The following is a 55,041-nucleotide window of genomic DNA, read 5'->3' as shown; positions in this document are numbered from 1 at the left end:
GCGATCAGCAGAGGGTCGAGGCCGAGTGTCGCGGCGACCGGCGCGACGACTCCGGCCGCCGTGATCGCCGAGAGCGTGACCGAGCCGACCGCGATGTGCAGCACGGCCGCCATCACCCAGACGAGCAGCAGCGGCGCGGTCGCCGAGGTCGAGAAGTAGCCCTTCAGGATCTCGCCGAGGTCGCCCTGCGCGATCACCGCGGCGAGCGCCCCGCCGACGCCGGTGAGCAGGAAGATCTGCCCGCCGTCCTGGAAGCCCTTGGCGACCGCCTTCTCCATCCGCGCGGTTCCCACGGTGGACCGGCCGACCACTCCGGTGCCGATCACGGCGAGGAGGAGCGCGATGACGGGGTTCCCGAGGAACTGCAGCACCGGCAGCTCGATCCCGGAGACGGTGAGCACCGCCTGCGCGGCGATGAGCAGGAGGGCGAGGAGCATGGGCGCGAAGAGGAGCAGGAGCGGGCGCTCGCGGGCGGCGTGGGCGTCCTGCGCCTCAGCGGGACCCGCCGCGTCCTCGACGGACGAGCCGGACGAGCCGCCCGACACCGCTCCGGCTCCGCCCGAGGACGCCCCGCCGCGCCCCCGCGCGCCGAACGACGGCAGCCGTCCGCCGTCCGCATCGGGCGACGCTCCCACCGTCGCGAGCCCGGTCGTGTCGTCGCGCACGACCAGCTGCTCGTCGCGCGCCGGGTCCCAGAAGCCGAGGCGGAACGCGAGCGACATCAGCAGGATCGTGACCACGACCGTCGGCGCCACCACCGCGAATCCGCCGAGCATCATCACGCCCAGCGGCACTCCGAGCAGCCCCGCGAGCGCGACCGCGGCGAAGCCCGGCACCATCATCACGATGCCCGTCTCGAGCCCGACGGCGAAGGTCACGGCGACGATGCCGGTGCCCGCGCGCCCCAGCCGCGGCGCGATCCGGCGCGCGAGCGGGGCCGCGATCACGATCAGCGCGTCGACGAAGATCGTCTGCAGGTAGGTGGCGAAGGAGAGGCCCAGCGCGTAGGGGATCCCGCGGCGGCCGAAGACGCGCAGCAGGCCCTCGACGAGCCGGACGACGGCGCCCATCTCGTTGAGCATCGCGCCGATGAGCACGCCCCAGCCGATCAGGAGGCCCGCCTCCATCATCACCTCGCCGAAGCCGGTGGTCATCGTGGAGACGGTGTCGACGGGGCCGAGCCCGGTGAGCAGGCCGATCGCGGCGGCTCCCACGGCCAGCGCCAGCACCGGGTTGAACCGGAAGCGCACGATCGCGACGACCACCACGACGATCACGAGGGCGACAACGCCCAGGGTGTACCACTCGGGCATGACGTCCTCCTCCGCCCGCGACTGCGCGTGCCGTCACACCCTAGGGGACCGCCGCGCACCCCCTCGCCCCCGCCGGGCACGGGGCCCTAGCGTGGACGCATGGCACTGACGCTCCCCGAGCCCCGACTCCCCTCCCTCCTCGACTCCCCCGTCCTGCGCTGGGGGGTGATCGCGCCCGGCTCGATCGCCGGCTCGTTCGTCGAGGCGCTGCAGAAGCACACCCGGCAGCGCGTGGTCTCGGTGGGCTCCCGCTCGCTGGAGCGCGCGGAGCGGTTCGCGAGCCGGTTCGGGATCGAGCGGGCCTCGGCCGGCTACGAGGCCGTGGTCGAGGATCCGGAGGTCGACGTGGTCTACATCGCCTCCCCGCACTCGGAACACGCCCGCCAGGCACTGCTCGCCATCGCCGCGGGCAAGCACATCCTGGTCGAGAAGCCGTTCGCGCCGACCCCGGGCGAGGCCGAGATGATCGTGCACGCCGCGCGCGACGCCGGAGTGTTCGCGATGGAGGCGATGTGGATGCGCTACCTGCCGCACATGGACGTCGTGCGGCAGCTGCTCGCCGACGGGGCGGTCGGCGCGCCCGCCGTCGTCTCGGCCGACTTCGGCGCCGCCTTCGACTTCGACCCCTCCAGCCGGATCTTCGACCCGGCGCTCGCGGGCGGCGGCCTGCTGGACGTCGGCGTCTACGCCTCCTCCTTCGTCTCGATGGTGGCGGGCACCCCGCAGAGCACCGTCGTCGCCGGCAGCATGACCTCGACCGGCGTCGACGCGACCGCGACGATCGTCGGCAGCCACGCGCACGGGGTGCAGTCGGTGGCCACCTCGACCGTGCTGGCCGACACCCGCCACGCGGCGAGCGTCGCGGGGCGGGCGGGGCGGATCGACGTGCACCCGTCGTTCTGGACGCCGGGCGGCGTGACGCTCACCCGCGGCTCCGAGAGCGGGTCGTGGATCGACGAGACGCCGCTCCAGGGCGGCGAGGGCCTCGCCTGGGAGGCGCTGCACGTCGCGCAGTACGTGACGGAGGGGCGCACCGAGTCGCCGCTGCACCCGCTCGACGAGGTGGTCGCCGTGGTGCGGACCCTCGACGACGCGCGCCGCCGGCTGGGCGTCTCGGTGTAGGGCGGGCGGCGGGAGACCGCCCTCCCGGCCCTCAGCCCGCCGGCAGCTCGACGCGGAAGCTCGTGCGCCCCGGCTCGGACGCGACGAGGACGCGCCCGCCGTGGGCGTCGACGACCGCCGCCACGATCGCCAGGCCCAGCCCCGTCGATCCGGTCGTGCGCGCTCGGGAGGAGTCGCCGCGGGCGAAGCGCTCGAACAGCACCGGCACCAGCTCCGGCGCGATGCCCGGGCCGGAATCGGTGACCGTGACGACCGCGATCGGCCGCCCCTCCGACACCTCCTCGGCGAGCGCCGCCACGACCCGGGTGCCGGGGGGCGTGTGCACGGTCGCGTTCCGCAGCAGATTGGCGACCACCTGGTGCAGCCGGAAGCCGTCGCCGCGGATCTCGATCGGCTCCTCGGGGAGCTCGAGGTCCCACTCGTGGTCGGGGCCCGCGGCGTGCGCGTCCGAGAGCGCCTCGATCACGAGCAGCGTCAGGTCGACGGGCTCCTTCTCGAGGTCGCGGCCCTCGTCGAGGCGGGCGAGCAGGAGGAGGTCCTCGACCAGCGAGGTCATCCGGGTGGCGGCGGACTCGATCCGATCGAGGGAGTAGGCGGCCGACTCCGGCAGCTCGGTCCCGCCGCGCCGGGGCAGCTCCGCGTAGCCGCGGATCGCCGCGAGGGGGGTCCGCAGCTCGTGCGAGGCGTCGGCGACGAACTGCCGCACCTTGTCCTCGCTCGCCTGCCGCGACTCCAGCGCACCGGTGACGTGGTCGAGCATGCGGTTGAAGGCGGCGCCGACGCGGCCGACCTCGGTGCGGGTGTCGGCGTCCTCCTCCGGGACCCGCTCGACCAGCTCGACCGCGCCGCGGTCCAGCGGCAGCTCGGCCACGCGGGTCGCCGTCGCCTCCACCCGCTCCAGGGGCCGCAGGGCCACGCGGATGATCGCGGTGGCGACGAGGGCGACCAGCAGCATCGCCAGCAGCACCACCACGACGACCACCCAGGTGAGGGAGGCGAGCGTCTCGGCGACCTCGCCCAGGGGGACGCCGACGACGACGACGGAGCCCTCGACCGCCGCCGCGCGCACGCGGTAGGTCCCGAGGCTCCCGGGCAGCTCGATGGTCGCCTCCTCGCCCCCTGCGGCGACGGCCGCCGCGAGCACCGAGTCGGCCGGGTCCGAGAACTGCCGGCAGACCCCGTCGGCGTCGACGTAGGCGCCGATGAAGGAGCCGTCCGAGCCCTGGACGGCGGTGATGGTGCTGAGGTTCTGGCTCGGGCCGCCGCCGAAGGATCCGCTGGGGCAGGTCGTGGCCTGCTCGATCGCGCTCGACCCGCCGAAGCGGCTCGGCCCGTCGAAGTCCTGGAGGCGCGTGACCGACTGGCTGAGCGACGCGTCCGTGCTGCCGTAGAGGATCGAGCGCGCGGAGAGCACGCTGACCGCTCCCACGACGCCCGCCGTCACCGCGACGAGCGCGACCACGGCGACGACCATCCGCCGCCGCAGAGTCCACGGCGCGCGCCGGCCGCGGCGGGAGCTGCGGAGGGCGGAGCGGGTCGCGAAGTCGCCGAGCGACGGGCGGCCGGTGCGGCTCACTGGTCGGCGGGCTTCAGGAGGTAGCCGGCGCCGCGCACGGTGTGGATCATCGGCGAGCGGCCGGCGTCGATCTTCTTGCGCAGGTACGAGATGTAGATCTCGACCACGCTCGACTTGCCGCCGAAGTCGTACGACCAGACCCGGTCGAGGATCTGGGCCTTGCTGAGCACGCGGCGCGGATTGCGCATCAGGAAGCGCAGCAGCTCGAACTCGGTGGCGGTCAGCTCGATCTCGTCGCCGCCCCGGCGGACCTCGTGGCTGTCCTCGTTCAGCACCAGGTCCCCCACGACGACCTCGGGGTCGTCCGCGTCGTTGGCGAGCAGGGTGCTGCGGCGGATGAGGCCGCGCATCCGGGCGACCAGCTCCTCGAGGGAGAAGGGCTTGGTGACGTAGTCGTCGCCGCCGGCGGTGAGCCCGGCGATCCGGTCGTCGAGCGCGTCCTTCGCGGTGAGGAAGAGGACCGGGGTCTCGCTGCCGTCCGCGCGGACCCGCTGCAGGACCTGGAGGCCGTCGATGTCGGGGAGCATCACGTCGAGCACGATCACGTCGGGCCGGAACTCGCGGGTGATCGTGATCGCGGCGCGGCCCTCAGCGGCGGTGCGCACCTCCCAGCCCTCGTAGCGCAGAGCCATCTGGAGCAGGTCGGTGAGGGTGCTCTCGTCGTCGACGACGAGGACGCGGATCGGCGTCCCGTCGGCCCGCTTCAGGCGGGTGCGCTGCGCGGGGGCGAGGTGCTTCGAGGGGGCCGGGGTGCTCATGACTCCAGTATCGGGAGTTCCCTATGGATCGGCTATGACCGGCCGATGCCGTCACTGTGCGCTCCCGATGCGTCCTCCGCGGGATCGGCGTCGAGCTCCTCCGGAGCGATCGCCGCGGTGCGCGCGTAGCCGCGGACCCGCCGGTCGATGAAGGTCGCCGCCCAGAGCAGGACGCCGATCACGAGCAGCACCCCCGCGATCCCGTACTGGGCCGTGTCGCGTCCCGAGGTGATCGGCAGCACCAGGTAGACGCAGGCGATCGTGCCCAGCACCGGCAGCACGGTGGGGGTCCGGAAGTGACGGTGCTCGACCGGCTGCCGCCGCAGCACCAGCACGGAGACGTTGACGACGGCGAAGACCGTCAGCAGGAGGAGCGACGTGGTCCCGCCCAGCAGCACCGCGATGGGGTCGGAGGGGTCGCGCGACACGTAGGCGGTGAGGAGCAGGGCGATCACCGTCGTGAAGAGGATCGCGGCCCACGGCGTGCGCCGTCCGCGCAGCACGTTCTGCAGGAACGGCGGCAGCACGCCCTGGCGGCTCATCCCGTAGAGCAGGCGGCTGGCCATCATCATGTTGATCAGCGCGCTGTTGGCCACGGCGAAGAGCGAGATGAAGGGCAGGAGCGTCGAGATCGGGAAGTCGGGCGCCGCGGCCTCGACGACCGTGACGAGCGGAGTGTCGTTGCCGGCCAGCTCCCCCACGGGGACGATCGCGACGGCAAGCGTGGATACGAGCACGTAGACCACGGCGGTGATGCCGAGACCCGTGAGCATCACGCGCGGGAAGATGCGGCTGGGCTCCTTCGTCTCCTCCGCCATGTTCACGGAGTCCTCGAATCCGACCATCGCGAAGAACGCCAGCGAGGTCGCGGTGCTCACCGCGAGCAGCAGCGACTTGTCCTCCGGCGCCTCGAACGCGACCACCCGCGAGAAGTCGGCCTGCCCGCCGAACACCGCGAAGAAGCACACGAAGATCACCAGCAGCAGGCCCGAGAGCTCGATCAGGGTGAGCACCACGTTCAGCCCGACGCTCTCGGCGACACCGCGCAGGTTCACCAGGGCGATGCAGACCATGAACACCAGCGCGATGCTCAGCCGCGTCCCCGCGCCGTCCCCGAGCCCGAAGCCGATCGCGAAGTTGCTCGCGAAGGCGCCCGAGGCGGCGGAGGCCGAGGTGATCCCGCTCGCCATCACGGTGAAGCAGACGAGGAACGTGACGAAGTGGATCCCGAACGCCTTGTGCGCGTAGAGCGCGGCGCCCGCCGCCTGCGGGTACTTCGTCACCAGCTCCAGGTAGGAGCAGGCGGTGAGCGTGGCGACGACGAACGCGATCACGAAGGGGAGCCACGCGGCCCCGCCCACCTCGGCCGCGACCTGCCCGGTGAGGGCGTAGATCCCGGTCCCGAGGATGTCGCCGACCACGAACAGCAGCAGCAGCTTGGGGCCGAGCACCCGCTTGAGCTCGGGCGGGGCGGACGTCTCTCTCGTGGCGGTCATCGTCGGCCCCTCCCGTTGCGGATGAGCGCGAGCCTACGACCGTGGGCACCGCCCCGGGAAGAGCGGGCGCCCGGAGAGCAGGAGCCGACGACACCCACCACTCTGCCGTCGCGCCGTGCGCAGCGCAGCCTCCACCTCGCCGGCGGGAGGCTGCGCGAGGCCGGCTGACCGGATGCTGCCACGGCCGGAGCCTGCCCGGACGTCCCGTGGGCCCCCGACCCTCCGCCCCGCGCGGAGCCGGGGGTCCGCCGCATGTCCGGATGCTGCCGTGCCCGCATGCTGATCTGGTGCCGCCGACGGGCCTTCGCGAGGCTCGGAGGACCACGACGAGAGGACGCACCATGACCGCCACTGCACCCGCCGCCACCCCGCACCTCGGCCCCGTCGCCGCCGGAGGCGCCCTCGCCTGGGCCGCGCTGGCCGCGCTCCTCCTGCTCGGGGAGCCGCACCCCGCGGCGGTCCTCCTGCTCGTGCTCGCCGCCGCCGCCGCGACCTCGCTGAGCGTCGTCGCCGTCGCCCGCCGGCAGCCCCCCGCCCGCCGTACCGGAGTGGTGATCGGTCTCCTCGCCCCCCTCCTCGCGAACGCCGGTCTCACTCCGCTCGCCGCGCTGGTCGGCCCGGCCGTGTTCGGAGCGGTAGCGCTGGTCCTCGCCGGTGAGCTCGCCGTCGTCGCGGTTCTCGCGCGGCGGCGCTGAGTGCGCGCCTCCTACACTCGGGAGGGTCGGGAGAACGGGGGGCCGCCGGTGCTGAGCGAGAACGCGATCGCGCTGTACCTGCACGCGTCCGTGCGCGGAGACTGGTCGCTCGAGAGCGCGTCGGACGAGCTCGGCGTCACCGTCGACGGCCTCCGCGAGGCGCGTGACGAGCTGATCGGGCTCCGGCTGCTCGCTCCGCTGCACGCGGGGGCGGAGTCGCTCGCCACGGCCGCACCGGACATCGCCCTGGCCGAGCTGATCGCCGACGACGAGCGGCGCCTCCTCGAGCTGCAGACCGGGATCACCCGCCGCCGCAGCGAGCTGATGGCCCTCGTCCCCGCCTACCGGAGCGCCCGCAGCGTCCTCGCCGCCGCGGAGCAGGTGGAGGTGATCGAGGACCCGGCGACCGTCCTCCGGCTGCTCCTCGACCTGCAGCGCGGAGCCTCGGAGGAGGTGCTGATCGCCGCTCCCGGCACCAGCAGCGTGGAGCGGCACGAGGCGAGCGACGCCGTCGACCGCGAGCTGCTCGGGCGCGGCATCGCGAGGCGGACGCTGTACCTCGACCGCCGCCGCGACAACGCGGCCCTCCGGCGCTCGGTCGCGGAGCTCGAGCCGCTGGGCGCGCGGTTCCGGACCCTCCCGGTGCTGCCCTTCCGGCTGGTGGTCTTCGACCGCTCCTTCGCGATCGTCGCCCGCTCCCGCGACGAGGACGACCGCGCCGCCCTGGTCGTCCGCTCCCCCGAGCTCGCGGCGACCCTGGCGCGCGTGTTCGACGCGGCGTGGGAGTTCGCAGCGCCCCTGCACGCGGCAGGTGCCGAGGAGGAGCCCTCCCTCTCCGCGGTGCAGCGGTCGATCCTGCAGGGCCTCGCCGCCGGGCTCACCGACGAGGCGCTCGCGGCACGGCTGGACCTCAGCGTGCGCACCTGCCGTCGGCACATCGCCGGTCTCTTCGATCTGCTCGGCGCCGAGAGCCGCTTCCAGGCGGGCGTGCTCGCGACGCGGCGGGGCTGGCTGCCGGTCCGGCCGCGCTGACTCCGGCCGTCGGCGAGCTCAGCGCCGCGGAGCCGCGGTGTCGGAACGGGGTGTCCGCTAGCGGACACGTCCTCTTCCGGCTCTTGTCCCGGCACTCTCCCAGGTCGAACATGGGGACCGCCGCCGACATCCCCGATGACGGGCGGCCTCCGCACCGCGACTCCGTACCCGACGGGACCGCGGCCCCGACGCCCGCGCCGTACCCGACGGACCGCGGCGCATCAGCGACCTGAGCCGAACGCGCGCACAGGCGCTCCTCCGGCGCGCCGTCCGGCACCCCCGACCGACGACGCTCCGGGCCCCCGCTTCCACCTACCCGAAGAGCTCACCCGTGAACCCCAGCACCCCCGCCCGCCCTGGTCCTCCCGCTCCACCCGAGATCCGCCCGCTCCTGACGCGCCAGCAACGCGTCGCCAGCCCCCGTGCCGTCACCAGCCGCGCCAAGCAGCAGTCGCCCTCGCTCATCATGATCGTGCTCCTCTCCGGCGCCGGCGCTCTGCTCTACGGCGCCTTCCTGCTCAACCCGCGCAACATCGGCGACCCCCTCCCGTTCGCCATCGTCATCATCTGCGAGCTGTACCTGATCGGCCAGGCCGCGCTCACGATGTGGACCGCCCTGTCGAGCACCTACGACCCGCGCGACTCCGCCTTCCACTCCGCTCGAGCGACGCTCTACGGGAGCCCGGTCGACGGCATCCCGATCGGCGAGGACCTCTACCTCGGCCGCCGCCGCATCACCGTCGACGTCTTCATCACGACCTACAGGGAGGACCCCGCGATCATCGAGGAGACGGCCCGTGCGGCCCGCGACATGCGCGGCACCCACGTGACGTGGCTCCTCGACGACGGGGACGACCCGCAGGTCGCCGCGATCGCCGAGCGCCTGGGCGTCCGCTACGTGGTGCGCGAGGACCGCGCGGGTGCCAAGGCCGGCAACGTGAACCACGCGCTCCGTCTGACCGACTCGGACTTCGCCGTGATGATCGACGCCGACTTCGTGACCGTGCCGGAGTTCCTGGAGGAGACTCTCCCCTTCTTCGCCCACGACGACGTCGCCTTCGTGCAGGCCCCGCAGGTCTACGGGAACGCGCACAACTTCATCTCGCGCGGCTCCGCCTACATGCAGATCGTCTTCTACGCCCTCACCCAGCCGGGCAAGAACAAGTACAACTCCGCCTTCTGCGTGGGCACCAACGCCGTCTTCCGCCGCAAGGCCCTCGACGACATCGGCGGGATGTACGAGGGCTCGCAGTCCGAGGACATCTGGACGTCGATCTTCGTGCACGAGCGCGGCTGGCGCTCGATCTTCGTGCCGATGACCCTCGCGGTCGGGCGCACGCCCGAGACGATCGAGGCCTTCGTCCGCCAGCAGGTCCGCTGGGCCGTCGGCGGGTTCGAGATCCTGCTCAAGCACAACCCGTTCTCGCCGAAGCGCCGGCTCACGACCGACCAGCGCGTGCAGTACTTCATGACCGTCACGTTCTACTTCACCGGGATCGTGCCGCTGGGCCTGATCGTGCTGCCCCCGCTGCAGATCTACCTGAACATCACGCCGGTCAGCCTCGAGGTGCCGCTCGTCGAGTGGATCCTCTTCTACTGCGGGTTCTACGTGCTGCAGATCGGGCTCGCGCTGTTCATCATCGGCTCGTTCCGGTGGGAGACGCTGCTGCTGTCGACCGTCACCTTCCCGATGTACACGAAGGCGTTCTTCCTCGCTCTCGCGGGCCGGAAGCCGGCCTGGACCTCGACGGGCGCGACCGGGCAGGCCGCCTCGCCCTTCAACTTCATCAAGGTGCAGATGGTCTTCCTGGTGTTCCTGGCCGCGACCTCCGTCGTCGGCTTCCTCAAGGCGGAGTGGACCGCGGAGTACTCGGTGGCGCTCGCCTGGAACGTCCTGAACACCCTCACGCTCGGAGCGTTCGCGGTGATCGCGGCGCGCGAGCACGTCCTCCTGAAGCGCGCCGCCCGGGCCGAGGTGGTCGCTCCGAGCGGCCCCGCCGCCGCGGGACGCCACGGACTCGCCGTGGGTGCGGCATGACCGCGCTGCGCTGGCTCGGCTTCCTCGCCTCGTGCGCCCTCGCGCTCGGCGCCGCCGCCGCCGGCCTGGTCTACGCGAACAACTCCTCGCTCACCGTGCGGGCGGCGAGCGCTCAGCTCGTCACCGACGAGTACTCGCTGGGGACGCCCTACGCGGGCACGATCCAGGACCTCACGATCTCCCGCGGCGACGCGGTGGAGAAGGGCGACGTGCTCTTCAGCCTGCAGAGCACCGTCCTCGAGTCCGACATGCAGACGAAGACGTTCACCAGCGCCGATGTCGGCTACCGGATCGAGGAAGGCGGCCTGATGGTCTTCACGGCGGCGCTGGACGGCGTGGTCACGTCGGTCGACGCCGAGATCGGCTCCTTCGTCGAGGAGGACCAGATGATCGCGGTCGTCGCGATCTCGGACTCGATCCACCTCGAGAGCGAGTTCGTGCTCGGCGCCCGGGACTACTCGCGGGTCCCGATCGGCGGCACCGTCGCCGTGGCGATGCCGGATGGGACGACCGTCGACGCCGAGATCTACGACGTCGAGGTGGAGCGGTTCCACGAGGGGCGGGCGACGACCGTCATCCGCGCGCGCACCGACGAGATCACGACGCAGGACTACACCGTGGTCGGAGCTCCCGTCGCGGCGGAGGTGCGGCTCCGCGACGACGGCGACGGCTTCGGCGGCTGGCTGGTCGCCCAGCTCGGCAGGCTCTTCACGCCGGGCGGGTTCGCGCGGTGAGGCGCGGGGCGGGGGCGGCCCTCGCTCTCGCCCTCGCGATCGCAGGCCTCACCGGATGCACGTCCGACGGCTCCGCGTCCGACTGGGCCGTGGCAGCGTCCGTGCACGCGCGGGAGCTGCCGCAGGTCCCCGGCCCCTACGCGGGGACGGCGCGGCTTGCCGAAGGGGTGCGGCCGCCGACGAACTCGTGGGTGTCCGGACCGGTGTTCGGGGAGGATCTCCCGCTCTACTCAGGGATCCTCACCGTCACGCCGCGCGCCGACGGCTTCACCGTGGGCCTCCCGATCGTGGAGGCGGCTCCGCGGACCGTCTACGCCCTCGCCCGGGACGATCTCACCGTGACGGTCCCCTCGAGCGCGGTGGCGCTCTCCGCGTTCGACGACCTCGTCGCGCACTGGAGCCTCGCGGGTGCCGGTGAGCTCGTCGCAGCCGAGGGCTGGCCCTACGCCTCCTACCGGACCGAGAGCGCCCAGACGGTGCTGATCGGAGGCGCCACCGCTCCCGAGCGCGCGGCCGGCGGCCTGCTCCTGGTCACCGCGGGCGGACAGCGGTACGGGCTGGTGGCGCCCGCCGCCGCCCTCGATACGTTCCCCCGGATGACGCTGGACGGCACGCTGCTCCTCTTCGCGGTGCCTCCGGGAGCGAGCAGGGCGCGGATCGACGAGCTTCGGCGTCGTGCAGTGCCCCTCGAGGGCGCGAGCGTCTCCCACGACGTCACGGCGAGCACCACCACCACGACCTACGCGCTGCGGACCGAGGGCGGCGCCGAGACGTTCTTCGGCCTCGGGGCCGAGGGGGCGATCGGCTACGACACGCTCTACGGCCGGGTGGGGCTCCGTGCGGGAACGTCGTTCTCCCGCGCCGCCCCCACTATCGTCGAGTCGGGGGCGCTCGATCTCGGCTCCCTCACGGCCGAGGAGAAGACGACGCTCCGGACGCAGGTGCCACTCGACGCCGCGGCCACCCGCTTCGCCGCGCCCGACACCTACGGAGCCGGCAAGGAGCTCTACCGCGCCGCTGCTCTGCACCGTCTCGCCGTCGACCTCGGCCTGGAGGAGGTGGCGGCCGACCTGCACGACCGGATCGCCGCCGAGCTCGACCAGTGGCTCGACCCGCGCGGCTGCGCACCGGGTGCCGTGAAGTGCGTCGTCTACGACCCCGTGCTCGGAGGCGTCGTCGGCTCCGCGCCGTCGTTCGGGTCCGACGCGTTCAACGACCACCACTTCCACTACGGCTACCTGCTCTCCGCCGTCGGGATGCTGGCCGCCGAGGACCCGTCCCTCCTCGAGCGGTACCGGACCGTCGCGGACCTGCTCGCCCTGGATCTCGCCTCTCCCGTCGACACCGCCGAGTTCCCGCGGCTGCGCGTGTTCGACGCGTACCGCGGCCACTCCTGGGCCTCGGGGCTCGCGCCGGCCCGGGACGGCAACGACCAGGAGTCGGTGTCCGAGGCGGTCAACGCCTGGAACGGCCTCGCCCTCTGGGCCGCCGCCTCCGGGAACGCGCCGCTGCTCGAGGAGGCGCGCTGGCTGCTCTCCCTCGAGACGCAGGCGGCCGCAGACCTCTGGCTGAGCCCGGAGACGCCGGTCGGCTTCGAAGCGCCGTTCGTCGCGATCAACTGGGGCGGCAAGCGCGACTACGCCACCTTCTTCGACGCGACACCCTCGGCGCTGCTGGGGATCGAGCTGATCCCGATGCCGCCGTCGACCGCGTTCCTCCCCGACCCCTCGCGGGTCGACGAGCTCGTGGCCGGAGCCCCAGGCGCGCCGCTCGCCGACTACGTGCTGATGCTGCAGGCGACCAGCGACCCGGCCGCGGCTCTCGCGCGGGCGGAGCGCCTGCCGGACTCCTCGATCGACAGCGCCGACTCGCGCAGCTACCTGGTGGCGTGGATCCTCACCCGCTGATCCCGCACAGCCCGCTCAGCCCGCGTGCGCTCCGAGGAACGCGAGCGCCCGCGGCCAGGCGTCGGTCGCCGCCTCGGCCTGGTAGGTCTGCTCGTTCGCGTCGTTGAAGAAGGCGTGGCCCGCTCCCGGGTAGACGACGACCTCGACGTCCTTGCCCTCGGTCGCCTCGCGGATGCGCGGCACCTGCTCGACGAGGGGAGCGTCCTGATCGCCCAGGAACGCCAGCACCGGCACCTGCAGCGCGCCGAGCTCCTCGGCGGACGCGGTGACGTGCCCGTAGAACGGCACGGCCGCCGCCAGCCGCGGCTCGGCCAGCGCGAGCGCCCACGAGAAGGTGCCGCCGTAGCAGAACCCGGTGACGGAGACGCTGGTCGCGCCCTCCTGGCGCAGGAGCCGCTCGACGAGGGCGCGGAGGATCGCGACGGTGCGCGTCGCGTGCTCCGGAGTGAAGACGGGGGCGAAGAAGGTGCGCAGCTCGACCTGGCGCGGCAGGCGCCGCACCGGGTGGTCGTAGTCGGCGCGCTGCTCCTCGTCGAGCTGCTCGAGCAGGCCGCTGTCGGCCAGGAGCTCGGGGGCGACGACGCTGTAGCCCTCGGCCGCGTAGCGGTCGGCGACCGAGCGGATGTGCCCGTCGACCCCCCAGACCTCGTGGATCAGGATCAGCGCGCGGCCGCCCTCACCGCTGCGGTACACCGGTACGTCGTGCTCGGCCAGGGTCCAGGTCTCATCGCTCGTGGGCATGCTCGCACCCTAGCCCCGGACCACGGGAGCACGCGTCGTCAGAAGTCGTACTCGCAGTTGCGGAGGTTCGCCACGTCCTCGGTGAGCGTCGGCTCCCCGCCGAGCAGGAACGCGTAGTTCTTCGAGTTGGAGGCCAGGAAGCGCAGCGTCGAGTCGTGCACGCAGTCGCGCTCGGTCAGCAGCACGGACGAGCCCAGGGCCGCCGCCGTCGTCGCTCCCGAGAGGGCGTCGGCGAAGGAGGACCCCGCGGCGAGGAAGACGCTGTCCTGCAGCAGCGACTGGGGGTAGGCGCTGTTCAGCTCGACGCTGGTCTCGTAGCGGTCGCGGCCGGCGATCCTCGAGACCGAGGGGGCGAGGCCGCGACGCTCGAAGTCCGCCACGTACGCGTCCCGGATCGAGGGGTCGCCGCCGAGGAACTCCACGTGCTCCGGCGCCAGATCGCGCACCGCGGTCGCGGTCGCGGAGTCGGCGCCCGAGGTCGCACCGTCGACCAGCAGCACGGGCTGCGCACGCCAGCCGGCGATCGGCGCGGCCGACAGGGCGTCGGGGAAGTTCGTGCCGGTCGCGACGAACATGTTCGAGTAGGGGCCGCTGCCGAAGGCGTCTGCGACGATCCGGCGGGAGGTGTCGTAGCGGTCCGTCCCGCCGATGCGCTCGGTGCCGCCGACGATCGAGCGGATCGCGGAGAGGACCCCGGGGCTCACGCTCAGCTCGCTGCCGACGACCACGACCCGCTCCGGGCGGAGGCGGCGGATCTCGTCGGAGACGACCCGAGGCAGGCGGTCGGGATCGGTGAGCAGGAGCGCGCCTCCGAGGGCGGCGGCGGCCGGGCCGGCGCTCAGCGCATCCGGCCAGTTCGCCCCGCTGGCCACGTAGAGCACCGGGATGCCCGGGGAGAAGTAGCCCGTCGCCTCCACCGAGGTCGCGTAGCGGTCCGATCCGGCGAGGCGCCCGGTGTACTGCTGGTAGTCGCTGCTCAGCGAGAGGTCGATCCCGGCGGCCGATCCGCCCACCGGGACGCGCACGTCGCCCGCGTCGCCCGAGCGGAGGACGTGGTCCCAGTAGCTGTCGTCGATCACGTCGTCGCGGCTCGACGCCCGGACGAGGTAGTCGCCGGGGACGACCTGCTGGAACGAGTACGGGTTGTCGCCGCCCGTGATCAGGTCGAGCTCGCCGGTGCGGAAGTAGCCGTCGGTTCCCGGGTCGCGGTACCAGATGTCGACGCGCTGGTCGCCCGCGACGCCGCTCAGGCGTCCCTCGAGCGACCCCAGCCGTGCGGTGCGCAGCTGCACGCCGGCCGCCGGGGCCTGAAGCGGCTCGGCGCTGCGGGCGACGGCGCTGCCGCCGGACCAGAGGTCGGCGTAGAGGTCGGCGTTGTCCTTGATCAGCAGGTAGTAGGTCTGCCCGGCGGTGAGCCCGTCGATGCTGAAGGTGAGGTCGCCGGCGACGGAGTGGTTCCCGAGGAGCCCCGCCTCGCTCGACCAGACCTCGACGTTCAGGAGGGCGCCGCGGGGAGTGGTGGTCGCGATCGAGCCGTCGGCCTCCTCGACCACGACACGGCCGCTGATCGACGCCGCAGCGCTCGCACGGGCGGCGCTCGGCGCCTCGTCCGGCACGGCGGGCAGGGGGGACTCGGCGCTGGGCTGCCAGAGAGGCTGCCCCTCGGGGAGCACGATCGAGCGGGGCGCGTCGGAGGCGGCGCCGAATGCGGCGACGGGGGCGGCCGACGGCGCGGCCGCCGATGCGGCGGAGGCGAGCGGGCTGGAGGTGATCGCCAGGGCGGCGACGAGGACCGCGGAGGCGGCGGACCTCAGAACGAGCGGGGACACGGCGGAGTGCCTGCTTCCAGGAGGAGGTCGCCCTGCGGCCGACCCGGCGGAGGGGATCGCGCTCATGCTAGCGGCGGCCCGCGCCCCGTCGTCCTCCCCGATCAGGGGTCAGGAGACAGGCGGCGCGACGAGGATGTCGTCCCACTCCAGAGCACGCTCGAACAGGAAGCCGTGCCGCTCGTAGAGGCGGCGGGCGTCGCTGCGCTTCAGCACGTCGAGCCGGAAGGGCAGACCCGGCCGCGCCTCCTCCGCCATCACCCGGCGCAGGACGGCGCCGCCGACTCCGCGTCCCTGTGCGTGCGGCGCCAGGTAGAAGTGCTCGATCCAGACCGCGTCCGGCTCGACCCGCGCGGCGATGCTCCCGGCGAAGGCGCCGTCGAGCTCGATCACCCGGGTGAGCTCGGGCCGGTAGCCGTCGAGGAAGCGGTGCCGCACGCGGTGCTCGTCGTAGCGGTCGAGCGTCTCGAGCGACGGGCGCATGACGACCGCGCGCAGCTCGGCGATCGCCGCGGCGTCCTCCGCGGTGGCGGGGCGGAGCGACCAGCCGGCGTCGTCGGCCACGGTCAGCGGCCGCGGGGCTTGCGGGTGCGCCGCACCGCCGGCGCCGACGCCTTGGCGCGGGCCGGCTTCTTCTTGCCGCCGCCGGCCCTCTCCGCCTTCTCGCGCGCCTCCCGCGCCTTCGCCTTGGCGGCCTTCGCCCGCGACTCGACCTTCGGCGTCGCGGCGGTGCCGCGCGTGGTGTTCGCGCTGCGGCCGCGGACGACTCCGATGAAGTCCTCGACGTCGTCGCCCTTGTCGCCCGTCACCCAGGCGAGGCGGACGGAGGAGGGAGCGACGCCGGTCACCGGCACCGCGGTGACGTCCTTGCGGCTGTGCACGCGCGCCACCGACTGCGGCACGATCAGCACGCCCACTCCGGCCGCGACCTGCTCGACCGCGTCGTCGAGGCCGGCCATGCGCGGCAGCGGGCGCCGCGAGCCGTCCGCGAGCTCCTCGGCGACCGCGGCCCACTCCGGCACGTCCTCCGGGTCCTGGAGGAGGTGCTCGCCGGCCAGCTCGGCGACGTCGAGCTCGTCCGCGGCGGCCAGGGCGTGCTCGCGGCCGACGACGGCGACGGGCTGCTCGTCGTAGAGATGGATGGAGCTGAGGGCGGAGGAGGAGACGTCGCCGCGGACGAACGACAGCTGCGCGCGGCCGTCGAGCAGCGCCTGCTCCTGATCGCGCTCGGCGACGACGGTGATGCGCAGCGGGAGATCGGAGCGGCGCTGGCCCCAGACGCGGGTCCACTTGGTGGGGGTGACGCCGGGCACGAGGGCGACGGCGAGCACGGGGCCGGCGGGGACGGCGTCCTCGGCGTCGGAGTCGGAGTCGGCGGCGTCGGAGTCGGCGTCGTCGACATCGCTGTCCCCGGCGTCGCTGTCCTCGGCGTCGAGGTCGGCGGAGTCGAGGTGGTCGGAGTCGCCGTCGGTGTCGTCCGACTCGGTTCCGGCTCCGGCGCCGACCGCGCCCGATCCGGCCGACGCGTCGACAGCCGCCGCGTCCGCCCCGCCCTCCGGACGCCCCTCCGCCTCGGGAGCGGCCTGCGGGTCGACGGTCTCGGGCTGCTCGCTCATCCCCTCAGGGTAGGTGGTCCGCGCCGCGCCGGTAGGGTTGCCGCATGGCCAAGGCGACACAGACGATGAAGGCTGCGACCGCGGCGAAGAAGCTGCAGGTCTACCTGCCCGCGACCCCGGAGGAGTTCCAGGAGTCGGCGATCACGCGCGAGCAGTACGACGAGCTCGCCGCGAACCCGCCCGCCTGGCTCGTGCAGCTGCGCGAGGAGGGGCCGCACCCCCGCTCCGTCATCGCCTCCCGGCTGAACGTCTCCATCTCGGGGCTCGCCCGCGGCGGCGTCACCGAGGCGCTGACCACTCCCGAGATCCAGGCCCTGCTCGACGAGGTCCCCGAGTGGCTGCGCGTCGAGCAGAACCGCTACGCGGAGGTCCGCCGCGAGCAGGCCCGCATCAAGTCCGAGCGCGCCGCCAAGGCCGCCGACTGACCCCACCCCCGCCTGCGGGACCCCTATCCGGCGCGCGCGACGTGCGCTGCGGGCCGGAGCGGGATCCCGCCGAGGAGAGCCGCGCGGCTACTGGTTCGAGAACGCGGCGTCGAACGACGCGGTCGGGGTCCTCCAGAGCAGCGAGCGGATGAAGCCGACGGCCTCCTTCGCGCCGTGGAGGCGGTCCATCCCGGCGTCCTCCCACTCGATGGAGATCGGGCCGGAGTAGCCGATCGACTCCAGCGCGCGGAACGCGTCCTCCCACGGGACGTCGCCGTGCCCCGTCGAGACGAAGTCCCAGCCGCGGCGCGGGTCGCCCCAGGGCAGGTGCGAGCCGAGCACGCCGGCGCGGCCGTTCTTCGGGCGCAGGCGGGTGTCCTTGCAGTCGACGTGGTAGATCCGGTCCTTGAAGTCGACGATGAAGCCGACCGGGTCGATGTCCTGCCACATCATGTGCGACGGGTCCCAGTTGAAGCCGAAGGCCGGGCGGTGCCCGATCGCCTCGAGGGTGCGCACGCTCGACCAGTAGTCGTAGGCGATCTCGGACGGGTGCACCTCGTGCGCGTAGACCACGCCGTTCGCGTCGAACTCGTCGAGGATCGGGTTCCAGCGGGTCGCGAAGTCCTCGTACCCCTCGTCGATCACGGAGGCCGGCACCGGCGGGAACTGCGCCACGTAGGGCCAGATCTTCGAGCCGGTGAAGCCGACGACCACGTCCACGCCGAGCTTGCGGGCGACCCGCGCCGAGCGCTTCATGTCCTCGGCGGCGCGCTGCCGCACCCCCTCCGCGTCGCCGTCGCCCCAGGTGTAGTCGCGCACGAGTGCCTTGTGGCGGAAGTCGATCGGGTCGTCGCAGACGGCCTGGCCGGTGAGGTGGTTCGAGATGGCGAAGACCTCGAGGCCGTAGCGGTCGAGGATCTCCAGACGCGAGGCGGCGTAGGCGTCGTCCTCGTCCGCGCGCTTGAGGTCGAGGTGGTCGCCCGAGGCCGCGATCTCGAGTCCGTCGTAGCCCCACTCGGCGGCGAGTCGGGCGACCTCCTCGAAGGGCAGATCGGCCCACTGCCCGGTGAACAGCGTCACGGGGTGGGTGGCGGGGTAGGTCTTCTCGTCGCTCATGCGGCGATCTCCGTCCGGTCGTCGGCGGCGGGCACGGTCACCCAGGCGCCTGTCTCGGCCGCGTCGAGCACGGCCTCGGTGATGCGCGCCGCGCGGAGGCCGTCGGCGAAGGTCGGCAGACCCTCCACGTCGGCGCCCGCCACGGCGGCGTAGGTGTCGCGGGCGAACGCCGTGAAGGCGTCCTGGTAGCCCATCGGATGACCGCTCGGCACGATCGAGAGCCGGGCCGCATCGGGCGCGAGGATCGAGGCGTCGCGCGGCACCAGCAGGGCGCTGTCGCGCCGGCCGACCCACAGCGTCTCGGGGAGCTCCTGCTCGAAGCGCAGCGACTCCTCCAGCCCGGACACCTCGAGCACCAGCTCGTTGCGGTGGCCCGCGGTGACCTGCGAGACGAGGAGCGTGCCGACGGCGCCGCCCTCGAGCCGGACGATCAGGCCGGCCACGTCCTCGGTGCTCACCGGGCGGCCGCCGCGCTCGGCGTGGACGGTGCTCGTGATCGCGGCGAGCGAGTCGATCCGGTCGCCGGTGACGAACTCCAGCAGGTCGACCAGGTGCGAGCCGATGTCGCCGAAGGCGCGCGAGCGGCCGCCGGCGGCCGGGTCGACGCGCCAGTTGTCGTCGGAGGCGCCCAGCAGCCAGTCCTGGAGGTAGCTCCCGCGGACGGTGACCAGGCGGCCGGTCTCGCCGGAGGCGACGCGGGCACGGGCCTCGCGCACCATCGGGTGGAAGCGGTAGGCGAACGGGACGGTCGCCACCACGCCGGCGGAGGACGCGGCCGCAGCGAGCGACTCCGCCTCCCGCAGCGTCGCGGCGAGCGGCTTCTCGCACACCACGTGCTTGCCCGCCTCGATCGCCGCGAGCGCGAGTGCGGCGTGCGTGGCGTTCGGGGTGCAGACGTGCACGAGGTCGATGCTCTCGTCCTCGATCAGGGCCCGGGCGTCCGGGTAGGCGCGCTCGACGCCGAGCTCGGCCGCCGCCCGCTCGCCCTTCTCCGGGGTGGAGGAGGCGACTCCGGCGAGCACCGCTCCGGCGCTGCGGGCTGCGCGGCTGTGCACGGCCGCCATGAAGCCGCCGCCGAGCACGCCGACGCGCAGGGGCGCGGGCATCAGGAGAGGGTCGCTTCGGTCGGGTCCCAGCTCTCGGGCAGTGCGGGGCGGGGCGTCACGGAGCTCGTGACGAGGACCTTCTCGCCGGTCTCGGCGGCCTCGAGGAGCGAGAGCATCACGTCGGTGACGTGGTACGCGAGGTCTCCGGAGGCGGCCTCGGGGCGGTCGGCCCGGATCGCACGGGCGAGCTCGAGCACGCCGGTGCCGCGGGAGGCGGTCGAGCCGGTCGCCGCGATGACCTCCGGCTCGGCGGACCCGCGGCGGTGCAGGGTGATCTCTCCGTCGTGCTGGTTCGGGTCGGGGAGGACGAGGGTGCCCTCGGAGCCGTTGATCTCGACGAAGCCGGTGCGCGGCAGGCTCGACTCGAAGCTCCACACGCCCTGGGCCGAGGCCCCGGACTCGAAGCGGAGCAGCCCGCCGATGTGCGTCGGGATGGTCACCGGGAACTCGGTGCCCTCCTTCGGGCCGGAGCCCACGACGCGGGTGGCGCGGGCCTGGGACGAGACGGCGGTGACGCTCTCGACGGGGCCGAGGTTCTGCACGAGCGTGGTGATGTAGTACGGGCCCATGTCCAGCAGCGGTCCGCCGCCCTCGGCGAAGAAGAACTCCGGGTTCGGGTGCCACGACTCGGGGCCGGGGCCCTGGAAGAGGGTGAGGGCGGAGAGCGGCGTGCCGATGGCTCCGCTCTCGATCACGCGCTGCGCCGTCTGGAGGCCCGCGCCCAGGAAGGTGTCGGGAGCGGTCGCGACGCGCAGCCCCTTGTCCTTCGCCAGCGCGAGCAGCTCGATCCCGCTGTCGCGGTCGAGCGAGAAGGGCTTCTCGGTCCACACGTGCTTGCCCGCCTCGACCGCGCGGCGCGCGACCTCGACGTGCGCGGCCGGGATCGTGAGGTTCACGACGATCTCGATGCCCTCGTGCGCGAGGAGCTCCTCGACGGTGCCGGAGGCGGGGACGCCGAAGGCCTCGGCCTGGGTCCTCGCCCGCTCGAGGTCGATGTCGGCGACGAAGAGCACCTCGAGGTCGGGGAAGACGGTGAGGTTGGTCAGGTACTGGGTGCTGATGTTGCCGGCGCCGATGACGCCGACGCCCACGCGGCCGGTGCCGCTCATGCGCCGAGCCCCGAGACGTAGCGGTGGGCCGACTCCAGGCCCTCGAAGATGTCGCCGGCGTAGGCGTCGAACTCCAGCACGGGCAGGGCCTGCGGAGCGGCGGCGAGGATCGCCGGGACGTCCATCGCGCCCTCGCCCGCGGGCAGCTGCTCCTGGGTGTCGGCCGAGATCGGGCCGTCCTTCACGTGCAGGAAGCGCACCTGGTCGCCGAGGCGTCCGAGCACCTCGACCGGGTCGTCGCCGCCGACGGCCGCCCAGTAGGTGTCGAGCTCGAGGACCATGCGCGGGTCGAGCAGGCCCGCGAGGTGCTCGAAGGCGCTGCGGCCGTCGACGCGGTTCTCGAACTCGAAGGCGTGGTTGTGGTAGCCGAGCACCAGGCCGCGGGCGGCGGCGGAGTCGACCAGCGCGTTCAGCTCGTCGGCGATGCGGGCGACGTCGTCCGCGGTGGTCCAGCGGGTCGGGTCGACGTAGGGGTCGATCACGGTCTCGACGCCGAGCGAGGCGGCCGTGTCGAGGATCTCGTCGACGGTGGCGTCGCCCTGAGGGCCGAGGAGGCGCGCGTGGGCGCTGGGAGCGCGCAGTCCGCTGGCCGGGAGCGCTACGCGGTAGGCGTCGGCCAGGTCGACGAACCCGAAGAGCTCGACCGTGGTGAAGCCGATCGCCGCGAGGCGGTCGAGGGTGGCGGGAAGATCGGCCGCGAGCGGCTCGCGCACCGAGTACAGCTGGACAGAGAGGTCTGGGGGTGTGGCCACCGGTGGGGCTCCTGATCGCATCGGAAGGTGTGCCTCGAACCCTACGCGGACTTTTGCTCACGGACAAGCAAAACTAGCCCTGCGCGCCCGCCAAGTTGGGCGCCCGCCGCACAGAAGCACGGGCGCTGTGGTTGACTCTGGCCATGTCCCCGCGCCGCCGCATCACCGTCAGCGCGGTCGGCGAGCTGCTGCTCCTGCTGGCCGACGGGGCTCCCCGGACTCGGGCCGACGTGGTCGCCGAGACGGGCCTGCCGCGCGCGGCCGTCTCCGCCCAGCTCGACGTCCTCACCGCCTCCGGCCTGGTCGCCCGACAGGACGACGCCCCCTCCTCCGGCGGCCGTCCCGCCGCCCGCGTGGCCTTCGACCCCCGGGCGCGCAGCCTCCTCGCCGTCGACCTGGGCGCCGCGCACGCCGTCGTCGCCCTGACCGACCTCGACGGCACGGTCCTCGCCCGCCGCCGCGAGAGCATCGCCATCGCCGACGGCCCCCTCGCCGTCCTCGGCCACGCCCTCGACGTCGCCGCGGCCCTGCTCGGCCGGACTCCGGCGGCCGGCCCGCTCGCGGGAGTCGGCGTCGGCGTCCCCGGACCCGTCGAGCACGCGACGGGCCGCCCGGTGAAGCCGCCGATCATGCCCGGCTGGGACCGCTTCGACATCCCGGAGTTCGTCGGCCGCCGCCTCCCCGTACCCGTCCTCGTCGACAACGACGTGAACCTGCTGGCGCTCGGCGAGCACGCCGACCACTACGCCGACGTGGACGACCTCCTCTACGTGAAGGTCTCCACCGGCATCGGAGCCGGGATCGTCAGCGGCGGCGCCCTGCAGCGCGGAGCCCTCGGAGCCGCGGGCGACCTGGGCCACGTGCAGGTCCCCGGCGACCGCGGCGAGGCCGACCTCGAGGCGATCGCGAGCGGCTCGGCGATCGCCCGCCGGCTGACCGAGTCCGGGATCGACGCCGCCAGCACCTCCGACGTCGTCACCCTGCTGACCGGCGGGGACCCCACCACCGTCGAGCTCACGCGCGCCGCCGGCCGCGACATCGGCGAGGTGCTCGCCACCTGCGTGAACCTCCTGAATCCGTCCGTCATCGTCGTCGGCGGCAGCATCGCCCAGGCCAGCCACGAGGTCCTCGCCGGGGTCCGCGAGGTCGTCTACCGCCGCTCCCTCCCCCTGGCGACCCGCGCGCTCGACATCGTGCAGGCCGCGGCCCAGGGCGGAGGCGTCCGCGGTGCCGCCCTGATGGTCCGGCGCCACCTCCTCTCCCCCGCGCACGTCGACGCCTTCCTCGACGCCTGAGCCGCCGGCGCGGGCCGTAGCGCCCCGGTGAGAGGGCGCGGGTCGGCGTGCCGATTCGACCGGGCGCCGCAGGGGGCAGAGAATGAATCGGTGCCCGACCTGCAGCTCTCCTTCCCCTGGGAGACGCAGCCCGTCTTCACGGACGCCGAGCCCCCGCACCTCCGGAGGGTCGTCGCCGACTCCTCGGACCGCGTCGCCTGGCTCCGCGCCCGCTCGCGCGGCATCACGGCGACCGACGTCGCCCGCCTCTCCTCCCCCGCCGCGATCGGCAAGGCAGCGCTCGACAAGCTCTACGGCACCGGCTTCGGCGGCAACGCCTTCACCGACCACGGCCGCGCCCGCGAGCCCGAGATCGCCGCCTGGGTGCGGAGCGAGCACGCGATCGAGCCCAGCAGCACCCTCTTCCACGCGAGCCAGGAGCGGCGGCACCTCGCCACGCCCGACGGCATCGGCCTCCGCGAGGACGGCCGGCTCGAGCTCTGCGAGATCAAGACCACGACGAAGCCGTGGCGGAGCATCCCGCGCCACTACCTGCGGCAGGTCTTCTGGCAGCAGTACGTCCTCGGCGCCGAGCGCACGCTCGTCGTCTGGGAGCAGCACCGCGACTTCGTGCCGATCGAGGGCGAGCCGAACTCCCGCTGGGTCGACCGCGACGAGGACGAGATCCACATCCTCGTGCGGCTGGCGGGGATGCTGATGGCCGAGCTGCACGAGCGGACGCGCGCCCGGTGACGGTCCTCCTCCTGCACGGCCTGGGCGGCGACCGCTCCCAGCCGCTGGGGCTGCTGCGCTCCGCCCTCCCCGCCGGCAGCGAGGTCATCGCTCCGGACGTCCGCGCCCACGGCGCCTCCGAGCTGCTCGGCGCGCCCGGCGACTTCGCCCTCGAGGCGCTCGCCGACGAGGTGACGGAGGAGATCGTGCGCTCCGGAGCCGCGCACAAGCCGCTCACGGTGCTCGGCATCTCGATGGGCGCGGCGATCGCCCTGCGCCTCGCGGTCCGACGCGTGCTGCCGATCGACCGCGCCGTCTTCGTGCGTCCCGCCTTCACCGCCGAGCCGCTGCCCGAGAACCTCACCGTGTTCCCCGTCATCGCGCAGCTGCTGCACGACCACGGCGCGAAGCGCGGCGAGCGGATGTTCCGCGCCTCGGGCCTGTTCGCGCGCGCCGCCGAGGTGTCCCCCGCGTCGGCGGAGGCGCTGACGCTGCAGTTCCGCTCCCCGCGCGCGGCCGAGCGCGCCGTCCGGCTCGCCCAGATCCCGCGGAACGCCGCCTACCGCGACTCCGGAGAGCTGGGCGAGGTCATCGCGCGCACCCTGGTGATCGCGGCCGAGCGCGACCCCGTGCACCCGGTCGAGGTCGCGGAGGCGTGGGCTAGGGCTCTTCCGGATGCGGACTGCGAGCGGGTGCCGTCGCGGGACGAGGGCTTCGCCGCTCAGCAGGACCGGATCCGCGGGCACGTCCGCGGCTGGCTCGCTTGGCGCTGAGGTCCTCGAGCGCGAGCACCAGGCCGACGAACGCGAGCCAGAGCACTGCGATCGCCGTCGCCACGAACTCGAGCGTGCCGCCGAGCCGCAGCCACACGCGCAGGAGCGACAGGATCCCACCCGTCCCGGCGACGACCGCCACCGAGATCCCGGCGGCGAGCGAGAGCCGCGCGACCGCAGGGCGCCCCCGCACGGTCGCCAGCTGGAGCATCGCGGCGCAGGCGGCCCCGAAGCCGAGCACGGCGGCCGAGGTGTGGATGAGGTCCTGCCAGCGGAAGGCCGGCCCGACCGGCAGCGGGCAGCCCGCCGTGCAGGTCACCTGCGAGGCGAGCGCGAAGCAGGCGGCCGCCAGGAGGATGGCGCCCGCCGGGCGGAGGGCGGGCAGCAGGCGGGCGCGCACGGGCCAGGCGCCCGCGGCGATCAGCGCACCGCCGGCCGCCACGAGCAGAAGGGCGGCCTCGAAGGCGCCCGCCGTCGGCAGGTCCGGCGCGCCCATCTCGCTGACGTAGACCCAGCGGCTGGTGCCGATGCTGATCCGGGCGGCCAGGAGGACCACGAGCCCGGCCAGGACAAGGAGGGCACCGCCGACCAGCAGGGTACGTCGGCGTCGCATCCCCTCATCGTGCCAGACCGGGCGCCCGCGGCTCCGCGCGCCAATCTTCTCCCGAGGGTGACACCCCCGTAACAGCGCCGACTCATTGCCTCGATTGACTGGTCGCGGCGTCGGATGCGGGGATCGGGGGCGACGTCCTCGGCACGCTCCACCCGCACGCCTCAGCGACAGGAAAGGCGACGATGCACACCAGCGCGCTCGGGCACGGCCTCGCGATCGGCGAGATCCCGGAGGAGGTCGTCCTCCCCGACACGATGACGGCGGCGGTGATCGACGCGCCGGGCGACGCCTCCGCCCTGCACCTGGCGACCGTGCCGACACCCTCCGCCATCAACGCCGAGTTCACCGTGAAGGTGGTCGCGGCCGGCGTGAACCCGCTCGACGCGAAGACGCGCGCGGGCCAGGGGGTCGCCTCGCAGATCGCCTCCTACCCTGCGGTCCTCGGCCACGACTTCTCGGGCGTCGTCGTCTCGAGCCCCTACCCGGCGCATCCGCTGCGGCCGGGCGACGAGGTCTACGGCTTCGTCATGGTGCCGCGCTACTCGGGCTCCTACGCGGAATACGTCAGCGTGCCGAGCGTCTCCATCGCGCGGAAGCCGTCGACGCTCTCGCACGTCGAAGCGGCCGGCGTCCCGCTCGCGGCGCTCACCGCCTGGGGCATGGTCGTCGAGCTCGCCAAGGCGCACGACGGTCAGCGGATCCTCATCCACGCCGGGTCGGGCGGAGTCGGCCACTTCGCGGTGCAGTTCGCCGCCTACTTCGGCGCATCGGTGATCGCGACCGGCTCGACCCGCAACCTGCAGTGGCTGCACGAGCTCGGCGCCGCGCAGGTGATCGACCACACCGCCGAGCGCTTCGACGAGCTGCTGTCCGGCGTCGACGTGGTCATCGATCTGGTCGGCAACGTCCACGACGACACGGGCTCGCGCTCGCTGAGGGTCCTCCGCCCCGGGGGCCTGATCGTGAACGCGCCCACCGGGAGCTGGCCCGGGTTCTTCGAGGAGGCGGCCGCTGCGGGCGTGCGCGCCTCCACCTACCGCGTCGCTCCCGACGGGGCGACCCTCGGCGTGGTCTCGCGCCTTCTCGAGTCGGGCGACGTCCGCGTCTTCATCGACGGCATCTTCCCCCTCGCCCGCGCCTGCGAGGCGCACGAGCAGCTCGAGACGGGCCACACCCGCGGCAAGATCGTCCTCACCGTCTCCGAGGGCTGACCTCGGCGAGATGCCACTCGGATACGCCGCGCGGAGCGGGTCGCGTACCCGGGTGGCGTCTCGCGGGGAGGGTCAGGCGAGAGAGCGCTCGAGGACGAAGTCGTCCTCCCAGCGGTCGCCGACGAGGAAGCGCTTGCGGCCGACGACCGCGAAGCCGTGCTTGGAGTAGAACAGCTGAGCACGCGCGTTCTCCTCGTTGACGCCGAGCCAGACGCCCGCGGCACCGTGTGCCCGCGCCTCCTCGAGGGTCGCGGCCATCAGCGCGGCCGCCGCTCCGGAGCCGTGCCGGCCGGGCAGGAGGTAGAACTTGCTGAGCTCGACGGTCGGACGCAGCCGGATCGCCGCGACGACGTCGGCGTCGGCGGGCTCCCCGCGCACGAGCATCGCGTAGCCGGTCAGCGCGCCGGAGTCGTCGTCGACCAGGAGCGAGCGGAGCGGATCGGCGAGGTGGTCGCGGAAGCGCTCGACCGAGAGCACGGTGCGCACGAACTCGGCCTTCGCCTCCGCGGTGGTGTGCGACGGGCAGGCCAGCGGGAACGTCGCGGCGGCCAGCTCGGCCAGGGCGGCGGCGTCGGCGGGGGACGCCCGGCGGACGGTCACGGGAGGCGCGGCGGAGCGGAGCGGCGGATCACCGGTCCAGTATGCCGGGACGACGAAGGAGGGGGCCCGCCGAAACGGACCCCCTCCTCACGTCAGTGCGTGCTCGGCTCAGGCCAGGACGTTGACGTCCAGCGGGATGCCGGGGCCGAAGGTCGTCGAGACGGCGGCCTTCTGGATATAGCGGCCCTTCGAGGAGGACGGCTTGAGGCGGAGGATCTCGTCGAGCGCGGTCTTGAAGTTCTCCTGGAGCTGCTCCTCGGTGAACGCGGCCTTGCCCACGACGAGGTGCACGTTGGCGTGCTTGTCGACGCGGAACTCGATCTTTCCGCCCTTGATCTCGGTCACGGCCTTCGCCACGTCCGGGGTCACGGTGCCGGTCTTCGGGTTGGGCATGAGGCCGCGGGGGCCGAGCACCTTTCCGAGACGGCCGACCTGGCCCATGAGCTCCGGGGTCGAGACGGCGGAGTCGAACGAGGTGTACCCGCCCGCGACCTTCTCGATGAGCTCGGCGCCGCCGACCTCGTCGGCACCGGCGGCCAGCGCGGCCTCGGCGGCCGGACCGGTCGCGAACACGATGACGCGGGCGGTCTTGCCCGTGCCGTGGGGCAGGATGACCGTGCCGCGGACCATCTGGTCGGCCTTGCGGGGGTCGACACCGAGCTTGAGGGCGACCTCGACGGTGCTGTTGAACTTGGCGGAACCGGTCTCGCGGGCGAGCGCGACGGCCTCGTCGGCCGTGTAGAACTTGCCCTCTTCGAGCTTGGCCGCGGCGGCCCGGTAGGCCTTCGACTTCTGTGCCATGTTGTTTCTCCTTGAAACGAGAATGTGGTTCTAGAGCCTGGCGGGCTCTCCCACGGGGGTGATGGAGTTCTGGTGGTGCCGCGATCGCGGCCGTGACTGCTGCTCGCGGGAGGCGGGGAGGTCCTGCGGAGGCGTATCCGGACCGGGCGTGCGACCCCGCTGAGGGGCCGCCGTCGGGTTCATGAGGCTTCCGCGGTGGGTCCGCGCCGGTGGGCGCGTCGCTCCCGCCGTCGAGCAGCGCGTCGCGCTACTCGACCGTGATGCCCATCGAGCGGGCGGTGCCGGCGATGATCTTCGCGGCGGCGTCGATGTCGTTGGCGTTCAGGTCGACCTGCTTCGCCTCGGCGATCTCGCGGACCTGCGCCTGGGTGAGCTTCGCGACCTTCACGGTGTGCGGGGTCGAGGAGCCCTTGGCGACGCCGGCGGCCTTCTTGATGAGCTCCGCCGCGGGCGGGGTCTTCAGCACGAAGGTGAACGAGCGGTCCTCGTAGACGGTGATCTCGACGGGGATGACGTTGCCGCGCTGCGACTCGGTCTGCGCGTTGTACGCCTTGCAGAACTCCATGATGTTGACGCCGTGCTGACCGAGCGCCGGACCGATCGGGGGCGCGGGGTTGGCCGCGCCGGCCTTGATCTGGAGCTTGATCAGGCCGGTGACCTTCTTCTTGGGGGCCATTCTGATTCCTTTTCTCAGGGTTCGAGCGGTCGGGGGCTCCCGGCCGCTCTCCCGCGCATCCGACGGTGCCGGATCGCGGTGGAGGAGGGTCGTCCGGCGCGCGCAGAGGCGGGCGCCGACACGAAAACCCGTACGAGCTTACACGAGCGGGGCCACCCCCGACAGGGCGGAGGAGGGGCCGGCGCCCGGGTGCGCGCTGGCGGTGCCGGAGGAGGCGCCGCCCGGAACGGCGAACGCCCCCTCCGACCTGCGGAGGGGGCGTTCACGCGGCGCGGAGGCGACGCGTCAGAGCTTGGTGACCTGGTCGAACGACAGCTCGACCGGGGTCTCGCGCTCGAAGAGCGAGACGAGCACGGTGAGCTTGCCGCTCTCGGGCTTGATCTCGCTGATCGAGCCGGGAAGACCCGCGAACGAGCCCTCCTTGATGGTGATGGTCTCGCCGATCTCGAAGTCGACCTCGGCGGGCAGCACGCGCTGGGCCTGCTTCTGGCCCTTGGCACCGGAGGTCTTCGAGGGGGCGACGTCCTTGATCTCGACGAGGCTCTTCAGCATCGTGAAGGCCTCCTCGAAGCGCAGCGGGGTCGGGTTGTGGGCGTTGCCCACGAAGCCGGTGACGCCCGGGGTGTGGCGGACGACCGACCACGAGTCCTCGTTGAGGTCCATGCGCACCAGCACGTAGCCGGGGATGCGCACGCGGGTGACCATCTTGCGCTGGCCGTTCTTGATCTCGACCACGTCCTCCATCGGGACCTGGACCTCGAAGATGTAGTCCTCGGCCTCGAGCGAGACCTTGCGGTTCTCGATGTTCGACTTCACGCGCTTCTCGAAGCCGGCGTAGGAGTGGATGACGTACCACTTGCCCGGCTTGCCGCGCAGCTCGGTGCGGAAGGCCTCGTACGGGTCGATGTCGGCGAGGTCCTCACCGGCGGACTCGGCGTCCTCGGCGGCGACCTCGGCCTCGTCCTCGACGGCCTCGAGGGCCGCTTCGGCCTCCTCGACGGTGTCGATGTGCGCGGCCTCGTCGACCGCGGAGTCGGCCTCGGGGTCGTCGACGGAGCCGATGGCGTCCAGCGCTGCCTCGAGGTCGGAGGCGAGGTCGTCCTCGGACTCGTTCTCGTCGATGATGCTCAGCGCACCCTGCTCGGCGGGCTCGACGGCGTCCTCAGCCTGCGACTGGACGTCGCCCTCCTGCTCCTCCTCGACCTCCGACGACTGCTCGGCAGCCGTCGCCCAGTCGACGTCGTCGCGGTTTCTGTCAGACACTCGTCACAACTCTCTCTCGATCGATCGGTCGCGCCCCTCGGGGCGCGTCCCGCTGTCGCCGGCACCCTCCGCTCGCGCGGCCCGGATGCTCTCGGGTCAGGCGGCGGGTGTGCCGAACACGTACGTCACGGCCAGGGCGAAGACCCAGTCGAGGAAGGACACCAGCGCCATCATGATGACGACGAAGATCAGCACGACCACGACGTAGTTGCCCAGCTCCTTGCGGGTGGGCGTCACGACCTTCTTCAGCTCGGCGATGACCTGCCGGATGAAGAGGGCGATGCGCGCGAACGGGTTGCGCCGCGCGGCTCGCTGCTGATTGGCGATCGCGACGACGTCCTCGCTCGGCTCGTCGACTGCTTTCCCGGCCACCTGCACGCACCTTTCCCGCACCGGAACCTCCGGTGTGGCCGACCGCCCGTCATGGGCGGCCCTGGACCGATGACCGCAGCGTCGCGGGGACCGCGTGCGACGGGCATCGATGTGCAGGGCGGACAGGGCTCGAACCTGCAACCTGCGGTTTTGGAGACCGCTGCTCTACCAATTGAGCCACCGCCCTATGGATGCCGTTGCGAGCATCCGAGGAGGAGACCGACCCGCCGCCCCACCGCCGCGACCCTCGCGGGCGCTGTGGATGAGGGCAGAGATCGACTACCTCGGACGAGTGTACGTGGACCCGCAGGGCGTGTCCAGCCGAGCGGCGGGGGGCCTCGGAGCCCCGTGCGCGCGCAGGATACGCTGGCCGTCGTGTCCTCCACCACGCGCATCTCCGCCCGCATCGCCGCCATCGCCGAGTCCGCCACTCTGAAGGTCGACGCCAAGGCGAAGGCCCTCCAGGCTCAGGGCCGCCCGGTCGTGTCCTACGCCGCCGGCGAGCCCGACTTCCTCACTCCCGAGCACATCGTCGAGGCCGCCTCGGCCGCCGTGCTCGACCCGAGGAACTACCGCTACACCCCCGCGGCGGGCCTCCCCGACCTCCGCGCTGCCATAGCTGAGAAGACGGCGCGCGACTCCGGATGGGCCGTCGACCCCTCGCAGGTCGTGGTCACCAACGGCGGCAAGCAGGCCGTCTACCAGGCCTTCCAGACCCTCCTCGACGACGGCGACGAGGTGCTGGTGCCGACCCCGTACTGGACCACCTACCCCGAGGCGATCAAGCTCGCCGGCGGCGTTCAGGTGGACGTGTTCGCGGGCGCCGACCAGGGCTACCTGGTCACCGTCGAGCAGCTGGAGGCCGCGCGCACCGAGCGCACCAAGGTGCTCCTGTTCGTCTCCCCCTCCAATCCCACCGGCGCCGTCTACTCGGCCGAGCAGACCCGCGAGATCGGCGAGTGGGCCGAGGAGCACGGCCTCTGGATCATCGCCGATGAGATCTACCAGAACCTCGTCTACTCCACCGGCGACCAGGACGACGCGAGCCCGCTCGAGCACGCGACCTCGATCGTCGAGGCGGTGCCGGCCCTGCGCGACCGGACGATCCTCGTCAACGGCGTCGCGAAGACCTACGCGATGACCGGCTGGCGCGTCGGATGGATGGTCGGCCCGGCCGACGCGATCAAGGGCGCCTCGAACCTCCAGTCGCACCTCTCGAGCAACGTCTCGAACATCTCGCAGCGCGCCGCGATCGCCGCCCTCACCGGCCCGCAGGAGCCGGCCGAGGAGATGCGCCTGGCCTTCGACCGCCGCCGCCGCACCATCGTCGCCGAGCTGAACGCGATCGACGGGATCGAGTGCCCCACCCCCGGCGGCGCGTTCTACGTCTACCCCGACGTGAACGGGCTGCTGAACCGCGAGTGGAACGGCACCACCCCGACGACCTCCCTCGAGCTCGCCGACCTCATCCTCGAGCAGGCCGAGGTCGCCACCGTCCCCGGGGAGGCCTTCGGACCGAGCGGCTACCTCCGCCTGTCCTACGCCCTCGGCGACGACGCGCTCCTCGAGGGCGTGCGCCGCTTGCAGCGGCTCTTCGGCACCGTCTAGCCCCTCTCCTCCTGCGTCGTCGATAGGCCGCGGCCGGCTCGACGACGAGGTGCGTCGCAGAGAGCGGGATGCGCAGCGCGGACGACGATCCGCCGACACGCGGATCGCCGGTCGCCGCTCGACCGTGCCTCACGGTGACCGGCGGGTACTGCGACGCGCCTGTCCGACAGGTGAGGGGTGCCTGGCATCTCGGGGCGGGGAGGGCAAGAGGGAGGCGGAAATCGGGGATCACTGTCGCCGGAGGGGTGCGACAGGGCACGCTGTGACGATGAGCGAAGACCACGCCGTCCGAGTCCGCGACCTGCGGAAGGACTACGGGGGCGCTTCGGCGGTCGCGGGAGTCTCCTTCGACATCCACCGGGGCGAGACCTTCGCGCTCCTCGGCCCGAACGGCGCCGGGAAGTCGACGACCATCGAGATCCTCGAGGGCTACCGCGACCGCTCCGGCGGCGAGGTGTCGGTGCTCGGGGTCGACCCGCGCCACGGCGACCTGGCGTGGAAGGCGCGTCTGGGGATCGTCCTGCAGTCCAGCGGCGAGTCCGGCAACGCGACGGTCCGCGAGCAGATCGCGCACTTCGCCAGCCTCTACCCGCGACCGCGCGACGTCGACGAGACCATCGAGGCCGTCGGGCTGACGTCCAAGGCCCGCTCGCGCATCGGGCGCCTCTCGGGCGGCCAGCGCCGCCGCGTCGACGTCGCCCTCGGCATCATCGGCCGTCCCGAGCTGGTGTTCCTCGACGAGCCCACCACGGGATTCGACCCCGAGGCCCGCCACTCCTTCTGGGACCTGATCGCCCTGCTCAAGAGCGAGGGCACGACCATCCTCCTCACCACCCACTACCTCGACGAGGCCGCCCGCCTCGGCGACCGCGCCGCCGTGATCTCCGGCGGGCGGCTCCTGGCCATCGGCCCGATGAGCGCGATCGGAGGAGACGAGGCGCGCGTCCCGATCGTGCAGTGGCGCGAGGACGGCGTGCTGCACCGGCTGCGCACCACCGAGCCCGCCCGGACCGTCGCCGAGCTGCACTCCCGGATCGGTGAGCCGACGGCCCTCGAGGTCGTCCGCCCCAGCCTCGAGGACATCTACCTCGACCTCATCCGCGAGGACCGCGACGCGGTCGACCTGATCGGAGAGCCCGCGTGACCGCCGTCGCCACCCGCCCCCGCACCCTCTCCACCGGCCCGGGACGCACCGTCCGCCTCGGACTCGCCCGGGCCCGCTACGAGATCCGCTCGTACTTCCGCGCTCCGGACCAGGTGTTCTTCACCTTCCTCTTCCCGGTGCTGCTCCTGACGATCTTCTCGGTCGCGTTCGGCGACACCGCGGTGATGCAGGCGAACCCGCAGGACCCGGGCATCCCGATGGCGGAGTACTACGTGCCGGGCCTGGCCGCGGCCGGGATCCTGCTCTCGGGCGTCCAGAACCTGGGCGTCGACATCGCGGTCGAGCGCGGCGACGGCACGCTCAAGCGCCTCGCGGGAGCACCGCTGCCGGTCTTCAGCTACTTCATCGGCAAGTTCGGCCAGGTGCTCGTGACGAGCCTCGCGCAGACGGCCCTGCTGCTCCTCGTCGCGGCGACGGTGTTCTCGGTCGAGCTGCCCACCGACAGCGGGCGCTGGGCGACCTTCGCCTGGGTCTACCTGGCAGGAGTCGCGACGTCGGCCATCCTCGGCATCGCCGTCTCCGCGCTGCCCCGCTCGGGCAAGAGCGCGACCGCCGTGATCGTGCCGCCGCTGCTCGTGCTGCAGTTCATCTCGGGGTCGTACCTGTCGTTCACGACGCTGCCGGACTGGCTGCAGAACACGGCGAGCGTCTTCCCGCTCAAGTGGATCGCGCAGGGCATGCGCGCCGTGTTCCTGCCGAGCGGATTCGAGGAGGCGGAGGTGAACGGGTCCTGGGACCTCGGCGGCGTCGCGCTGGTGCTCGGGATCTGGCTCGTCGTGGGGCTCGTCGCCTGCCGCTTCGGCTTCCGCTGGATCCGCCGCGACAGCTGAGCCGGAGGAGGCCGCGGCCGGAGGGCGCGCGTCCCCGGGAGCGCGGGGCCTGCGCACGCAGACCGCGCGGACTCAGACCGCGGTGCCGACCACGACGGGCTCGGGGTGCAGCAGCACGCCGAACTCCGCCAGGACGCGGCCCTGGACGTACCGGGCGAGCTCGGCGACCTGCTCGGCCGTCGCTCCTCCGCGGTTGGTCAGGGCGAGGGTGTGCTTGCTCGACACGGCGGCCCGCGAGCCGGGCAGGGCGAAACCGCGCGAGACGCCGGCGTGCTCGATCAGCCACGCGGCGCTGAGCTTCACCAGGCCGTCGGCGCGGGGAGGCACGGGCAGCCCGACGGGCGCTCCGGCCTCGACCGCGGCGAGCGGAGTGATGACGGGCGCCTCCGCCGTCGGCTCGACCGGCCAGCGCGGCGCCTCGGGCGGCAGGGAGTCGGCGAACGCGCTCGTGACGAGGGGGTTGGTGAAGAAGGAGCCGGCGCTCGCGGTGTCCGGGTCCTCCGGATCGAGGACCATGCCCTTGCCCGCACGCAGCGCCAGCACGGTCTCGCGCACCCGCGCGAGCGGCACGCGGTCGCCGAGCGCGACTCCGAGCGCCGACGCCAGCTGACCGTAGGCGACGGGAGTGCCGTCGCCCTCGGCGCCGACCTCCTCGAGCGCGAACTCGACGGCCAGCACCGCGCCCCGGCGGCCCTGCTTGATCACGGAGGTGCGGTAGGCGAACTGCAGCTCCTCCGCCGTCAGCCGGACGGGCTCGCTGGCGCCCTCGTCGAGGAAGTCGACCGCGACCAGCGTGTCCGAGAGCTCCTGGCCGTAGGCGCCGATGTTCTGCACCGGCGACGCACCGACCGTGCCGGGGATGCCGCTGAGGGCCTCGAGGCCCGCCCAGCCGCGCTCCACCGTCGTCGCGACGAGGCCGTCCCACGACTCGCCCGCCTGCACCCGCAGGAGCACGCGCCCCGGCTCGTCGGAGGGGAGCCGCTCGACGCCGGTGGTGCGCACGCGCACGACCGTGCCCTCGACCCCGTCGTCGCCCACGAGGAGGTTGGAGCCGCCGCCGAGCAGCAGCCACGGCTCGTCCTCCGACCACAGGCCGACGAGCGTCTCGACCAGCTCCGCCTCGGTGGCGGGCTCGACGAGGCGCTCGGCGGGTCCGCCGACGCGGAGGGTGGTCAGGGCGGAGAGCAGCGGCGCGGAGCTCACGCGAGTCGGACCCGCGCCTGGGCCTTGCCGAGGACGGACTGGCCCTCGACCGAGACGGCGAGGTCGACGCGGACCCAGCCCTCCTCGGCGTTCACAGCACCGATCCTGGCGACCACGTCGATCGCGGCGCCGTCGCGCGGGTCCACCACGACGGGGCGGGTGAAGCGCACCTGGTAGTCGACCACGCGTCCGGGGTCCCCGACCCAGTCGACGACGACCTGCACCGCGGTGCCCATCGTGAGCATGCCGTGCGCGAGCACGCCGGGCAGGCCGACCTCGGCGGCGACGTCGTCGCGGTAGTGGATGGGGTTGAAGTCGCCCGAGGCGCCCGCGTAGCGCACCAGGGTGCCGCGGTCGATCGTGAAGCGGCTCTCGGCGACGACCTGGCCGACGCTCAGCTCGGCGAGAGCGGGCAGTGCGGTGCTCATTCGTCTCCCCTGACCACGAGGGTCGAGATCGCGGTGACGACGTGCTCGCCGCTCGCGTCGACCATGCGGGACTCGGTGGTGACCATCGAGTGGGCGCCGAGCTTCTTGATGGCGGCGACCGAGAGGGTCGCGGTCAGCTCGTCGCCGGCGACGACCGGACGGGACAGCACGAAGCGCTGGTCTCCGTGCACGACGCGGCTGAAGTCGATCCCGCCGTCGGGCTCGGCGAGCAGCTGCTGGAGCGTGAACTCCTGCACGACGACGGCGAAGGTGGGCGGAGCGACGAGGTCGGGGTGCCCGGCGGCGCGGGCGGCCTCGACGTCGTGGTGCAGGGGGGAGGTCGCGGAGACGGCGCGGGCGAACTCGCGCACCTTCTCGCGCCCCACCTGATAGGGCTCCGTGGGCGCGAAGACGCGCCCGACGAGTTCGGGGTTCACTGGCACCCGGCCATACTAGGCGCTGCCGTCGCGGGGCCCTCGGGGCTCCGGAGGCGCCGCCGGTGGTCACCCGGGTATGACCACCGGGAATTTCCCATCCGTGTATGGCTGACCCGTGGCCGAACTTCTCCGAAGCTGGCGGGCATGTCGACACCCACTCCCGAGCGCGACTGGGCGACCTACGCCCGCGAGCTCGGCACCAACATGCACCGGGCCCGCATCGCCAAGGGCGCCAGCCAGGAGCGGATCGCCCACGCGGCCGGGCTCGCGGGCTACACCTACCAGAAGTTCGAGAAGGGCGAGTCGAAGCCCGGCTCGCCCGCGAACCCCACGCTGCACACCCTCCTCGCGCTCTGCGAGGCGCTCGAGATCGAGCTGACGGACCTCCTGCCGCCCGACCCGCCGCGCACGTCACGAGGCGCCGAGTAGCCGGAGCACCGCGCCGGCCAGCCGCGACCCCGAGCTGAGATCGAGGTCGACCTCGCCGAGCCCGTCGGCCTCCAGGCGGAGCCTGTGCTCCCCCGACTCCCCCGGGCGGCACAGGGAGACGTGCACCGTCGCGCCCGCGGCCCCGTCTCGGCCCGCCCAGAGCACCACCGGGAGCGAGCTCGCCGCGGAGCGGTGCAGCCGCTCCCCCGCCGCGACCAGCTCGTCGTGCTCGCCCGCGCACCAGCGCGGGCACCCCTCGTCGTTCCTGCCGTCCATCCGCTCCTCCACGTTCCGCACCCCTCGGTCGAGGAGACCAGCCCACCAGGCGGTACCGACACCGAGGGCCCGCCGCGCCCCGATCCCGACCGGGGTGTGGACAGGAGACGGTCGTCCGCCCGTTGTGGAGGAGCGAGGACCAGGATCCCATACGCAGGTGGTGCCGCCAGAGGTCCGGCACGAAGCACCGGCGCGGTGTCAGCGGTGGACGATCAGCCAGGTCGCGATCGCCGTGGTCGAGCCCGTGTTGACCATGCGGTGCGGCCGCTCGCACGGGAACGTGATGGCGTCGCCCGGCCCGAGGACGACCGACTCGTCCTCGAACTCGACCGTCAGCTCTCCGAGCGTCACCGTCCCCATCTCGAACCCGTCGTGGCGGAGCAGCTGCCGGTGCGCCGTCGAGGTCGAGCCCGGCGGGTAGGTCGACTCGAAGAAGTCGACGGCGTCCAGCGGACGCGGCGCCAGACGGCGGAACAGCACTCCGCCCTCGAGCGCCACGGGCGCCGACTCGCGCGCCCGGACGACCGCGGTCTCGACCGGCGCCGACGCGCCCTGGTCGAACACGGCGGACAGCGGGACCCCCAGCGCGTCCACGAGGGCGATCAGCCGGCCGACCGAGGGCTGCATGGCTCCGCGCTCGATCTGCGAGACGGCGCTCACGGAGATGCCGAGTCGCCCGGCGAGTGCCTTCAGCGACAGGCCCGCCGAGAGCCGCAGCTCCCGCAGCCGGGCGCCGAGTCCGGCCCCGTCCGCGATCGCCCGGGCGGCCGCCTCGTCGGGCGCGGTGTCGTCGGAGGGCATGGCCCGTCCCCTCTCGCGGATCGTCACACAGCCGTAACGGAGCCGAAACGAGCGGCGGCCTCCCGACTCGTAGCGTGGCCCGCGTGAAGTGATCACTTCACTCGGAACGCTCTCCGCGACGCCCCGCCTCCTCGGCCGGACGTCCCGACCACCCTGACACATCCGCTCCGTGCCGCTCTGCGCACGACCGCCCGAGAGGTGGATCCACCCATGTCCGACCGCGTCACCGCACCCCGAGTCACCGCTCCCCCCGTCGATCCGGATCCCGCCGCCGCGGCGAGCGCCGGCTACGACGACCGCCTCTCCAACGAGGACCTCGCCCCGCTCCGGAAGCAGCGCTGGTCGAGCTACAACATCTTCGCGTTCTGGATGTCGGACGTGCACAGCGTCGGCGGGTACGTGACCGCGGGCTCGCTCTTCGCACTGGGCCTGGCCGGCTGGCAGGTGCTCGTCGCCCTGGTGGTGGGCATCGTGATCGTGCAGGTCTTCTGCAACCTCGTCGCCAAGCCCAGCCAGGTCACCGGCGTGCCCTACCCCGTCATCAACCGCGCGATCTTCGGCATCCGCGGCGCGAACATCCCGGCGATCATCCGCGGACTGATCGCGATCGCCTGGTACGGCGTGCAGACCTACCTGGCGGCGCAGTCGCTGAACATCGTCTTCCTCAAGTTCTTCCCGGGCATGGCCGCCCTGAACACGCCCGAGACGTCGTTCCTCGACCTCTCGGCCCTGGGCTACCTCTCCTACGCGATCCTCTGGGTCGCGCAGGCCGCGCTGTTCTGGCGGGGCATGGAGTCGATCCGCCGCTTCATCGACTGGGCCGGACCGGCGGTCTACGTGGTGATGCTCGTGCTGGCCGTCTACCTGGTGTCGCAGGCGGGCTGGGAGAACGTCTCTCTCACCCTCGGCTCCGGCGAGCCGCTCGACCTCGCCGCCGCGGTGCCGGTGATGATCTCGGCCGTCGCCCTGGTCGTCTCCTACTTCTCGGGCCCGATGCTCAACTTCGGCGACTTCTCCCGGTACGCCCGCAGCTACGGCGCCGTGAAGCGCGGCAACCTGCTCGGCCTCCCGATCAACTTCCTCTTCTTCTCCCTCCTCACCGTGATCACCGCGTCGGCGACCGTGCCGGTCTTCGGCGAGCTGATCACCGACCCGATCGAGACCGTCGAGCGGATCGACACCTGGTTCGCCGTGCTCTTGGGCGGGCTCACGTTCGTCATCGCGACGATCGGCATCAACATCGTCGCCAACTTCATCTCCCCCGCGTTCGACTTCTCCAACGTCAACCCGAAGAAGATCAGCTGGCGGATGGGCGGCATGATCGCCGCCGTCGGCTCGGTGCTGCTCACCCCGTGGAACTGGTACTCGAACGACACCGCCATCCACTACACGCTCGGCATCCTCGGCGCGCTGATCGGACCGCTGTTCGGCGTCCTCATCGCGGGCTACTACCTGATCAGCCGCCAGCGCGTCTGGGTGGACGACCTCTACACGATGAGCGACAAGGGCCGCTACTGGTTCTCGCGCGGCTTCAACCCCAACGCCGTCTGGGCGACCGTGATCGGCGGAGTCCCCTCCGTCGCCTCGGTGCTCGTGCCGCGCTGGATCGCGGAGGCGGGAGGCGCGGAGTTCACCTGGCTCGGCGACTACAGCTGGTTCCTCGGCTGCGGGCTCGGGTTCGTCGCTATGGCCGTGCTCGAGCGGCGCGCGCCGCGGATCGGGCGCCTCGACGAGGACCTCGAGAACGTCAGCGACGGCTCGACCGTCTGATCCGGCCGGCACGGAGGAGGGATCCGCCCCGGCCGCTCCGCATCCTGCGGGCCGGCGGCCGGGCGGGTCCCTCCCCCTCCCGGCACCCGAACCGAGGAACCACCATGCGCATCACCGTCGTCAACCCGAACACCAGCACCGCGATGACCGCGGCGATCGGCGCGGCCGCCCGCTCCGTCGCCTCGCTCGGCACCGAGATCACGGCCGTCACCCCGCCGATGGGTCCGGCATCGATCGAGAGCCACTACGACGAGGCGCTCGCCGTGCCCGGCGTCCTGCACGAGATCGCCCGGGCGGAGGCGGCCGGCAGCGACGGCGCGGTCATCGCGTGCTTCGGCGACCCGGGCGTCGACGCCGCGCGCGAGATCGCGAGCGGCCCGGTCGTGGGGATCGCCGAGGCCGCCATGCACATGGCCGCGCTCGTCGGCCGGGGCTTCAGCGTGGTCACCACGCTCTCGCGCACCAGCGGCCGCGCCTGGGACATCGCCCGCCGCGCCGGGTTCGGCGACGCCTGCCGTCAGGTGCGCGCCTGCGACATCCCCGTGCTCGAACTCGACGACCCCCGCTCCGACGCCCGCCGCGCGATCCTGGCGGAGTGCGCCGAAGCGCTGGCCGTCGACGGGTCCGACTCGATCGTGCTGGGCTGCGCGGGCATGGCCGACCTGTGCCGCGACCTCTCACGGGAGCTGGGCGTGCCCGTGATCGACGGCGTCGCCTCGGCGGTGCGCCTGGTGGAGGGGCTCGTCGCGATGGGCGTCAGCACCTCGCGGCGCGACGAGTACGCCGCGCCGCGGACGAAGGCGATGGCGGGGCTGCTCGCTCCGTTCGAGCGGGTCTGAGGCTCCGCACCCCGCACGGTCGGGTGTTCTACCGGACCGCCGGGCCGGACCCACCTGCGAGGATCGGGGGATGAGCGTCCTCCGCGATCTCGGCCTCGGTGCCCGGCTCTTCCTCCGCGGCTTCCGCACCTGGGTCCGCTCGCCGCGGGCGATGCTCCTCGGCGCGATCCCGCCCCTGATCGTCGGCCTGGTCTTCGTCGGCGTGCTGGTCCTGGTGCTCACGCGGGTGCAGGACGCGGTGACCGCGCTCACCCCGTTCGCCGGCGGCTGGGACGAGGGCACGGCCGCCACCGTCCGCCTGGTGCTCTCGATCGCGGTGGTCGGCGCCGTGCTCGCCCTCGGCGTGGTCCTCTTCGCCGCGGTGACCCTGCTGGTCGGCGACCCCTTCTACGAGCGGATCTGGCGGCGGGTCGAGGACGACCTCGGCGGCGTGCCCGACGAGCGCGAGAGCACCTTCTGGCAGGGGGTCGGCCGCGGCCTCCGCGACTCCGCCGTGCTGGTCGTCACCTCCCTCGGGATCGGCGTGGTCCTGGTGCTGCTGGGCCTGGTGCCGGTGGTCGGCTCGATCGTCGGCCTCGTCGCGGGCGCGTTGGTCGGCGGGAGGGCCCTCGCGCTCGAGCTGACCGGGTTCGCGGGCGACGCCCGGGGGCTCTCCCTCCGCGACCGCCGCCGCCTCCTCGGCGAGCACCGCGCGGTCTCGCTCGGCTTCGGCATCGCCGTCTACCTGGCGTTCCTCGTCCCCGGGGGCGCGGTCGTCGCCACCCCCGCCGCGACGGCCGGCGCGACCCTCCTGCTCCGGACCCTGCGGGGCGAGCCGACCGAGCGGCCCGCCGCCTGACACCGCTTGGCCGCCGCCCGGCTCTCCCCTAGACTCGCCGCGTGCGCACGTCGATCCGAAGCCCCTGGTGGCCCGCCTCCTAGGCGGACCGACGCGCAGACCCCTCGCACGCGACCGCCTCCTCCGGGCGGTCGTTCTGCATGTCAGGGCCCGGGTGGGGCACGACCCGATTCAAGGACCACGATGACCTCGCTCCTCTCCCGCATCCTCGCCTCCGACGGGACGCTGCCGTTCGCGGTGGTCCTCCGCCAGGGCCGCGACGCCGTCGACGTGTTCACGGGCGACGTGCTCGACGTCGAGGGCCTGGCCGACATCCCGCTCGACGGCGACGACGTGCTGACCCTCGTGCCCTACCGGCAGGTGCGCGAGCGCGGCTTCGCGGCGAAGGACGACGGAGCCCCGCTTCGCAACCTCGTGGTGCGCGAGCGCGAGAGCGTCCCCCTGGCGGAGGTGCTGCGGCTCCTGCCCGAGCGGGAGATCCCGGTCGAGGAGCGCGGCTTCGACGTGCCGGACGACGAGTACGCCGACATCGTCCGCCGGGTGATCGAGGACGAGATCGGCCGCGGCGAGGGCGCCAACTTCGTCATCAACCGCGCCTTCGTCGCGCAGACCGACGCGCCGCCCGTCGAGGCGGTCCTGGCCTGGTTCCGCCGCCTGCTCACCGACGAGTCCGGCGCGTACTGGACCTTCGCGATCCACACCCCCGGCGTCGACGGCGCGCAGACGGTCACCGCCGTCGGCGCGACCCCCGAGCGCCACGTCTCGGTGCGCGACGGCGTCGCGATGATGAACCCGATCAGCGGCACCTTCCGCCACCCCGCGGCCGGACCCACCGGGGAGGAGGTGCTCGCGTTCCTCGCCGACGTCAAGGAGAGCGAGGAGCTCTTCATGGTCGTGGACGAGGAGATGAAGATGATGAGCGCGGTCTGCCCGGACGGCGGCCGCATCCTCGGGCCGTTCCTCAAGCAGATGTCGCGGCTCAGCCACACCGAGTACCTGCTCGAGGGCCGCACCGGACTCGACGTGCGCGAGGTCCTGCGGCTGACGATGTTCGCGCCCACGGTCACCGGCTCGCCGATGGAGAACGCGTGCGCCGTGATCGCCGAGTACGAGAAGGAGCCGCGCGGCTACTACTCCGGCGTGCTCGCCCTCTTCGAGCCGGAGGAGCACGGCTACACGGTCGACGCCCCCATCCTCATCCGCACCGCCTACCTCCGCGCGGACGGCCGCCTCACCGTGCCGGCCGGCGCGACGCTCGTGCGCCACTCCACCCCCGAGGGCGAGGTCGCCGAGACGCGGGCGAAGGCGTCGGGCGTCCTCTCCGCCCTGGGCCTGCTGCCGCACCGCGAGGTGCCGCCGGCCCTCGACCTGAACGCGCAGCCGGGCGTGCAGGAGGCGCTCGAGGCGCGCAACGAGCGGCTCGCCTCGTTCTGGCTCCGGCCCCAGGCGCCCGAGCACATCGCCGGCCTCGCCGGGCACACCGCGCTGATCGTCGACAACGAGGACCAGTTCACGACGATGCTCGCCCACCAGCTGCGCCACCTCGGGATGGACGCCCGGGTCGAGCGCTGGTCGGAGGTCGCCGACGTGCTGAGCGACGACCTCGTCGTCTTCGGCCCCGGCCCGGGCGACCCCCGCGACGACTCCGACCCGCGGATCGCGCACCTGCGCTCGCTGATGACCACCCGCCTCGAGGCGGAGCGGCCGATGCTCGCCGTCTGCCTCAGCCACCAGATGCTCTCACTGCTGGCGGGCCTCCCGGTCGAGCCGCTGCCCGCGCCCCGCCAGGGCGTGCGCCTGGCGGTGGACGTGTTCGGCGAGGACGCCGCGATCGGCTTCTACAACACCTTCTCCTCCGTCGCCCCCGGCGTCGCGCGCACGCCCCGGCTGGGGCTCGAGGTGTCGGTCGACCCGGAGACGGGAGTGGTCAACGCCCTGCGCGGCGAGCACGTCGCGTCGGTGCAGGGGCACCTGGAGTCGGTGCTCTCCTCCGACGGCCTGCGCACCCTGGAGCGGCTGGTCCGCACCGCGACCGCTCAGCCCGCGCGCGCATGAGCGGCCTGCGGCTGATCGCGTCGCCCGCCTACCCGGCCGAGCTGCAGGAGGCGGTGGCCTCCGCCGTGCGCGCGGCGGCCGAGGCGGCGCGCGGCTGGTACGGGCGCGGCGACAAGATCGCGGCGGACGAGGCGTCGGTCGCGGCGATGCGCGCCGTGCTGGCCGACGCTCCGTTCGACGGCGTCGTCGTGATCGGCGAGGGCGAGAAGGACGAGGCCCCGATGCTCGCGAACGGCGAGCGCCTCGGCCGCGCCTCCGCACCCTCCTGCGACGTGGCGGTCGATCCGCTCGACGGGACCCGGCTCACGGCGGAGGGGCTCCCCGGCTCGGTGAGCGTGATCGCGCTGGCCCCGCGAGGCACGCTGTTCGACCCGCGCGACGTCTTCTACATGGACAAGCTGGTCTGCTCGGGAGCGGGCCGGGGCGCCATCTCGCTCGACCTCCCTCCCGCCGAGAACGCCGCACGGCTGGCGGCGGCGCTCGGGAAGCCCGTCGCGGAGCTGGTCGTCGTCGTGCTCGACAAGCCGCGTCACTCCGGGCTCATCAAGGCTCTGCGCGCGGCCGGGGTCGCGCTCGAGCTGCGCGGCGAGGGCGACGTGTCGGTCGCGATCGAGGCGGCCGATCCCGCGGGCCGCGTCGACCTCGTCCTCGGCATCGGCGGCACCCCGGAGGGAGTGGTCGCCGCCTGCGCCGTCCGCGCCCTCGGCGGGGTCATGGAGGGGCGCCTCGCCCCCCAGACCGCACCGGAGCGCGCCAACGCCCTGGCCGCCGGCCACGACCTCGACCGCCTGCTGACCCTGGAGGACCTGGTCTCCTCGGACGACGTGCTCTTCGCGGGCTGCGCGGTCTGAGACCTCTCCCACGGGCAGGACCTCGCCCGGGAAAGCCGAAGGCCCCGGCTCGACGCGCGAACCGGGGCCTTCTCGCTGTAGCGGGAGCGGGACTTGAACCCGCGACACCACGATTATGAGCCGTGTGCTCTAACCACCTGAGCTACCCCGCCGCGCGTTCTTCGCAGGCCTGGCCTGCGGGGAACGGAGCCCCCTGTGGGAATCGGACCCACTACCTCTTCCTTACCAAGGAAGTGCTCTACCAATGAGCTAAGGGGGCGCACCTGCGGGTCTGACAGCCCCTCTCGGGGCGTGCCCGCGATTTGGCACCGTTAGACGATAGCACCTCCGCGGAGCGTCGATGACCGCGGGGGACGCGCCCCCGCGGCTGCCCGTCTGCGGCTACGCCCGGCTCGCCTCGTCGAGCGCGGCGAGCTCCTCGGCGCTCAGCTCGAGGGAGGCCGAGGCGATCAGCGACGGCAGCTGCTCCATCACGCGGGCGCTGGCGATCGGCGCGACCACTCCGGGCTGCGAGCGGAGCCACGCGAGCGCCACCGTCGCCACCTCGGCGCCGTGCGCCTCCGCCGCCGCATCGAGCGCCGCCAGCACCCGGCGGCCGCGGCCGTCGAGGTAGCGGGAGGCGCCGTCGGCGCGCGGACCCTCGGGCGTCGATCCGTCGCGGTACTTGCCGGTCAGGAATCCCGACGCCAGGGCGGAGTAGGGGACGACGGCCAGCCCCGCCTCGCGGGCGAGGGGCAGCAGGTCGGCCTCGATCCCGCGCTCCACGAGGTTGTAGTGCGGCTGCAGCGCGACGGGCGCGTGCAGGCCCTCCTCGCCCGCGATGCGCAGCCACTCCGCGACGCGCTCGGCGCTGAAGTTCGACACTCCGATCGCGCGAACGAGGCCCTGGTCCACGAGCTCGGAGAACACGGCGGCGATGTCGGCCATCGGCACGGCCTCGTCGTCGAAGTGAGCGTAGTAGAGGTCGATCCGGTCGGTCGCGAGCCGCTCGAGGGAGGCGCGGGCGGCCGCGCGCACGGTGTCGGGCGCGAGGCCGGTGAACTGCGGGTGGCGGCCCGCCTTCGTCGCGATCACCACGTCGTCCCGGTCCCCCGAGCGCTGCGCGAGCCACTCGCCGATGATCGTCTCGGACTCGCCGCCCGTGTTGCCCGGGACCCAGGCGGAGTAGGCGTCGGCGGTGTCGATGAAGTCGCCGCCCGCGGCCGTGTAGCCGTCGAGGACGTCGAAGGAGGTCTGCCGCCCCGCGGTCCAGCCGAAGACGTTGCCGCCGAGCGAGAGCGGGAAGACGTCGATGCCGGAGTCGCCGAGCGGCGAGCGGGTGACGGAGGAGGATGCTGCGCTGTCGATGGTCATCCCCCGATTCAAGACCCGCTCCCCGCCGTGATCGATCCCCCTCACGCGCATGCGCGGCAAGGACTCAGGCTCTCAGCGCCGCGGGTAGTCGGCGTAGGCGAAGCGCGTCGAGTCCGGCGCCCAGCCGGAGACGTTGATCGTCCCCTGCCCGCCGTGGAGGCGCTCCAGCACGCGGCCGGGCTCGAGCGTCGAGCGCCCGGGGAGGTCGAGCAGCCGCAGCTCTACGTCGACGTTCTCGGGGTGCCCAACCGTCCCCTCCGGATAGGCGAGGTAGAGCAGGTGCGCGCCGTCGGGCGACTCGTGCGGGAACCAGTCGACCGTGTCCGACTCGACCAGGCGGGAGAGCGCGGAGCCGTCGAGGCCGATGCGGAACAGCTGCGCCCCGCCTCCGGCCCGCTCGGAGTTGAAGACGAGGGTGCGGCCGTCGGCCGAGACGTCGACGCCGTCGTCGGCCGGCTCGTCGTCGGTCAGGACGGTGAGCGCGCCTCCTCCGACCGGCATCGTGTAGACATCGGTCCGCCACCGCCCGGAGGCGTCGCCGCCGCCGATCAGCGCGAGGGTCGCGCCGTCGGGCGAGACGCCGTGCAGGTAGTGCTTGAAGCGCGCGCCCTCGCGCTCGGCGGTCAGGCGGCGGGCGGGGGCGGAGCCGTCGAGCTCGACCGCGTACAGGTGCCCGTCGCGCGCCGAGACGTAGGCGAGCCCGCCGGACGGGGCGAGCACGTGGTCGTTGTTGAGCTCGGCCGGCACCCCGTCGAGCGGGATCGGCTCGAGCACGGGCGTCCCCTGGAGCGGCAGTCGGAAGAGGCCGCCGTCGCCGTTCACGATCAGGGCGGAGCCGTCCGGAGTCCAGTTCGGCGCCTCCACGAGGAGGGAGTCGGACTCGAAGACGGTCGTCGACTCCCCCGTCGCGAGGTCGTGGACGCGGAGTCGGCAGAGCTGGTCGGGGAGGAGCGAGCGGGCCATGCTCCCCACGGTAGGGCCCTGGCGGATCACGACGGGGCCGTCAAGCCTCCGCGCACTCAGGTTCCGCGGGAGGGCGCTCCGATATTCTTGACCGACTTATGCGCTGGGTACACCTTGGGAGGAACATGTGATGCTCCTCATCCTCGTGATCTCGTTCGCGATCGCCGTGGTGACCCCCTGGCTGGTGGACCGGTTCGGGCCGAAGACGTTCTACGCGCTGGCGCTGATCCCGGCCGCGAGCTTCGTCGCCACCGCGACCGCCCTGCCGACGATCCTCGACGGCGGCGAGATCCGCGAGTCCGTGCCGTGGATCCCCGCGCTCGACATCGCCCTCTCCTTCCGCCTGGACGCGCTCTCGATCGTCCTCGCCCTCGTGGTCAGCGGAGTCGGCGCCCTGGTCCTCGTCTACTGCGCGACGTACTTCAGCCGCGACGAGCCCTCGCTGGGCCGGTTCGCAGCGCTCCTGTCCGCGTTCGCCGGAGTGATGTACGGGCTGGTCACGGCCGACGACGTGATCATCCTCTTCGTCTTCTGGGAGGCGACGAGCGTCCTCTCCTACCTCCTCATCGGCCACTACAGCGGGCGCAAGGAGAGCCGGGGTGCCGGGCTCCAGGCGCTCCTGGTCACGACTCTCGGCGGGCTGGCGATGCTGGTCGGGATCATCGTCCTGATCGTGCAGGCCGGTACCACCAGCCTCTCCGGGATCGTCGCCGCCGCCCCCTCCGGCCCGATCGTGTCGACGGCGCTGGTGCTCGTACTGCTCGGCGCGTTCTCGAAGTCCGCCCTGGTGCCGTTCCACTTCTGGCTGCCGGCCGCGATGGCCGCTCCCACGCCGGTCAGCGCCTACCTGCACGCCGCCGCGATGGTGAAGGCGGGCATCTACCTCGTCGCGCGCCTCGCGCCGGGCTTCGCCGACGACTCCGTCTGGCTGCCCGTGGTGGTGAGCGTCGGAGTCTGGACCATGCTCGTCGGCGGCTGGCGCTCGCTCCGGCAGTACGACCTCAAGCTCGTGCTGGCCTACGGAACCGTCAGCCAGCTCGGCTTCCTGACCGTCGCCGTCGGCTTCGGCTCGCGCGACGCCGCGCTGGCCGGACTGACCCTGCTCGTCGCCCATGCCCTCTTCAAGGCGCTGCTCTTCCTCACCGTCGGCATCGTCGACCACCGCGCCGGCACGCGCGACCTCCGCAAGCTCAGCGGCCTGGGCCGGCAGGCGCCGGTGCTCGCGAGCGCCGCCCTCGTCGGCGTGCTGTCGATGGCGGGCATCCCGCCGCTGCTGGGCTTCGTCGCCAAGGAGGCCGTGTTCACGAGCCTGATCTCGGCGATCGAGCAGGGCTCGTTCTGGGCCTGGGTCGCGCTGGTCGGCCTCGTCCTCGGCTCGATCCTCACCGTGGCCTATTCCGCGCGCTTCTTCTGGGGCGCCTTCGCCCGGAAGAAGGGGCTCGAGGACACGCACCTGCACGCCGAGCCGTGGACCTTCACCGCCGCCCCGGTGCTGCTGGCCGCCGCCAGCGTGATCGGCGGGATCGCCGCCTCCGTGCTCGACCCGCTCGTCGCCGTCTACGCGGACACCCTCCCCTACGCCGCCCCGGACGCCGACCCGGAGCTCGCCGCCGCCGCGGAGGCCTCCGACCACGGCGGCTACCACCTCGCGCTCTGGCACGGCTTCGAGCCCGCGCTGGCACTCAGCGCCCTCGTGATCGCCGTCGGACTCCTGCTCTTCGCCAAGCGCGTCGCCGTCGCGCGCGCGCAGTCGATGCTGCCCAACCGGATCGACTCGGCCGAGGGCTACTGGGCCACCGTCCGCTGGCTCGACCGCGTCGCCAGCACGGTCACCGAGTCCGTCCAGCGCGGCTCGCTCCCCCGCTACCTGACGGTGATCTTCGCGGTCTTCGTCCTCGGCGTCGGCGGTGCGGCCGCCCTCAACCGCACCTGGCCGGGCGATCTCGTCTTCTGGGACAGCCCGGGCCAGCTCGCGGTCGCGGCCGTGATGATCCTCGCGGCGGTGCTGTGCGCGATCGCCCGCAACCGCGTCGCCGCCGTGCTGCTGGCCGGCGCCACCGGCTACGGGATGGTGGCCCTCTTCGCCCTGCAGGGTGCACCGGACCTCGCCCTCACCCAGGCGCTGATCGAGACGGTGACCCTCGTGGTCTTCGTCCTGGTGCTGCGCCGCCTCCCGACCCGCATCGCCGCGAAGCACCAGCCGATGCGCAAGCGCCTGCGCGCCGTCATCGGCATCGCGGTCGGAGCGGTCATGGCCCTCGCCGCCACCATCGCCCTCGGCGCCCGGACCGCGACGCCGATCTCGGCCGAGCTGCCCCGCCTCGCCTACGAGGAGGGCAAGGGCCGCAACATCGTCAACGTCCTGCTCGTCGACATCCGCGCCTGGGACACGATGGGCGAGATCTCGGTCCTCGTCGTGGTCGCCACCGGCGTCGCGAGCCTGATCTTCCTCTCCAGCCGGGCCGGAGGCGCTCCCCGCCTCGAGTCGCAGAGCGCCGACGACCGCCGCGAGCGCGCGATGGACCTGACCGCCTCCTCCGCCGACGCCGAGCGCGACGGCGACCGCGGCTCCTGGCTCGTCGCCGGGCGCACGCTCCGGCCGGAGAACCGCTCGATCGTGCTCGAGGTGCTGGTGCGCCTGCTCTTCCACCCCGCGATGATCGTGTCGGTCTACCTGCTCTTCACCGGTCACAACACCCCGGGCGGAGGCTTCGCGGGCGGCCTGCTCGCCGGTCTCGCCCTCGTCGCGCGCTACCTCGCCGGCGGCCGCTTCGAGCTCGGCGAGGCCGCGCCGATCGACGCGGGCAAGGTCCTCGGACTCGGCCTCTTCTTCGCCGTCGGCACCGCCGTCTCCTCCCTCGCCTTCGGCCTCGAGGTCCTCGAATCGAGCTGGCTCGACCTCGAGGTGCCGGTGCTGGGCGAGCTCCACCTGGGCACGTCCACCCTCTTCGACATCGGGGTGTACCTGATCGTGATCGGCCTCGCCCTCGACATCCTCCGCAGCCTCGGCGGCGAGGTCGACCGCCACGGCGAGGAGGCCGAGCAGGGCTCCCCCTCGGGCGACGGCGTCACGCACTCGACGGACAGCACCCCCGGCCCCGGCCAGGGCACGGTCGACGGGCTCGAGACCTCGCTGCCCACCGGCTCCACGGTCGTCGGCGGACCGGGCAGGGGGGACGGCGCATGAGCATCACCCTCGTCCTCGTCGTCGTGATGGCGGTGATGTACGCGGCCGGCGTCTACCAGATGCTCGAGCGCAGCCTCACCCGCATCCTGATCGGGTTCCTGCTCGTCGGGAACGCGACCAACATCCTCATCCTGCTGATGGCCGGCCGCTCGGGCATCGCGCCGTTCGTCACCGACGACGGGCGCTCCTACGAGCAGATCGCCGCCGAGATGGCCGACCCGCTGCCGCAGGCGCTGATCCTCACCGCGATCGTGATCACCTTCGGGGTGTCCTCCTTCCTCCTGGCGATGATCTACCGGCGCTGGCGCCTCGCCAACGCCGACCAGGTGGAGGACGACGAGACCGACGCCTCCGTCCGCGAGGACGCGGCGGGCATCTCGGCCCAGACCACCGCCGACGACCGGGCGCTCGACGTCCTGCTCGAGTCCAGCGACGAGGGCACCGCCGCCAAGCACGGGGAGAGCGCCATGACCGACGACAGGAAGGAGGACCGATGAACGCCCTGATCCCGCTCGTCGTCACCCTCCCCCTCCTGGGAGCGGCCGTCGCGCTGATCCTCGGACGCCACCGGCGCGCGCAGATCACCGTGAACATCGTGACGCTCTCGAGCGTTCAGGTGATCTCCTCGGTGATGCTCGTGCTGGTCCTCACCGGCGACGGAGGCGGCAGCGCCGTCTACGTGGGCGGCTGGGAGCCGCCGTGGGGCATCGTGCTGGTCGTCGATCCGCTCGCCGCGCTGATGCTCGTGATCACCTCGATCACCCTGCTGGGCGTCCTGCTGTTCTCGGTCGGCCAGGGCCTCGTCGACGGCAACCGCGAGACGCCGGTCACGATCTTCCACCCGACCTACCTGATCCTCTCGGCGGGCATCCTCAACGCCTTCGTCGCGGGCGACCTGTTCAACCTCTACGTCGGCTTCGAGATCCTGCTGGCCGCGAGCTACGTGCTGATCACCCTGGGCGGCACCGCGCCGCGGATCCGCGCCGGCACGACCTACGTGGTCGTCAGCCTGGTCTCGAGCGTGTTCTTCCTCTCGGCCATCGGCCTGCTCTACGGCGCCACCGGCACGGTCAACATGGCGCAGCTCTCGATCCGCATCGCCGAGCTCCCCGCCGACGTGCAGCTGGTGCTCCACGTGGTGCTGCTGCTCGGCTTCGGGATCAAGGCGGCCGTGTTCCCCCTGTCGTTCTGGCTCCCGGACTCGTACCCCACGGCTCCGGCGCCGGTCACCGCCGTCTTCGCCGGACTCCTCACCAAGGTCGGCGTGTACGCGCTGATCCGCACCGAGACCCTGCTCTTCCCCGGCGGGAGGCTGAGCGAAGTGCTGCTGGTGGTGGCGCTGCTGACGCTGATCGTCGGCATCCTCGGCGCCGTCGCGCAGGCCGACATCAAGCGGATGCTGTCCTTCACGCTGGTCTCGCACATCGGCTACATGGTCTTCGGGATCGCCGTGGGCACCCCGGCCGGCTACGCGGCGACGATCTTCTACGTCATCCACCACATCACGGTGCAGACGACGCTCTTCCTCGCGACCGGCCTGATCGAGCGCGTCGGCGGCACCACCTCGATCCTGCGCCTCGGCGGGCTGCTCAAGGCCTCGCCGCTGCTGGCGCTGCTCTACTTCATCCCCGCGATGAACCTCGGCGGGATCCCGCCGTTCACCGGCTTCCTCGGCAAGGTGGGGCTCTTCGTCGCCGGCACGGAGGCGGCCGTCGACCAGCCGTCGTGGCTGATCTGGGCCGTCATCGCCGCCGGAGCCGTCACCTCGCTCCTGACCCTCTACGCCGTCGCGCGCGTCTGGAACATGGTCTTCTGGCGCCGGCAGGAGGAGGTGCCCGGCTACGAGTCGCCCCTGATCGACCAGCTGCAGGAGGACCCCGACGACACGGGCAGCATCCGCACCCGCCACTCGCCGCCGATGATGGTGCTCGCCACCGCGGGGATGGTCGTCGTCGGCGTCGTGCTGACCGTCGGCGCCGGTCCCCTCTACGACGCGAGCGAGCGAGCGGCGAGCGCGGTCGCCGACCCCGCGACCTACATCGCGACCGTCTACCGCGACTCGTCCTTCGGAGAGGAGGGGCCGCGATGAGCCCCCGCCGCCGCGTCGACATCTGGAACCGCGTCGCGATGTTCGTGACCCTCGTCGGGATCTGGGTGCTGCTCTGGGACGACGTCTCGGTGCTGTCGATCGTCACCGGCTTCCTGGTCGCCCTGCTGATCACCCGGGTGTTCTACCTGCCGCCGGTCGAGTTCTCGAACCGCATCAACCCGTGGTTCGTGCTCCTCTTCCTCCTGCGCCTGCTGGCCGACATCGCGGTGGCCTCGGTGCGGGTGTCCTGGCAGATCCTGACCCTGCCCGTCCCGGTGCACAACGCCATCGTCGCCGTGCACCTGCGCAGCCGCTCCGAGGGGATGCTCGTCTGGACGACGGAGGCCGTCTCGCTCGTCCCCGGCTCCCTGGTGATCGACGTGGACCCGCAGCTGAACGTCCTCTACCTGCACGTGCTCGGCGTGACCCACGACGAGGGCGAGCGGATCGACGAGGTGCGCCGGACGGTCCTCCGGACGGAAGCGCGCATCGTCCGGGCCATCGGCTCCCGCGAGGACGTGCAGCGCGTGAATCGGCCGATCGAGGCCGGATCGGGGGTGGTCCGGTGATCGACTGGCTGATCTGGATCCTGGTGCCGGTCTTCGGCGCCGCCTGCCTGCTCGCGCTCGTGCGGATCCTCCGCGGTCCGTCCGTGCTCGACCGGGTCGTCGCGGCCGACGTGCTCGTCGCGACGATCATCTGCGGGATCGGCGCCGAGATGGCGGTCAACCACCACGCGCGGACCCTGCCCGTCGCGCTCGGGCTCGCGCTGTTCGCCGTCTTCGGATCGATCAGCGTCGCCAAGTTCATGGCCAACCGCGAGGAGGACTGACATGGACCTGTTCTTCGACGTGCTCACCGCTGTGCTGCTGCTGGTCGGCGCCCTGCTCTCGCTGCTGGCCGCGATCGGCTTGATGCGGTTCGACGACCTGCTCTCCCGGATGCACGCGGGCACGAAGCCGCAGGTGCTCGGACTGATCTGCGTGATGCTCGCGGTCGCCATCCGGAACCCCGGCTTCGCCGCCGCGGGGACCATCGCGCTGGTGATCGGCTTCCAGCTGCTGACCGTGCCCGTCTCGGCGCACATGGTCGGCCGGGCGGCCTACCGGGCCGAGGCCGTCTCTCCCGGGTACCTCGTCGCCGACGAGCTCGCGGAGGCGGTCACCCGCGCCGACGAGCAGGCCCGCGCGACCGGGCCCGAGACCGTGCACGCGTCCGAGGAGCGGGCGCGCACCTCCTCCGCGCCCCCGCCCGAGGACGAGGACGGCCCGGCCGCGACCGCCTAGCCGACGAGGACGAGCTGCACGGCGGAGGCGCCGGTCATGCTGCGCAGCGCGAATCCGCCGATCGCGAGGGTGACGGCGACCAGGCCGCCGACCAGCAGCACCAGCAGCGGCACCACCCACAGCAGCGCCCGTCGGCGTCGGGCTCGGGCCTCGTCCGGCGTCTCTTCGATCACCCGTCGACTGTACGGGACGGCGGGGGGCGTGCCCCCGGCGCCCACGAGCCGCCCGATAAACTCGACCGCATGACCCTGGACTCCGCTACCTCCGGCGCGCCCGAGAACTCCCCCGGCCCCGACTCCGAGGCCGAGCACCGCCGGGGAGCCGAGTGGTGGCGCACCGCCGTCATCTACCAGATCTACCCGCGCTCCTTCGCGGACGCGGACGGCGACGGCATCGGCGACCTGCCCGGCATCGCCTCGCGCCTCGAGAGCCTCGCCGAGCTCGGCGTCGACGCGATCTGGCTCTCGCCCTTCATGACCTCGCCGCAGAAGGACGCGGGCTACGACGTCGCCGACTACTGCGACGTCGATCCGCTCTTCGGCACCCTCGCCGACTTCGACGCGATGCTCGCCCGCGCTCACGCCCTGGGCATCCGCATCATCGTCGACCTCGTCCCCAACCACTCCTCCAGCGCCCACCGCTGGTTCCAGGAGGCGCTCGCCGCTCCCGCGGGCAGCGCCGAGCGGGCGCGCTACCTGTTCCGCGACGGCCGGGGCGAGTCGGGCGAGCTGCCCCCGAACAACTGGGAATCGGTCTTCGGCGGCCCCGCGTGGACCCGCGTCATGGAGCCCGACGGCTCGGCCGGCCAGTGGTACCTGCACCTCTTCGACACCTCGCAGCCCGACTTCGACTGGACGAACGAGTGGGTGCGCGAGCGCTTCCGGGAGGTCCTCCGATTCTGGCTCGACCGCGGCGTCGACGGCTTCCGCGTCGACGTGGCGCACGGGATGATCAAGGCCGAGGGGCTGCCCGACTACACGCCGCCCGCCGACAGCGGGTCGATGGGCGGAGTCGCTCCCGCCGACGGCGAGGAGCCCGCCACCGCCCCCTACTGGGCGCAGGACGGCGTCCACGAGATCTACCGCGACTGGCACTCCCTGCTCGCCGAGTACCCGGACGACCGCGTGCTCTGCGCCGAGGCGTGGGTGCAGCCGCTCTCCAAGCTCGCCCGCTGGGTCCGCCCCGACGAGATGCACCAGGCCTTCAACTTCGCCTACCTCGAGACCCCGTGGAGCGCACCCGCCCTCCGCGACATCATCGACTCCTCCGTCGAGGCCTTCGCCGCCGTCGGCGCCCCGTCGACCTGGGTGCTGTCGAACCACGACGTCGTGCGCCACGCGAGCCGCCTGGCACTGACGTCCGACAACCCGCAGGGCTACGGCATCGGCCCGCGCACGCCGGGACTCCCCGACCCCGTCCTGGGGCTGCGCCGCGCTCGTGCCGCGACCGCCCTCATGCTCGCGCTCCCCGGCTCCGCCTACGTCTACCAGGGCGAGGAGCTCGGGCTCCCCGAGGCGATCGACCTGCCGGACTCGGCGCGTCAGGACCCGACCTGGTTCCGCACGGGCGGCGAGCGCTACGGCCGTGACGGCTGCCGGGTGCCGATCCCGTGGGAGGCGGACGCGCCCGCGTACGGCTTCAGCGGCTCCGGCGACTCCTGGCTGCCGCAGCCCGGCGACTGGGCGCCGCTCGCCCGCGACCGCCAGCGCGGTCTCGAGGGCTCGACGCTCGAGCTGTACCGGTCCCTGCTCGTGGTGCGCCGCGCCGAGGACCTGGGCTCCGGCGCCGTCGAGTGGCTCGAGGGCTACCCGGAGGACGTCGTGGCGTTCCGCAACGGAGCCGTCACGGTGATCGCGAACCTCGGCGAGGCTCCGGTCGAGCTGCCCGTCGGCTCCGTGGTGCTGTCCTCGGAGGAGCTGCACGAGCCGGCGCTGCCCGCCGACACCACGGTCTGGCTGCGCGCGGAGTAGCGGGCCGCGGGGTCCGCCCGGCGGCTCCCGCGTCGCGCCGCCGGGTCAGCGCCCGGCGTTGGCCTTGAGCCAGAGGTAGGAGTCGACCTTGGTCACGCCGTCGAGGCGGATCTCGAAGTGCAGGTGCGGGCCGGTCGACATGCCGGTCGTGCCCACCAGGCCGAGGAGCTGACCGACCTTCACCGGGTCGCCCTCGTTCACGGCCGCCGAGCCGTGCTGCATGTGCGCGTACACGCTCGAGACGAGCTGCCCGTCGATCTCGTGGTCGACGATCACGTGCACGCCGAGCGAGCCCTCGCCGTCGATGACCGTGCGCACGACGCCGTCGGCGATCGCCTGGATGGGCGAGCCGTCGCCCGGGTTGAAGTCGGTGCCGCCGTGGTTCACCGAGCAGCCCGCGCAGTTGCGGTAGCCGAAGCGGTCGCCCACCGGCACGCCGACGGCGAAGGGCCACTGGATGGACGCGTTCGGGTCGTTCGTGAAGCCGGTGTCTGAGGTGCGGACGATGTCGGCGACGTTGGTCTGCGTCTTGCGCTCCTGCACGCCGAACCCGTCGCGGGCGACCGTCTCGGCGCTGACCTCGCCGGCGACGAACGACTGCGCGCCGCGGCGGGCGTCGGCGCCGAAGGGGGTCGAGAGGCTCTGCGCCTGCACGTCCTCCGCGGTCAGGAGCGATGTGGCCGGCAGAGAGGTCGCCGCCACGATGGCCGCGACGAAGGAGAGGGCGACGAGTCCGCCGACCCGAGCCCGGCGCACGGGCCGGAGCGGCGTCGCGCGCGGTGCGGGGACGGGGGCCGGGGCGCTGCGGACCGAGGCGACGCGGCGCTCCGCTTCGCGCAGCTGCTCCGCCGTGGGAGCCGCGAGGAGGTCGTCGGAGCCGCTCGCGAGCGAGACGTCGGAGGCGAGGGCCAGAGCGCGCTCGCGCTCGCGGAGCTCGCGACGGGAGAGGGGTGGAGTCGATTCGCCCGCCCCCGCTGCCCCTGCAT

54 protein-coding genes and 3 tRNA genes (1 of these 57 only partly in view) are annotated in these 55,041 nt (G+C 73.0%); 27 read left to right on the top strand and 30 right to left on the bottom strand.

Annotated elements, in window-relative coordinates; genetic code table 11:
• Nucleotides 1–1,313 carry the 5' portion of a GntP family permease gene (locus C5C71_RS11565; RefSeq protein WP_104337726.1) on the bottom strand. The gene continues 178 nt to the left of window position 1, outside the view, so 1,313 of the gene's 1,491 nt are visible here — the first part of the coding sequence; the start codon lies at nt 1,311–1,313; the stop codon falls past the left edge of the window.
• A gap of 99 nt (nt 1,314–1,412) precedes the next feature.
• Between C5C71_RS11565 and C5C71_RS11560 the strand changes: the two genes are divergently transcribed.
• Nucleotides 1,413–2,435: a Gfo/Idh/MocA family protein gene (locus C5C71_RS11560; RefSeq protein ID WP_104223651.1), complete on the top strand. Its 1,023-nt coding sequence runs from the start codon at nt 1,413–1,415 to the stop codon at nt 2,433–2,435.
• Nucleotides 2,436–2,466: 31 nt separating this feature from the next.
• On the opposite strand, the gene C5C71_RS11555 is transcribed toward C5C71_RS11560, so the two are convergent.
• The 3 genes from C5C71_RS11555 to C5C71_RS11545 are packed head-to-tail and all read right to left on the bottom strand — an operon-like array spanning nt 2,467 to nt 6,265.
• Nucleotides 2,467–4,011 carry a cell wall metabolism sensor histidine kinase WalK gene (locus C5C71_RS11555; RefSeq protein WP_219812137.1) on the bottom strand — a complete coding sequence of 515 codons (1,545 nt, stop codon included), beginning with the start codon at nt 4,009–4,011 and terminating at the stop codon, nt 2,467–2,469.
• Nucleotides 4,008–4,769: a response regulator transcription factor gene (locus C5C71_RS11550; RefSeq protein WP_104223650.1), complete on the bottom strand. Its 762-nt coding sequence runs from the start codon at nt 4,767–4,769 to the stop codon at nt 4,008–4,010. Before C5C71_RS11550 ends, C5C71_RS11555 begins: the two co-directional genes overlap by 4 nt.
• A 32-nt stretch (nt 4,770–4,801) precedes the next feature.
• The gene (locus tag C5C71_RS11545; protein ID WP_104234223.1) at nt 4,802–6,265 is read right to left on the bottom strand and encodes an APC family permease; all 1,464 of its coding nucleotides are present in this window, start codon (nt 6,263–6,265) and stop codon (nt 4,802–4,804) included.
• 341 nt (nt 6,266–6,606) lie between these two features.
• Here C5C71_RS11545 and C5C71_RS11540 point away from each other — a divergent pair, with 341 nt between their 5' ends.
• The 5 genes from C5C71_RS11540 (at nt 6,607) to C5C71_RS11520 (ending at nt 12,671) form a co-directional block, all read left to right on the top strand.
• Nucleotides 6,607–6,960 (top strand): hypothetical protein, encoded by a 354-nt coding sequence (locus C5C71_RS11540; protein ID WP_104324517.1) that lies wholly within the window; start codon nt 6,607–6,609, stop codon nt 6,958–6,960.
• A 48-nt stretch (nt 6,961–7,008) separates the two neighbouring features.
• Nucleotides 7,009–7,992, top strand: a complete 984-nt coding sequence (locus C5C71_RS11535; protein ID WP_104337725.1) for a helix-turn-helix transcriptional regulator — start codon at nt 7,009–7,011, stop codon at nt 7,990–7,992.
• Between the two features lie 331 nt (nt 7,993–8,323).
• Nucleotides 8,324–10,030: a glycosyltransferase family 2 protein gene (locus C5C71_RS11530; protein WP_104247767.1), complete on the top strand. Its 1,707-nt coding sequence runs from the start codon at nt 8,324–8,326 to the stop codon at nt 10,028–10,030.
• Entirely contained in the window at nt 10,027–10,764 is a 738-nt protein-coding gene (locus tag C5C71_RS11525) for a biotin/lipoyl-binding protein (RefSeq protein WP_104337724.1), read from the top strand. Before C5C71_RS11530 ends, C5C71_RS11525 begins: the two co-directional genes overlap by 4 nt.
• A 191-nt stretch (nt 10,765–10,955) precedes the next feature.
• A complete protein-coding gene (locus C5C71_RS11520; RefSeq protein WP_146084459.1) occupies nt 10,956–12,671 on the top strand; it encodes a glycosyl hydrolase in 1,716 nt (571 codons plus the stop codon).
• A gap of 15 nt (nt 12,672–12,686) precedes the next feature.
• On the opposite strand, the gene C5C71_RS11515 is transcribed toward C5C71_RS11520, so the two are convergent.
• From C5C71_RS11515 to C5C71_RS11500, 4 genes are all read right to left on the bottom strand, one after another.
• A complete protein-coding gene (locus C5C71_RS11515; protein WP_104223644.1) occupies nt 12,687–13,412 on the bottom strand; it encodes a dienelactone hydrolase family protein in 726 nt (241 codons plus the stop codon).
• Between the two features lie 38 nt (nt 13,413–13,450).
• Complete coding sequence (locus C5C71_RS11510) at nt 13,451–15,241, bottom strand: cell wall-binding repeat-containing protein (RefSeq protein WP_104262974.1); 1,791 nt, start codon at nt 15,239–15,241, stop codon at nt 13,451–13,453.
• 108 nt (nt 15,242–15,349) lie between these two features.
• Complete coding sequence (locus tag C5C71_RS11505) at nt 15,350–15,802, bottom strand: GNAT family N-acetyltransferase (RefSeq protein WP_258063585.1); 453 nt, start codon at nt 15,800–15,802, stop codon at nt 15,350–15,352.
• 2 nt (nt 15,803–15,804) lie between these two features.
• Entirely contained in the window at nt 15,805–16,854 is a 1,050-nt protein-coding gene (locus tag C5C71_RS11500; RefSeq protein WP_104337723.1) for a LysR substrate-binding domain-containing protein, read from the bottom strand.
• 44 nt (nt 16,855–16,898) lie between these two features.
• Between C5C71_RS11500 and C5C71_RS11495 the strand changes: the two genes are divergently transcribed.
• Nucleotides 16,899–17,279: a DUF5997 family protein gene (locus C5C71_RS11495; protein ID WP_104223641.1), complete on the top strand. Its 381-nt coding sequence runs from the start codon at nt 16,899–16,901 to the stop codon at nt 17,277–17,279.
• An 87-nt stretch (nt 17,280–17,366) separates the two neighbouring features.
• On the opposite strand, the gene C5C71_RS11490 is transcribed toward C5C71_RS11495, so the two are convergent.
• Genes C5C71_RS11490 through C5C71_RS11475 form a run of 4 tightly spaced genes read right to left on the bottom strand, consistent with a single transcriptional unit; the run spans nt 17,367 to nt 21,362 of the window.
• Complete coding sequence (locus tag C5C71_RS11490) at nt 17,367–18,395, bottom strand: sugar phosphate isomerase/epimerase (protein ID WP_167299019.1); 1,029 nt, start codon at nt 18,393–18,395, stop codon at nt 17,367–17,369.
• Nucleotides 18,392–19,501, bottom strand: a complete 1,110-nt coding sequence (locus C5C71_RS11485; RefSeq protein ID WP_104223640.1) for a Gfo/Idh/MocA family protein — start codon at nt 19,499–19,501, stop codon at nt 18,392–18,394. The genes C5C71_RS11490 and C5C71_RS11485 overlap by 4 nt, the downstream gene beginning before the upstream one ends.
• Nucleotides 19,501–20,610, bottom strand: coding sequence for a Gfo/Idh/MocA family protein (locus tag C5C71_RS11480; RefSeq protein WP_104223639.1), 1,110 nt, complete (start codon nt 20,608–20,610; stop codon nt 19,501–19,503). Before C5C71_RS11480 ends, C5C71_RS11485 begins: the two co-directional genes overlap by 1 nt.
• Entirely contained in the window at nt 20,607–21,362 is a 756-nt protein-coding gene (locus tag C5C71_RS11475) for a sugar phosphate isomerase/epimerase (protein ID WP_258063586.1), read from the bottom strand. The genes C5C71_RS11480 and C5C71_RS11475 overlap by 4 nt, the downstream gene beginning before the upstream one ends.
• Before the next feature lie 143 nt (nt 21,363–21,505).
• On the opposite strand from C5C71_RS11475, the gene C5C71_RS11470 reads away from it, so the two are divergent.
• From C5C71_RS11470 to C5C71_RS11465, 3 genes are all read left to right on the top strand, one after another.
• Entirely contained in the window at nt 21,506–22,657 is a 1,152-nt protein-coding gene (locus C5C71_RS11470) for an ROK family transcriptional regulator (RefSeq protein ID WP_104223637.1), read from the top strand.
• A 99-nt stretch (nt 22,658–22,756) separates the two neighbouring features.
• Entirely contained in the window at nt 22,757–23,389 is a 633-nt protein-coding gene (locus C5C71_RS17300; RefSeq protein ID WP_104223661.1) for a YqaJ viral recombinase family protein, read from the top strand.
• On the top strand, nt 23,386–24,141 hold the full coding sequence (locus tag C5C71_RS11465; protein WP_181065700.1) for an alpha/beta fold hydrolase: 756 nt from the start codon (nt 23,386–23,388) through the stop codon (nt 24,139–24,141). Before C5C71_RS17300 ends, C5C71_RS11465 begins: the two co-directional genes overlap by 4 nt.
• Here C5C71_RS11465 and C5C71_RS11460 read toward each other — a convergent pair.
• On the bottom strand, nt 24,029–24,754 hold the full coding sequence (locus C5C71_RS11460) for a DUF998 domain-containing protein (protein WP_104337721.1): 726 nt from the start codon (nt 24,752–24,754) through the stop codon (nt 24,029–24,031). The two genes, C5C71_RS11465 and C5C71_RS11460, sit on opposite strands and share 113 nt — an antisense overlap.
• Before the next feature lie 182 nt (nt 24,755–24,936).
• Between C5C71_RS11460 and C5C71_RS11455 the strand changes: the two genes are divergently transcribed.
• The gene (locus tag C5C71_RS11455) at nt 24,937–25,965 is read left to right on the top strand and encodes an NADP-dependent oxidoreductase (RefSeq protein ID WP_374954290.1); all 1,029 of its coding nucleotides are present in this window, start codon (nt 24,937–24,939) and stop codon (nt 25,963–25,965) included.
• Between the two features lie 72 nt (nt 25,966–26,037).
• Here C5C71_RS11455 and C5C71_RS11450 read toward each other — a convergent pair whose 3' ends face one another.
• The 6 genes from C5C71_RS11450 to C5C71_RS11425 form a co-directional block, all read right to left on the bottom strand.
• The gene (locus tag C5C71_RS11450; protein ID WP_104337720.1) at nt 26,038–26,565 is read right to left on the bottom strand and encodes a GNAT family N-acetyltransferase; all 528 of its coding nucleotides are present in this window, start codon (nt 26,563–26,565) and stop codon (nt 26,038–26,040) included.
• A 108-nt stretch (nt 26,566–26,673) separates the two neighbouring features.
• Nucleotides 26,674–27,366 carry a 50S ribosomal protein L1 gene (gene rplA, locus C5C71_RS11445; protein WP_104223633.1) on the bottom strand — a complete coding sequence of 231 codons (693 nt, stop codon included), beginning with the start codon at nt 27,364–27,366 and terminating at the stop codon, nt 26,674–26,676.
• Between the two features lie 247 nt (nt 27,367–27,613).
• Nucleotides 27,614–28,042 carry a 50S ribosomal protein L11 gene (rplK, locus tag C5C71_RS11440; protein WP_104223632.1) on the bottom strand — a complete coding sequence of 143 codons (429 nt, stop codon included), beginning with the start codon at nt 28,040–28,042 and terminating at the stop codon, nt 27,614–27,616.
• A 285-nt stretch (nt 28,043–28,327) separates the two neighbouring features.
• On the bottom strand, nt 28,328–29,305 hold the full coding sequence (nusG, locus tag C5C71_RS11435; protein ID WP_104223631.1) for a transcription termination/antitermination protein NusG: 978 nt from the start codon (nt 29,303–29,305) through the stop codon (nt 28,328–28,330).
• Between the two features lie 96 nt (nt 29,306–29,401).
• Nucleotides 29,402–29,677, bottom strand: a complete 276-nt coding sequence (gene secE, locus C5C71_RS11430) for a preprotein translocase subunit SecE (RefSeq protein WP_068208793.1) — start codon at nt 29,675–29,677, stop codon at nt 29,402–29,404.
• 114 nt (nt 29,678–29,791) lie between these two features.
• Nucleotides 29,792–29,864 (bottom strand) — tRNA-Trp (locus C5C71_RS11425).
• 179 nt (nt 29,865–30,043) lie between these two features.
• On the opposite strand from C5C71_RS11425, the gene C5C71_RS11420 reads away from it, so the two are divergent.
• The 3 genes from C5C71_RS11420 to C5C71_RS11410 all read left to right on the top strand — a co-directional run bounded on the left by C5C71_RS11420 (nt 30,044) and on the right by C5C71_RS11410 (nt 33,280).
• Nucleotides 30,044–31,285 (top strand): pyridoxal phosphate-dependent aminotransferase, encoded by a 1,242-nt coding sequence (locus tag C5C71_RS11420; RefSeq protein WP_374953278.1) that lies wholly within the window; start codon nt 30,044–30,046, stop codon nt 31,283–31,285.
• Nucleotides 31,286–31,553: 268 nt separating this feature from the next.
• The gene (locus C5C71_RS11415; RefSeq protein ID WP_104337719.1) at nt 31,554–32,429 is read left to right on the top strand and encodes an ABC transporter ATP-binding protein; all 876 of its coding nucleotides are present in this window, start codon (nt 31,554–31,556) and stop codon (nt 32,427–32,429) included.
• Nucleotides 32,426–33,280: an ABC transporter permease gene (locus C5C71_RS11410; RefSeq protein WP_104223629.1), complete on the top strand. Its 855-nt coding sequence runs from the start codon at nt 32,426–32,428 to the stop codon at nt 33,278–33,280. Before C5C71_RS11415 ends, C5C71_RS11410 begins: the two co-directional genes overlap by 4 nt.
• Nucleotides 33,281–33,352: 72 nt before the next feature.
• On the opposite strand, the gene C5C71_RS11405 is transcribed toward C5C71_RS11410, so the two are convergent.
• The 3 genes from C5C71_RS11405 to C5C71_RS11395 are packed head-to-tail and all read right to left on the bottom strand — an operon-like array spanning nt 33,353 to nt 35,354.
• Nucleotides 33,353–34,483 (bottom strand): UDP-N-acetylmuramate dehydrogenase, encoded by a 1,131-nt coding sequence (locus tag C5C71_RS11405; protein ID WP_104337718.1) that lies wholly within the window; start codon nt 34,481–34,483, stop codon nt 33,353–33,355.
• Nucleotides 34,480–34,911, bottom strand: a complete 432-nt coding sequence (locus C5C71_RS11400; RefSeq protein ID WP_104227046.1) for a MaoC/PaaZ C-terminal domain-containing protein — start codon at nt 34,909–34,911, stop codon at nt 34,480–34,482. Before C5C71_RS11400 ends, C5C71_RS11405 begins: the two co-directional genes overlap by 4 nt.
• Nucleotides 34,908–35,354 carry a MaoC family dehydratase N-terminal domain-containing protein gene (locus tag C5C71_RS11395; protein ID WP_104227045.1) on the bottom strand — a complete coding sequence of 149 codons (447 nt, stop codon included), beginning with the start codon at nt 35,352–35,354 and terminating at the stop codon, nt 34,908–34,910. The genes C5C71_RS11400 and C5C71_RS11395 overlap by 4 nt, the downstream gene beginning before the upstream one ends.
• Before the next feature lie 138 nt (nt 35,355–35,492).
• On the opposite strand from C5C71_RS11395, the gene C5C71_RS11390 reads away from it, so the two are divergent.
• Nucleotides 35,493–35,777: a helix-turn-helix domain-containing protein gene (locus C5C71_RS11390; RefSeq protein WP_104223625.1), complete on the top strand. Its 285-nt coding sequence runs from the start codon at nt 35,493–35,495 to the stop codon at nt 35,775–35,777.
• Here C5C71_RS11390 and C5C71_RS11385 read toward each other — a convergent pair.
• Nucleotides 35,760–36,053, bottom strand: a complete 294-nt coding sequence (locus C5C71_RS11385; protein ID WP_104337717.1) for a DUF6907 domain-containing protein — start codon at nt 36,051–36,053, stop codon at nt 35,760–35,762. The genes C5C71_RS11390 and C5C71_RS11385 overlap by 18 nt on opposite strands.
• Before the next feature lie 198 nt (nt 36,054–36,251).
• Entirely contained in the window at nt 36,252–36,854 is a 603-nt protein-coding gene (locus tag C5C71_RS11380) for a helix-turn-helix domain-containing protein (protein WP_104227043.1), read from the bottom strand.
• 210 nt (nt 36,855–37,064) lie between these two features.
• Between C5C71_RS11380 and C5C71_RS11375 the strand changes: the two genes are divergently transcribed.
• The 5 genes from C5C71_RS11375 to C5C71_RS11355 all read left to right on the top strand — a co-directional run bounded on the left by C5C71_RS11375 (nt 37,065) and on the right by C5C71_RS11355 (nt 43,207).
• Nucleotides 37,065–38,624, top strand: a complete 1,560-nt coding sequence (locus tag C5C71_RS11375) for an NCS1 family nucleobase:cation symporter-1 (RefSeq protein ID WP_104337716.1) — start codon at nt 37,065–37,067, stop codon at nt 38,622–38,624.
• Nucleotides 38,625–38,728: 104 nt separating this feature from the next.
• Complete coding sequence (locus C5C71_RS11370) at nt 38,729–39,463, top strand: aspartate/glutamate racemase family protein (protein WP_104227041.1); 735 nt, start codon at nt 38,729–38,731, stop codon at nt 39,461–39,463.
• Nucleotides 39,464–39,533: 70 nt separating this feature from the next.
• Nucleotides 39,534–40,301 carry an EI24 domain-containing protein gene (locus C5C71_RS11365; protein ID WP_104268593.1) on the top strand — a complete coding sequence of 256 codons (768 nt, stop codon included), beginning with the start codon at nt 39,534–39,536 and terminating at the stop codon, nt 40,299–40,301.
• Between the two features lie 183 nt (nt 40,302–40,484).
• A complete protein-coding gene (locus C5C71_RS11360; RefSeq protein WP_104227039.1) occupies nt 40,485–42,356 on the top strand; it encodes an anthranilate synthase family protein in 1,872 nt (623 codons plus the stop codon).
• On the top strand, nt 42,353–43,207 hold the full coding sequence (locus C5C71_RS11355; RefSeq protein WP_104337715.1) for a fructose-bisphosphatase class II family protein: 855 nt from the start codon (nt 42,353–42,355) through the stop codon (nt 43,205–43,207). The genes C5C71_RS11360 and C5C71_RS11355 overlap by 4 nt, the downstream gene beginning before the upstream one ends.
• Nucleotides 43,208–43,285: 78 nt before the next feature.
• Here the strand turns inward: C5C71_RS11355 and C5C71_RS11350 are convergent.
• The 4 genes from C5C71_RS11350 to C5C71_RS11335 form a co-directional block, all read right to left on the bottom strand.
• Nucleotides 43,286–43,359, bottom strand: a tRNA-Met gene (locus tag C5C71_RS11350).
• A gap of 35 nt (nt 43,360–43,394) precedes the next feature.
• Nucleotides 43,395–43,466 (bottom strand) — tRNA-Thr (locus tag C5C71_RS11345).
• Nucleotides 43,467–43,588: 122 nt separating this feature from the next.
• Nucleotides 43,589–44,560 (bottom strand): aldo/keto reductase, encoded by a 972-nt coding sequence (locus C5C71_RS11340; protein WP_104337714.1) that lies wholly within the window; start codon nt 44,558–44,560, stop codon nt 43,589–43,591.
• A gap of 72 nt (nt 44,561–44,632) precedes the next feature.
• Nucleotides 44,633–45,523 (bottom strand): PD40 domain-containing protein, encoded by an 891-nt coding sequence (locus C5C71_RS11335; protein WP_104337713.1) that lies wholly within the window; start codon nt 45,521–45,523, stop codon nt 44,633–44,635.
• A 130-nt stretch (nt 45,524–45,653) separates the two neighbouring features.
• Here C5C71_RS11335 and C5C71_RS11330 point away from each other — a divergent pair, with 130 nt between their 5' ends.
• From C5C71_RS11330 to mnhG, 6 genes are read left to right on the top strand one after another with little or no spacing between them, the layout of a single operon-like run.
• Nucleotides 45,654–48,710, top strand: coding sequence for a Na+/H+ antiporter subunit A (locus C5C71_RS11330; RefSeq protein WP_104337712.1), 3,057 nt, complete (start codon nt 45,654–45,656; stop codon nt 48,708–48,710).
• Nucleotides 48,707–49,207 carry a Na(+)/H(+) antiporter subunit C gene (locus tag C5C71_RS11325; protein ID WP_104337711.1) on the top strand — a complete coding sequence of 167 codons (501 nt, stop codon included), beginning with the start codon at nt 48,707–48,709 and terminating at the stop codon, nt 49,205–49,207. The genes C5C71_RS11330 and C5C71_RS11325 overlap by 4 nt, the downstream gene beginning before the upstream one ends.
• Nucleotides 49,204–50,799: a Na+/H+ antiporter subunit D gene (locus C5C71_RS11320; RefSeq protein WP_104337710.1), complete on the top strand. Its 1,596-nt coding sequence runs from the start codon at nt 49,204–49,206 to the stop codon at nt 50,797–50,799. The genes C5C71_RS11325 and C5C71_RS11320 overlap by 4 nt, the downstream gene beginning before the upstream one ends.
• Nucleotides 50,796–51,368 carry a Na+/H+ antiporter subunit E gene (locus C5C71_RS11315; protein ID WP_104234245.1) on the top strand — a complete coding sequence of 191 codons (573 nt, stop codon included), beginning with the start codon at nt 50,796–50,798 and terminating at the stop codon, nt 51,366–51,368. Before C5C71_RS11320 ends, C5C71_RS11315 begins: the two co-directional genes overlap by 4 nt.
• On the top strand, nt 51,365–51,631 hold the full coding sequence (locus tag C5C71_RS11310; protein WP_308470711.1) for a monovalent cation/H+ antiporter complex subunit F: 267 nt from the start codon (nt 51,365–51,367) through the stop codon (nt 51,629–51,631). Before C5C71_RS11315 ends, C5C71_RS11310 begins: the two co-directional genes overlap by 4 nt.
• Nucleotide 51,632: 1 nt before the next feature.
• The gene (mnhG, locus tag C5C71_RS11305; protein WP_219814185.1) at nt 51,633–52,085 is read left to right on the top strand and encodes a monovalent cation/H(+) antiporter subunit G; all 453 of its coding nucleotides are present in this window, start codon (nt 51,633–51,635) and stop codon (nt 52,083–52,085) included.
• On the opposite strand, the gene C5C71_RS17625 is transcribed toward mnhG, so the two are convergent.
• Nucleotides 52,082–52,258: a hypothetical protein gene (locus C5C71_RS17625; protein ID WP_181065699.1), complete on the bottom strand. Its 177-nt coding sequence runs from the start codon at nt 52,256–52,258 to the stop codon at nt 52,082–52,084. The genes mnhG and C5C71_RS17625 overlap by 4 nt on opposite strands.
• A gap of 69 nt (nt 52,259–52,327) precedes the next feature.
• Between C5C71_RS17625 and C5C71_RS11300 the strand changes: the two genes are divergently transcribed.
• The gene (locus C5C71_RS11300; protein WP_104337709.1) at nt 52,328–54,055 is read left to right on the top strand and encodes a glycoside hydrolase family 13 protein; all 1,728 of its coding nucleotides are present in this window, start codon (nt 52,328–52,330) and stop codon (nt 54,053–54,055) included.
• A 45-nt stretch (nt 54,056–54,100) separates the two neighbouring features.
• On the opposite strand, the gene C5C71_RS18055 is transcribed toward C5C71_RS11300, so the two are convergent.
• The coding region (locus C5C71_RS18055; RefSeq protein WP_104337708.1) for a M23 family metallopeptidase at nt 54,101–55,041 on the bottom strand (941 nt) is incomplete at its 5' end.

The sequence above is a fragment of the Rathayibacter sp. AY1C1 genome (genome assembly GCF_002932105.1).
Classification (GTDB): Bacteria; Actinomycetota; Actinomycetes; order Actinomycetales; family Microbacteriaceae; genus Rathayibacter.
The sequence above is the reverse complement of the archived record's forward strand: the minus strand, read 5'-3'. Positions and strand labels throughout refer to the sequence as shown.

Bases quoted from the DNA above. Each gene is read 5' to 3' on its own strand.
- C5C71_RS11560 (WP_104223651.1), top strand. From the start codon at position 1,413: ATGGCACTGACGCTCCCCGAGCCCCGACTCCCCTCCCTCCTCGACTCC.
- C5C71_RS11550 (WP_104223650.1), bottom strand. From the start codon at position 4,769: ATGAGCACCCCGGCCCCCTCGAAGCACCTCGCCCCCGCGCAGCGCACC.
- C5C71_RS11545 (WP_104234223.1), bottom strand. From the start codon at position 6,265: ATGACCGCCACGAGAGAGACGTCCGCCCCGCCCGAGCTCAAGCGGGTG.
- C5C71_RS11540 (WP_104324517.1), top strand. From the start codon at position 6,607: ATGACCGCCACTGCACCCGCCGCCACCCCGCACCTCGGCCCCGTCGCC.
- C5C71_RS11525 (WP_104337724.1), top strand. From the start codon at position 10,027: ATGACCGCGCTGCGCTGGCTCGGCTTCCTCGCCTCGTGCGCCCTCGCG.
- C5C71_RS11515 (WP_104223644.1), bottom strand. From the start codon at position 13,412: ATGCCCACGAGCGATGAGACCTGGACCCTGGCCGAGCACGACGTACCG.
- C5C71_RS11500 (WP_104337723.1), bottom strand. From the start codon at position 16,854: ATGAGCGAGCAGCCCGAGACCGTCGACCCGCAGGCCGCTCCCGAGGCG.
- C5C71_RS11495 (WP_104223641.1), top strand. From the start codon at position 16,899: ATGGCCAAGGCGACACAGACGATGAAGGCTGCGACCGCGGCGAAGAAG.
- C5C71_RS11490 (WP_167299019.1), bottom strand. From the start codon at position 18,395: ATGAGCGACGAGAAGACCTACCCCGCCACCCACCCCGTGACGCTGTTC.
- C5C71_RS11485 (WP_104223640.1), bottom strand. From the start codon at position 19,501: ATGCCCGCGCCCCTGCGCGTCGGCGTGCTCGGCGGCGGCTTCATGGCG.
- C5C71_RS11480 (WP_104223639.1), bottom strand. From the start codon at position 20,610: ATGAGCGGCACCGGCCGCGTGGGCGTCGGCGTCATCGGCGCCGGCAAC.
- C5C71_RS11470 (WP_104223637.1), top strand. From the start codon at position 21,506: ATGTCCCCGCGCCGCCGCATCACCGTCAGCGCGGTCGGCGAGCTGCTG.
- C5C71_RS11460 (WP_104337721.1), bottom strand. From the start codon at position 24,754: ATGCGACGCCGACGTACCCTGCTGGTCGGCGGTGCCCTCCTTGTCCTG.
- C5C71_RS11455 (WP_374954290.1), top strand. From the start codon at position 24,937: ATGCACACCAGCGCGCTCGGGCACGGCCTCGCGATCGGCGAGATCCCG.
- rplA (WP_104223633.1), bottom strand. From the start codon at position 27,366: ATGGCACAGAAGTCGAAGGCCTACCGGGCCGCCGCGGCCAAGCTCGAA.
- rplK (WP_104223632.1), bottom strand. From the start codon at position 28,042: ATGGCCCCCAAGAAGAAGGTCACCGGCCTGATCAAGCTCCAGATCAAG.
- C5C71_RS11415 (WP_104337719.1), top strand. From the start codon at position 31,554: ATGAGCGAAGACCACGCCGTCCGAGTCCGCGACCTGCGGAAGGACTAC.
- C5C71_RS11400 (WP_104227046.1), bottom strand. From the start codon at position 34,911: ATGAGCACCGCACTGCCCGCTCTCGCCGAGCTGAGCGTCGGCCAGGTC.
- C5C71_RS11390 (WP_104223625.1), top strand. From the start codon at position 35,493: ATGTCGACACCCACTCCCGAGCGCGACTGGGCGACCTACGCCCGCGAG.
- C5C71_RS11385 (WP_104337717.1), bottom strand. From the start codon at position 36,053: ATGGACGGCAGGAACGACGAGGGGTGCCCGCGCTGGTGCGCGGGCGAG.
- C5C71_RS11380 (WP_104227043.1), bottom strand. From the start codon at position 36,854: ATGCCCTCCGACGACACCGCGCCCGACGAGGCGGCCGCCCGGGCGATC.
- C5C71_RS11375 (WP_104337716.1), top strand. From the start codon at position 37,065: ATGTCCGACCGCGTCACCGCACCCCGAGTCACCGCTCCCCCCGTCGAT.
- C5C71_RS11370 (WP_104227041.1), top strand. From the start codon at position 38,729: ATGCGCATCACCGTCGTCAACCCGAACACCAGCACCGCGATGACCGCG.
- C5C71_RS11365 (WP_104268593.1), top strand. From the start codon at position 39,534: ATGAGCGTCCTCCGCGATCTCGGCCTCGGTGCCCGGCTCTTCCTCCGC.
- C5C71_RS11360 (WP_104227039.1), top strand. From the start codon at position 40,485: ATGACCTCGCTCCTCTCCCGCATCCTCGCCTCCGACGGGACGCTGCCG.
- C5C71_RS11355 (WP_104337715.1), top strand. From the start codon at position 42,353: ATGAGCGGCCTGCGGCTGATCGCGTCGCCCGCCTACCCGGCCGAGCTG.
- C5C71_RS11340 (WP_104337714.1), bottom strand. From the start codon at position 44,560: ATGACCATCGACAGCGCAGCATCCTCCTCCGTCACCCGCTCGCCGCTC.
- C5C71_RS11335 (WP_104337713.1), bottom strand. From the start codon at position 45,523: ATGGCCCGCTCGCTCCTCCCCGACCAGCTCTGCCGACTCCGCGTCCAC.
- C5C71_RS11330 (WP_104337712.1), top strand. From the start codon at position 45,654: ATGCTCCTCATCCTCGTGATCTCGTTCGCGATCGCCGTGGTGACCCCC.
- C5C71_RS11325 (WP_104337711.1), top strand. From the start codon at position 48,707: ATGAGCATCACCCTCGTCCTCGTCGTCGTGATGGCGGTGATGTACGCG.
- C5C71_RS11320 (WP_104337710.1), top strand. From the start codon at position 49,204: ATGAACGCCCTGATCCCGCTCGTCGTCACCCTCCCCCTCCTGGGAGCG.
- C5C71_RS11315 (WP_104234245.1), top strand. From the start codon at position 50,796: ATGAGCCCCCGCCGCCGCGTCGACATCTGGAACCGCGTCGCGATGTTC.
- mnhG (WP_219814185.1), top strand. From the start codon at position 51,633: ATGGACCTGTTCTTCGACGTGCTCACCGCTGTGCTGCTGCTGGTCGGC.
- C5C71_RS11300 (WP_104337709.1), top strand. From the start codon at position 52,328: ATGACCCTGGACTCCGCTACCTCCGGCGCGCCCGAGAACTCCCCCGGC.